At 37.0% G+C, this 57671-nt stretch carries 52 protein-coding genes, 1 tRNA gene and 1 riboswitch (1 of these 54 running past the window's edge); of the genes, 24 read left to right on the top strand and 29 right to left on the bottom strand.

Annotated elements, in window-relative coordinates:
- On the bottom strand, positions 1-1775 hold the 5' portion of the coding sequence (gene ligD / locus G564_RS0100285) for a DNA ligase D (RefSeq protein ID WP_029035892.1). It extends 649 nt beyond the left edge of the window; the window shows 1775 of its 2424 coding nt (coding positions 1-1775); it begins with the start codon at positions 1773-1775; its stop codon lies off the left edge, out of view.
- Positions 1776-2555, bottom strand: coding sequence for a non-homologous end joining protein Ku (gene ku, locus G564_RS0100280; RefSeq protein WP_029035891.1), 780 nt, complete (start codon positions 2553-2555; stop codon positions 1776-1778).
- A 221-nt stretch (positions 2556-2776) separates the two neighbouring features.
- On the opposite strand from ku, the gene G564_RS0100275 reads away from it, so the two are divergent.
- Genes G564_RS0100275 through G564_RS0100265 form a run of 3 tightly spaced genes read left to right on the top strand, consistent with a single transcriptional unit; the run spans position 2777 to position 4674 of the window.
- A complete protein-coding gene (locus tag G564_RS0100275; protein WP_029035890.1) occupies positions 2777-3634 on the top strand; it encodes an SDR family NAD(P)-dependent oxidoreductase in 858 nt (285 codons plus the stop codon).
- A 5-nt stretch (positions 3635-3639) separates the two neighbouring features.
- On the top strand, positions 3640-4299 hold the full coding sequence (locus tag G564_RS0100270) for a flavodoxin family protein (RefSeq protein WP_029035889.1): 660 nt from the start codon (positions 3640-3642) through the stop codon (positions 4297-4299).
- Between the two features lie 18 nt (positions 4300-4317).
- Positions 4318-4674 carry a phage holin family protein gene (locus G564_RS0100265; RefSeq protein WP_029035888.1) on the top strand — a complete coding sequence of 119 codons (357 nt, stop codon included), beginning with the start codon at positions 4318-4320 and terminating at the stop codon, positions 4672-4674.
- A 140-nt stretch (positions 4675-4814) separates the two neighbouring features.
- On the opposite strand, the gene G564_RS0100260 is transcribed toward G564_RS0100265, so the two are convergent.
- Positions 4815-5894, bottom strand: coding sequence for an NADH:flavin oxidoreductase/NADH oxidase (locus G564_RS0100260; RefSeq protein ID WP_029035887.1), 1080 nt, complete (start codon positions 5892-5894; stop codon positions 4815-4817).
- Between the two features lie 200 nt (positions 5895-6094).
- Between G564_RS0100260 and xseA the strand changes: the two genes are divergently transcribed.
- The 5 genes from xseA (at position 6095) to xth (ending at position 11229) form a co-directional block, all read left to right on the top strand.
- A complete protein-coding gene (gene xseA, locus G564_RS18165; protein WP_051205200.1) occupies positions 6095-7345 on the top strand; it encodes an exodeoxyribonuclease VII large subunit in 1251 nt (416 codons plus the stop codon).
- Positions 7345-7545, top strand: a complete 201-nt coding sequence (xseB, locus tag G564_RS0100250) for an exodeoxyribonuclease VII small subunit (protein ID WP_029035886.1) — start codon at positions 7345-7347, stop codon at positions 7543-7545. Before xseA ends, xseB begins: the two co-directional genes overlap by 1 nt.
- A gap of 158 nt (positions 7546-7703) precedes the next feature.
- On the top strand, positions 7704-8822 hold the full coding sequence (locus G564_RS0100245; protein ID WP_084625553.1) for a sensor histidine kinase: 1119 nt from the start codon (positions 7704-7706) through the stop codon (positions 8820-8822).
- A gap of 470 nt (positions 8823-9292) precedes the next feature.
- Positions 9293-10456: a PQQ-dependent sugar dehydrogenase gene (locus G564_RS0100240; RefSeq protein ID WP_084625552.1), complete on the top strand. Its 1164-nt coding sequence runs from the start codon at positions 9293-9295 to the stop codon at positions 10454-10456.
- Positions 10453-11229, top strand: a complete 777-nt coding sequence (gene xth, locus G564_RS0100235) for an exodeoxyribonuclease III (RefSeq protein WP_029035883.1) — start codon at positions 10453-10455, stop codon at positions 11227-11229. Before G564_RS0100240 ends, xth begins: the two co-directional genes overlap by 4 nt.
- Here xth and G564_RS18160 read toward each other — a convergent pair.
- From G564_RS18160 to G564_RS0100210, 4 genes are all read right to left on the bottom strand, one after another.
- Entirely contained in the window at positions 11196-12104 is a 909-nt protein-coding gene (locus G564_RS18160; protein ID WP_051205196.1) for a hypothetical protein, read from the bottom strand. The two genes, xth and G564_RS18160, sit on opposite strands and share 34 nt — an antisense overlap.
- A 158-nt stretch (positions 12105-12262) precedes the next feature.
- Positions 12263-13219 (bottom strand): methylenetetrahydrofolate reductase [NAD(P)H], encoded by a 957-nt coding sequence (metF, locus tag G564_RS0100220; protein WP_029035882.1) that lies wholly within the window; start codon positions 13217-13219, stop codon positions 12263-12265.
- A gap of 34 nt (positions 13220-13253) precedes the next feature.
- On the bottom strand, positions 13254-16469 hold the full coding sequence (locus G564_RS19675; protein ID WP_029035881.1) for a vitamin B12 dependent-methionine synthase activation domain-containing protein: 3216 nt from the start codon (positions 16467-16469) through the stop codon (positions 13254-13256).
- 4 nt (positions 16470-16473) lie between these two features.
- Entirely contained in the window at positions 16474-17490 is a 1017-nt protein-coding gene (locus G564_RS0100210; protein WP_051205194.1) for a homocysteine S-methyltransferase family protein, read from the bottom strand.
- 49 nt (positions 17491-17539) lie between these two features.
- Positions 17540-17643, bottom strand: a riboswitch (SAM riboswitch).
- 313 nt (positions 17644-17956) lie between these two features.
- On the opposite strand from G564_RS0100210, the gene G564_RS0100205 reads away from it, so the two are divergent.
- The 3 genes from G564_RS0100205 to G564_RS0100195 all read left to right on the top strand — a co-directional run bounded on the left by G564_RS0100205 (position 17957) and on the right by G564_RS0100195 (position 20546).
- Positions 17957-18041, top strand: a tRNA-Ser gene (locus G564_RS0100205).
- Between the two features lie 240 nt (positions 18042-18281).
- Positions 18282-19502: a site-specific integrase gene (locus G564_RS0100200; RefSeq protein ID WP_029035879.1), complete on the top strand. Its 1221-nt coding sequence runs from the start codon at positions 18282-18284 to the stop codon at positions 19500-19502.
- A gap of 45 nt (positions 19503-19547) precedes the next feature.
- Positions 19548-20546 (top strand): hypothetical protein, encoded by a 999-nt coding sequence (locus G564_RS0100195; RefSeq protein WP_029035878.1) that lies wholly within the window; start codon positions 19548-19550, stop codon positions 20544-20546.
- A 205-nt stretch (positions 20547-20751) separates the two neighbouring features.
- Here the strand turns inward: G564_RS0100195 and G564_RS19670 are convergent, their stop codons facing one another.
- Together G564_RS19670 and G564_RS0100185 are read right to left on the bottom strand one after the other, a co-directional pair.
- Positions 20752-21942 (bottom strand): leucine-rich repeat domain-containing protein, encoded by a 1191-nt coding sequence (locus tag G564_RS19670; RefSeq protein WP_029035877.1) that lies wholly within the window; start codon positions 21940-21942, stop codon positions 20752-20754.
- A gap of 34 nt (positions 21943-21976) precedes the next feature.
- Entirely contained in the window at positions 21977-23041 is a 1065-nt protein-coding gene (locus G564_RS0100185) for a hypothetical protein (protein WP_029035876.1), read from the bottom strand.
- Between the two features lie 344 nt (positions 23042-23385).
- Here G564_RS0100185 and G564_RS0100180 point away from each other — a divergent pair, with 344 nt between their 5' ends.
- Positions 23386-24582, top strand: a complete 1197-nt coding sequence (locus tag G564_RS0100180; protein WP_029035875.1) for a leucine-rich repeat domain-containing protein — start codon at positions 23386-23388, stop codon at positions 24580-24582.
- Between the two features lie 222 nt (positions 24583-24804).
- On the opposite strand, the gene G564_RS0100175 is transcribed toward G564_RS0100180, so the two are convergent.
- From G564_RS0100175 to G564_RS0100150, 6 genes are all read right to left on the bottom strand, one after another.
- Positions 24805-25029 carry a hypothetical protein gene (locus tag G564_RS0100175; RefSeq protein ID WP_029035874.1) on the bottom strand — a complete coding sequence of 75 codons (225 nt, stop codon included), beginning with the start codon at positions 25027-25029 and terminating at the stop codon, positions 24805-24807.
- Between the two features lie 105 nt (positions 25030-25134).
- Positions 25135-25614 (bottom strand): hypothetical protein, encoded by a 480-nt coding sequence (locus G564_RS0100170; protein ID WP_029035873.1) that lies wholly within the window; start codon positions 25612-25614, stop codon positions 25135-25137.
- Positions 25615-26174: 560 nt separating this feature from the next.
- Positions 26175-26549 carry a hypothetical protein gene (locus G564_RS0100165; RefSeq protein WP_029035872.1) on the bottom strand — a complete coding sequence of 125 codons (375 nt, stop codon included), beginning with the start codon at positions 26547-26549 and terminating at the stop codon, positions 26175-26177.
- A gap of 93 nt (positions 26550-26642) precedes the next feature.
- Complete coding sequence (locus tag G564_RS0100160; RefSeq protein WP_029035871.1) at positions 26643-28103, bottom strand: hypothetical protein; 1461 nt, start codon at positions 28101-28103, stop codon at positions 26643-26645.
- A gap of 10 nt (positions 28104-28113) precedes the next feature.
- Positions 28114-29250 (bottom strand): 3'-5' exonuclease, encoded by a 1137-nt coding sequence (locus tag G564_RS0100155; protein ID WP_029035870.1) that lies wholly within the window; start codon positions 29248-29250, stop codon positions 28114-28116.
- 5 nt (positions 29251-29255) lie between these two features.
- On the bottom strand, positions 29256-31703 hold the full coding sequence (locus G564_RS0100150) for an Hsp70 family protein (RefSeq protein ID WP_029035869.1): 2448 nt from the start codon (positions 31701-31703) through the stop codon (positions 29256-29258).
- Positions 31704-32626: 923 nt separating this feature from the next.
- Between G564_RS0100150 and G564_RS18145 the strand changes: the two genes are divergently transcribed.
- The gene (locus tag G564_RS18145; protein ID WP_084625551.1) at positions 32627-34708 is read left to right on the top strand and encodes an AAA family ATPase; all 2082 of its coding nucleotides are present in this window, start codon (positions 32627-32629) and stop codon (positions 34706-34708) included.
- Positions 34709-34744: 36 nt separating this feature from the next.
- Here the strand turns inward: G564_RS18145 and G564_RS0100140 are convergent, their stop codons facing one another.
- Positions 34745-35386: a recombinase family protein gene (locus G564_RS0100140; RefSeq protein WP_037373227.1), complete on the bottom strand. Its 642-nt coding sequence runs from the start codon at positions 35384-35386 to the stop codon at positions 34745-34747.
- Positions 35387-35708: 322 nt separating this feature from the next.
- On the opposite strand from G564_RS0100140, the gene G564_RS0100135 reads away from it, so the two are divergent.
- The 4 genes from G564_RS0100135 to G564_RS0100120 all read left to right on the top strand — a co-directional run bounded on the left by G564_RS0100135 (position 35709) and on the right by G564_RS0100120 (position 39545).
- A complete protein-coding gene (locus tag G564_RS0100135) occupies positions 35709-36980 on the top strand; it encodes a hypothetical protein (RefSeq protein WP_037373225.1) in 1272 nt (423 codons plus the stop codon).
- Positions 36981-37103: 123 nt separating this feature from the next.
- Entirely contained in the window at positions 37104-37928 is an 825-nt protein-coding gene (locus tag G564_RS0100130; protein ID WP_029035866.1) for a hypothetical protein, read from the top strand.
- Positions 37929-37976: 48 nt separating this feature from the next.
- Positions 37977-38291, top strand: coding sequence for a hypothetical protein (locus G564_RS0100125; RefSeq protein ID WP_029035865.1), 315 nt, complete (start codon positions 37977-37979; stop codon positions 38289-38291).
- A gap of 69 nt (positions 38292-38360) precedes the next feature.
- On the top strand, positions 38361-39545 hold the full coding sequence (locus G564_RS0100120; RefSeq protein ID WP_084625550.1) for a type I restriction enzyme HsdR N-terminal domain-containing protein: 1185 nt from the start codon (positions 38361-38363) through the stop codon (positions 39543-39545).
- Between the two features lie 446 nt (positions 39546-39991).
- Here the strand turns inward: G564_RS0100120 and G564_RS0100110 are convergent, their stop codons facing one another.
- On the bottom strand, positions 39992-41110 hold the full coding sequence (locus G564_RS0100110; RefSeq protein ID WP_029035863.1) for a DUF3883 domain-containing protein: 1119 nt from the start codon (positions 41108-41110) through the stop codon (positions 39992-39994).
- 93 nt (positions 41111-41203) lie between these two features.
- A complete protein-coding gene (locus tag G564_RS0100105; protein ID WP_029035862.1) occupies positions 41204-41899 on the bottom strand; it encodes a hypothetical protein in 696 nt (231 codons plus the stop codon).
- Between the two features lie 119 nt (positions 41900-42018).
- Here G564_RS0100105 and G564_RS0100100 point away from each other — a divergent pair, with 119 nt between their 5' ends.
- Genes G564_RS0100100 through G564_RS0100090 form a run of 3 tightly spaced genes read left to right on the top strand, consistent with a single transcriptional unit; the run spans position 42019 to position 44756 of the window.
- A complete protein-coding gene (locus G564_RS0100100) occupies positions 42019-42447 on the top strand; it encodes a very short patch repair endonuclease (RefSeq protein WP_029035861.1) in 429 nt (142 codons plus the stop codon).
- A complete protein-coding gene (gene dcm / locus G564_RS0100095) occupies positions 42419-43690 on the top strand; it encodes a DNA (cytosine-5-)-methyltransferase (protein WP_029035860.1) in 1272 nt (423 codons plus the stop codon). The genes G564_RS0100100 and dcm overlap by 29 nt, the downstream gene beginning before the upstream one ends.
- Positions 43683-44756: an HpaII family restriction endonuclease gene (locus G564_RS0100090; protein WP_029035859.1), complete on the top strand. Its 1074-nt coding sequence runs from the start codon at positions 43683-43685 to the stop codon at positions 44754-44756. Before dcm ends, G564_RS0100090 begins: the two co-directional genes overlap by 8 nt.
- A gap of 8 nt (positions 44757-44764) precedes the next feature.
- Here the strand turns inward: G564_RS0100090 and G564_RS19665 are convergent, their stop codons facing one another.
- Positions 44765-45421, bottom strand: coding sequence for an HNH endonuclease (locus G564_RS19665; protein ID WP_051205190.1), 657 nt, complete (start codon positions 45419-45421; stop codon positions 44765-44767).
- Positions 45421-45636: a helix-turn-helix domain-containing protein gene (locus G564_RS0100080; protein WP_029035858.1), complete on the bottom strand. Its 216-nt coding sequence runs from the start codon at positions 45634-45636 to the stop codon at positions 45421-45423. Before G564_RS0100080 ends, G564_RS19665 begins: the two co-directional genes overlap by 1 nt.
- 538 nt (positions 45637-46174) lie before the next feature.
- Here G564_RS0100080 and G564_RS0100070 point away from each other — a divergent pair.
- Complete coding sequence (locus tag G564_RS0100070; protein ID WP_029035857.1) at positions 46175-46483, top strand: helix-turn-helix domain-containing protein; 309 nt, start codon at positions 46175-46177, stop codon at positions 46481-46483.
- On the opposite strand, the gene G564_RS19660 is transcribed toward G564_RS0100070, so the two are convergent.
- Both G564_RS19660 and mnmE read right to left on the bottom strand, forming a co-directional pair.
- Positions 46480-46812, bottom strand: a complete 333-nt coding sequence (locus tag G564_RS19660) for a helix-turn-helix domain-containing protein (protein ID WP_051205188.1) — start codon at positions 46810-46812, stop codon at positions 46480-46482. The genes G564_RS0100070 and G564_RS19660 overlap by 4 nt on opposite strands.
- 156 nt (positions 46813-46968) lie before the next feature.
- Positions 46969-48402 (bottom strand): tRNA uridine-5-carboxymethylaminomethyl(34) synthesis GTPase MnmE, encoded by a 1434-nt coding sequence (gene mnmE, locus G564_RS0100060; RefSeq protein ID WP_029035856.1) that lies wholly within the window; start codon positions 48400-48402, stop codon positions 46969-46971.
- Positions 48403-48462: 60 nt separating this feature from the next.
- On the opposite strand from mnmE, the gene G564_RS0100055 reads away from it, so the two are divergent.
- Complete coding sequence (locus tag G564_RS0100055) at positions 48463-48828, top strand: DNA/RNA helicase domain-containing protein (protein WP_029035855.1); 366 nt, start codon at positions 48463-48465, stop codon at positions 48826-48828.
- 215 nt (positions 48829-49043) lie between these two features.
- Here the strand turns inward: G564_RS0100055 and G564_RS0100050 are convergent, their stop codons facing one another.
- The 6 genes from G564_RS0100050 to G564_RS18130 form a co-directional block, all read right to left on the bottom strand.
- A complete protein-coding gene (locus G564_RS0100050) occupies positions 49044-49274 on the bottom strand; it encodes a hypothetical protein (RefSeq protein ID WP_029035854.1) in 231 nt (76 codons plus the stop codon).
- Between the two features lie 18 nt (positions 49275-49292).
- On the bottom strand, positions 49293-49676 hold the full coding sequence (locus G564_RS0100045; protein WP_029035853.1) for a hypothetical protein: 384 nt from the start codon (positions 49674-49676) through the stop codon (positions 49293-49295).
- 181 nt (positions 49677-49857) lie between these two features.
- Positions 49858-50343, bottom strand: a complete 486-nt coding sequence (locus G564_RS0100040) for a hypothetical protein (protein WP_029035852.1) — start codon at positions 50341-50343, stop codon at positions 49858-49860.
- Positions 50344-50509: 166 nt separating this feature from the next.
- Positions 50510-50827: a hypothetical protein gene (locus G564_RS0100035; protein WP_029035851.1), complete on the bottom strand. Its 318-nt coding sequence runs from the start codon at positions 50825-50827 to the stop codon at positions 50510-50512.
- 54 nt (positions 50828-50881) lie between these two features.
- Entirely contained in the window at positions 50882-52108 is a 1227-nt protein-coding gene (locus tag G564_RS0100030) for a hypothetical protein (RefSeq protein ID WP_029035850.1), read from the bottom strand.
- Positions 52095-52352 (bottom strand): helix-turn-helix domain-containing protein, encoded by a 258-nt coding sequence (locus G564_RS18130; protein WP_051205186.1) that lies wholly within the window; start codon positions 52350-52352, stop codon positions 52095-52097. Before G564_RS18130 ends, G564_RS0100030 begins: the two co-directional genes overlap by 14 nt.
- 226 nt (positions 52353-52578) lie before the next feature.
- Between G564_RS18130 and G564_RS0100020 the strand changes: the two genes are divergently transcribed.
- Both G564_RS0100020 and G564_RS0100015 read left to right on the top strand, forming a co-directional pair.
- Positions 52579-53112 carry a tyrosine-type recombinase/integrase gene (locus tag G564_RS0100020; protein ID WP_037373223.1) on the top strand — a complete coding sequence of 178 codons (534 nt, stop codon included), beginning with the start codon at positions 52579-52581 and terminating at the stop codon, positions 53110-53112.
- A gap of 42 nt (positions 53113-53154) precedes the next feature.
- Positions 53155-53838, top strand: coding sequence for a hypothetical protein (locus G564_RS0100015; RefSeq protein WP_029035848.1), 684 nt, complete (start codon positions 53155-53157; stop codon positions 53836-53838).
- Positions 53839-53843: 5 nt separating this feature from the next.
- On the opposite strand, the gene G564_RS18125 is transcribed toward G564_RS0100015, so the two are convergent.
- The gene (locus G564_RS18125; RefSeq protein WP_051205184.1) at positions 53844-57200 is read right to left on the bottom strand and encodes a restriction endonuclease; all 3357 of its coding nucleotides are present in this window, start codon (positions 57198-57200) and stop codon (positions 53844-53846) included.
- Between the last annotated feature and the right edge of the window lie 471 nt (positions 57201-57671).

Here is a 57671-nt window from a genome sequence, read left to right as displayed (position 1 = left end):
GAAAAGATCTTCACTGTCTCCAGCCAATGTGGAAAAATGCCGGCAGTATCCTTCTGGTAAAATCCTTCTTCTAAAATTCCGTTTGGGTGGCGATGCAGGTTTTGAGGCCGGTCTTTTAAAAAAGGTAGAATAGTATCAGCTATCTGTAAATAATATTCAATAAGATCATATTTCCTAAGGCCCGACTCCGGCCAGTAGATTTTATCAAGATTGCTTATTGGCACCTGGATCCCTCCTATCTCCAGGAAATCACCCTCCTTCTTCGTAGCAGGTTTGTGCTTTGGCACTTTAACGGTTTTCTCTTTCGTGATCTCCTGCGGAAGCTTATCTGTTCTTAAGCCCTTAAAGGAAGGATGGCGCATATGACCACTCCGGGTCCATTCAGAAAATTGTACTTCACAAATAAGTTCAGGTGTTAGCCATGTTGGTGTTCTTCCTTTTAAATTCAGCTTTTTTTTGAAAGGCCGGTTTTCTGTTATTAAAGGCTTGAATTTTTTCAGAAGATCTTTTCTGTCCTGATCGCTAAATCCTGTTCCGCAATTACCAATATATACCAGCTCTTCATTGCGGTGCATTCCCAGGATCAGCGAACCGAAGGCTCCTCCTGTGTCTGAATCCGTATAACCGCATATAAGCGCTTCCTGACTTTCAAAAGCTTTTATCTTCAGCCATTTATCACTTCGGGTTCCCGGGGAATATTTGGAATCGGCTTTTTTGGCAATAACACCTTCCATTCCCATCTCCACAGCCTGCTCAAAAAAGGCTTTTCCCATGCTCTCCACATGATCACAGTAATATACCTGCGGAATATCTTCTATTACCGAAGGAAGAAGGCTCTTTCTTTCTGTAAGCGGAAGATGCATGATGTTGTGGCCATTCAGGTAAAGCAGATCAAATACGTAATATCTTAATTCGCCTGAAGGTGCGTTCTGGTAATTCTGAAGTTTCTGAAACACCGGATTTCCATTTTCATCGAGGGCAACTATTTCCCCATCGAGAATCACGTCATGAGGTATGTTCTTTAATTGCTCATAGATCTCTTTAAATTTTGATTTGAAAGAAATTCCATTCCTGGAATAGAGATCCACTTTTCCCTTCTGGATATTGGCAAGAGCGCGATATCCATCCCATTTCAATTCATATATCCAGTTTGCTTTATTGAAGATCTCCGGTGCTTTGGTAGCCAGCATAGGTTTGATCAATTCTGTAACCTCCAGCTGCTTTACTTTTTCTGAAGCGGCATGATCGCTAAGGGTTTCAGCATCATAGTCGAGCTCTGTAGAGAAGTCATCATTTTTTTTGATGAGCAGCCACTGGTTGTCTTTTTCTCCCCCCCTGCGGGTATGGACCAAAGCAAAGGTCCCTCTTATCTTACTTCCCAAAAATGATATTTTAAGGTCTCCCTTTTTCAGCATTTTTAAAAGGTCTTTTTCATCTCCTCCTCCCGCGGGTTCATAGGTGCCTTCGTCCCAGATGCTCATCTCCCCTGCCCCGTAATTCCCTTTTGGAATGGTACCATGAAAAGTGAGATATTTAATGGGATGATCCTCAGTCATGATCGCCAACCGTTTATCTGCAGGATTCATGGAAGGTCCTTTGGGCACAGCCCAGCTTTTTAAAACTCCTTCCATCTCCAGCCGCAGATCGTAATGTAAACGGGTGGCACGATGCCGCTGTATCACAAACCGAAGCCTACTTTTGTTATTTTCATAAGCAGCATCGGGTTCGGGGGTTTTCTGAAAATTCCTTTTTTTAATGTAGTCGTCAAGTCCCATTTAAGAAGCTTTGCTTTTCTTCTTCTTTTTATCCAGGCTGGCTTTCAATTGGGCCATAAGGTCTGTCGCGGGAGTGGCTTTACTTTCGAATTTTTCCGCTTTCGTCTTTTTACCACCGGTTTTAGCTTTGATGATCTCTAGAAGTTGATCGTTGTAGACATCCTTGTATTTTTCAAAATCAAATTCTTCTGTGTACTGTTCTATAAGAGATTTGGCCATATCGATCTCCTTTTTTGACACCTTGGTATCGGGAAGTTTTAATTCTGAAGGATCACGAATTTCATCAGCAAATCTTATTACATGCAGCACCAATGCATCTTTATAAACTCCTACCAGGCTAAGGTTCTCCTTTGCCCGCATTACAAAAGTGGCTACTCCAAGTTTACCGGTATCTTTTAATGCAGCTTTCAGCAGATTATAGGATTTCTCCCCATCCTTTTGAGGTTCCAGGAAATATGGCTTTTTAAATAATACATCGGCTACATCTTTTTCCTCTATAAATTCTTCAATATCAATGGTGCGCGATTTTTTCATGTTGGCCTTATCAAAATCCTCCTTTTCCAGCACTATATAAGAATCATCCTGCCGGTAACCTTTGACAATATCCTTCCAATCCACTTCTTCGCCCGTTACTTCGTTGACTCTTTTGTACCGTATTCTCGCATGGTCATTCTTATCGAGCATGTCCAGATCGAGCTTTCTTTCTTCACTACCGGAGTACATTTTTATAGGGATGGTCACTAAACCAAAACTTATTGAGCCGTTCCAAATTGACCTCATAATTTGCTGAATTTTAATGGTTCTATACAAGATAATTGATTTTTAGCGTCCCGTCTTAAGGATTAGCATTGTGTTAACGGAAGCTGACATTCCTTTTTATTTTCCGTTAAGGTTTAAGGAAAAAACAGCTAAAGCTTTCTTAATCCTTTTGTTACAGCTTCAAAAAGGATTTAATTTAGGAAAAGGCGTTGTTCGCCACAAACCAATTAAAGAGGGAGAACATGAAAAGACTGGAAAAAAAAGTAGCGATTGTGACCGGAGGTGCCACAGGAATTGGGGAAGCGATCTCTAAATTATTTGCCGCAGAAGGAGCCGAAGTGCTGGTAGTGGGAATGCCGCAGGATCCGGTAAAAGATGTAATTGGTGATATTAAAAAATCCAAAGGAAAAGCCATAGGATATTCGGCCGATATTTCTTCGGAAGAAAATGCCAGAGAAGCTATAGAAACAGCAGTTAAGCATTTTGGAAAGCTCAACATTCTAATTAATAATGCGGGAGTATATCCGGAGGTAAACACCATCGATGAATATTCACCGGAAGCTTTTGACAATCTTATAAAGAACAATCTTAGAACTGCATTTTTAATGACAAAATATGCCATTCCTCATCTTAAGAAAACCCGTGGCTGCATAGTCTCTGCAGGTTCGGAGGCAGGCAAGATCGGTATTCCAAATGTTAGTCCCTATGGCGGCACTAAAGGATTTATCCATGCCTTTATGAAAGGAGTGGCCGCAGAGCAGGCAAAAAATGGCATAAGAGCTAATTGCGTGGCTCCCGGACCTATTGATACCGCCTGGACCCATAAGGAGACCAGTGATATCAATAAGAAAATTGAAAAACAGATGATGAGTGCCACTCCCCTGGGTCGTCGCGGTACGCCCGAAGAGATCGCCAATGTGTACCTCTTCCTTGCATCAGATGAAGCATCTTATGTAACCGGAGCTGTCTTTTCTGCCGATGGGGGAATTACCATAGGTAAAGGCCCTGTAGGTGACGAAGTACCTTCTAAACTTAAAAAAGAACCTAAAGGAAATCTAAAACTAAAGCATCAAATGGATGGTGCCACAAACATGAGATAAATATTATGGCTTTAAAAGCACTCTTTTTAAACTGTACACTTAAAAGATCACCCGAAACTTCAAATACTTCGGCCTTTATTGATCTGGCCAGTAAAATGTTTGCCGAACTAAATGTGGAAACGAAAGAAGTAAGGGTTGTAGATCAAAATGTAAAATTCGGAAATACTTCAGATGAAGGCGATGGAGATGGCTGGCCCTATATTCTTAAAAAAGTAAAGGAAAGCGACATCATGATCATCGCCACTCCCATTTGGAGAGGAGACAGAAGTGCTGTCGCCAAATTAGTAGCAGAACGTTTTGACGGCATCTGGGAAGAAGCCGATGAAGAAACCGGCAGGTATCCCACATTTAATAAAGTTGCCGGCATAATGGTTGACGGAAATGAAGACGGTGCTAAAAAGGCCATTTCCAGCATCTGTTTCGACCTGTCCGAACATGGGTTTAGCATTCCCGTAAATGCGTTCAGCTATTATGTTGGTAAGGCAGGACCCGGGCCTGCGTATATTGAAGCCAAGGGGAACCGGCATTTTTTTACCAACCGTAACTTATATCACATGGTTCACAACCTGGTGCACCTTGCAAAGGTGCTAAAGGAAAATCCTTACCAGACCAATGTGAAGGAACTTAAACAAAAGGCAGAAAAAATAAGCGATACAGAAAACTAACCCTGAAAACCAACCATTATGCTAAATTGGCTAATACATATTTTTATTGATGCCGGAGTACTTTTAATTGCGGCAAAAATGTTACCCAAAGTGGAACTTAAAGGCTGGAAAACAGCCATTATTGTTGCTTTCATCATTGGGATCCTCAGCTTCTTTTTAAGCTGGATACTTACGGCTGTTCTTAATATTGCCACTTTAGGGATTTTTTATTTCCTCGGCCTTGGTTTTATCACCAGAATAATAGCCTATGCGATCATTATTGAACTGGCAGATAAACTCAGTAAAGATTTTAAAACTCACGGGTTTATGCCCTCTCTTTGGCTGGCGGTAATAATAGCCATCGTGGGCGCCATTGTCGACTGGATCATTTTATAATCCGGCAAGCCCTGCTAAAAAATTTCAGTTTTAAAACTGGCTATTAGAGGATGTCCTTTAGGGCAGCATGATTAAAATCAAAAACCCGGAGGCTTACTCCGGGTTTTTATTTCCATGTGGTCATCTTCAGACTTTTGATTTTATCTGGTTCTTGCCCGAAGGTACTGGTTAGGCCACTCAATATCGGCTTCCAAAGCGGCAGCTGCTTCGAGCGGAAAATATGGATTTCTAAGCAATTCCCTTCCCATAAAAACCATATCTGCCTGCTCCTGTTGCAGTACTTCTTCTGCTTCCCAGGGCGTTGTGATCATTCCTACAGCAGCCGACATTATTCCGGCTTCTTTCTTTATTTTTTCAGAGAAGGGCACCTGGTATTTCTTTGCTACGGGAATGCGCACATCGGGCACCAGTCCGCCCGAAGAGCAATCGATGAGATCCACGCCCTCTTCTTTTAGCAGTTTTGCCAGTTTCACCGACTCCTCTTCATTCCAGCCGCCTTCGGCCCAGTCTTTGGCAGAAATCCGAACAAATAACGGGAGTTCTTCAGGCCATTCGTCTTTAACGGCACGGGTTACTTCAAGCAACAATCTTGTTCTGTTTTCAAAAGATCCTCCATATTCATCATTCCGATGATTGCTTAGAGGGGAAAGGAATTCGTGCAGCAGGTATCCATGGGCGGCATGGATCTCCACCACTTTAAAACCCGCCAAAAATGCCCTTTTTGAGGCCTCTCTAAAATTGAATATTACTTTTCTAATCCCGGCAGCATCCAGCGCTGCAGGAGCAGGGTTGTTCTCGAAAAATGGAATCGCCGAAGGGGCAACCGGCTGCCAGCCTCCCTCCTCCTCTTTTATTAATCTTCCGCCTTTCCAGGGGCTGGTGGTGGAAGCTTTTCTGCCGGCATGTGCCAGCTGAATTCCGGGAACACTCCCCTGCCCTTCCAAAAATGCAGTTATTTCTTTCAGCTTTTCTATGTGCTCATCTTTCCAGATCCCAAGATCATCGGGGGTGATACGGGCTTCGGGCGAAACTGCTGTAGCTTCAGAAATAACAAGTCCGGCACCACCCACAGCACGGGTGCCTAGATGTACGAGGTGCCAGTTATTGGCAAAACCGTCTTTACTGCTGTACATACACATGGGGGAAACTCCAATGCGGTTTTTAAATTCAACGGATTTTATTTTAAATGGCTTAAAAAGCACAGGGGATTTTGTAGTCATTTATTATTTTGTTTTCCTCTCAAAAATAGTGAAAACTGCGAGTGTTTTTGCAGCCTGCCCAATAGGAAAACTATATTCACAGATCAGCCGAAACAATTTCCTTTTAAGCTAAAAAATTTAATAAGCTTCAAAAATGCCATTTTTGAAGCTTTTATTTTTCCGTGAATTTTTTTGCAATATCTTAGCCGTAAGACTGCTATATGCCCGTAAAACAAGTTTTTCCTTTATCCAAACTTACAGAAGCCATTGAAAATGTGATCAACAGGCACTGCAGCAAAGTGGTTTGGGTAAAAGCAGAAATAGTTAAACTAAATCATTATCCCGGCACCGGACATTGTTATCCCGATCTCGTGGAGAAAAAAGACGGCAGGATCATAGCCGAACTGCGGGGAAATATCTGGAAGAGCAATTTCGATCTTATCAATGAAAAGTTTAGAAATGTATTGAATGAAGATCTACGGGACGATATGACCGTGGTGGTACAGGCAACGGTGACTTTTCACTCTGTTTATGGTCTTGCTTTGAACATCCTGGATATAGATCCTGAATACACCCTTGGGGAACTTGCTAAACAGCGGGCCGAGGCTATTAAAAAATTAACTGCAGAAGGGCTTTTTGAAGCCAATAAGCAACAGCTTCTTCCCATGTTGCCAAAAACCATTGCTGTTATTTCAGTTAACAGCAGTAAAGGCTATCAGGATTTTATAAACGTGATCGAGAGCAATCCATGGGATTATAAATTTCACACCAGGCTTTTCCCGGCCATACTTCAGGGGGAACGTGCTGTTTCAACGATCACCGCTCAACTTAAAAAGATCGCGAAGCACAGGAAAGTTTTCGATGCCGTTGCTATAATTCGTGGTGGAGGCGGGGAAATTGGTCTCAGTTGTTATGATAATTACCAGCTGGCAAAAGAAATCGCCCAATTCCCGCTGCCCGTTTTAACGGGGATAGGGCATTCCACGAACGAGACCGTTAGTGAACTTGTGAGTTATAAGAGCTTTATAACTCCTACGAAAATAGCGGAGTTTCTCCTTCAGGAATTTCACAATTTTTCAATACCCGTAAATGATAACATGGTAAGGATTAAAAACGCCGCCAATTTGCTTTTTGAGAGGCAGGAAACCCAACTGGCCCGCCTTTCAAGTTCCTTTGGCTATTTAGCCGACAGGATCCTGAACAGGGAAAAAAACCAACTGGCTTCCCACCAGCAAAGTATAAGAGTAGAAACCAGGAATCTAATAAGGCAGGAAGCTTCAGAATTAAATAATCTCTCCACTTCAGTTGAATTACTTTCCCCAAAAAATATTTTGAAAAGAGGCTTCAGCATCACCAGAAAAAATGGGAAAGTTGTTAGCAACGTCACTGTTCTTCAACCCGGAGACCTCGTTGAAAACGAATTCTTTAAAGGAAAAGCTTCCGCAGAAATAAAAAATACCGAAATACAATAATGGGAACAAAAATAACTTATACAGAAGCCTTTGAGGAATTACAGCAGATTGTTAGGGAGCTGGAAAATGCCGAAATAAGCATTGATGAACTGGATACCAGAGTGAAACGCGCTTCTACTCTTCTCAAGATTTGCAAAGAGAAACTTCACAAGACGGAGCAAAATGTCCTGGAAACCTTAAAATCTCTGGATCCGGAATAAATAGACCGGCCTTATTATTTAATTCCATATGATAAATATTCTTCGTATTTTGCCGATTGCTATAGAAACAAATTAATTCAGCTTTTATCGAAGTTAAACCTACTCACGATTTATCTGGCGACATCGCTGCCATAAATCAAATTTCTATTGTTCCACAATTGCTGGAAGTTATTTGTCGCACAACAAAGTTACGTTTTGCTGCCATTGCAAGAGTAACTGAGGAGCGATGGGTAGCCTGTGCTACTATGGACAATGTTCCTTTGGGATTAAAACCGGGGGACGAACTGGAAATAAAGAATACGTTCTGTAACCAGGTCCACAATACAGGGGAGGCCGTGATCTTTAATGATGTTAAAGAAGAGGGTCCTTATAATGACCATCCCATCGCTAATATCTATGGAATCCAATGTTATATCTCGGTTCCCATTTATAAAAAAAATGGTGATTTTTTCGGAACTCTTTGTGCTCTTGACTCTGTTCCGGGGAAGATCGATAACCCCGAGATCAAAGGAATGTTCAAGCTCTTTACAGAGCTCATAGCTTTTCATCTTGAGACTGTGGAAGAAATCAAAAGAGCTGAAGATAACCTCAGGGAAGAAAAGGAAATAGCGCAACTTCGGGACCGGTTTATCGCCATCCTTGGGCATGATCTTAAAAATCCCATTGCTACCATGCGCATGAGTGCAGATATTCTTCTTAAAATGTCAAAAGAGGAACTTACACTTAATCACGCTTCGATGATCAAATCCGGTTCCTATAGGATGCAGGCGCTTATTGATAATATTCTTGATTTTGCAAGAGGGCAAATGGGAGAAGGAATAAGTCTGGAAAAAAGGGTTCACAACGGCAGTCTTATAGCAATGATAAAGCAGGTGATCAAAGAAACCAAAACTCAGGCGCCGGACAGGGAAATAAATTTCTCCTGCCAACTGGAACATGACGTAAGCTGCGATATTAATCGTGTGGGACAATTGCTATCCAACCTCCTTAGCAATGCCAATCAACACGGTCATCCGCAGGCACCTATAGCCGTTAATGCAAAAACAACCGGAGAGCATTTCATTTTACAGGTTTCAAATACCGGAGAAAAAATCCCGCAGGAGGCTCTTAAAAATCTTTTTAAACCCTTCTACAGGGAAAGCGAAGACGCTAACAAAAAAGGACTGGGTCTGGGACTTTTTATAGCGGCAGAAATAGCTAAAGCTCATTACGGAGATCTTAATGTAAGCTCGACAGAAAAGGAAACGACTTTTATTCTAGAGATACCTCATAATTAAAAGGGACTGAGTAAGACTGACCATTGTGTGGTGAAAGTATTGGTTGCCCCTTACCAGTTATGCTTTAAAGAAACTCACTTAATTATTTTTTCAGGTTGAAATTTTTGTTGTCAGGGAAAAGAATCAATTTTTCCGGGCCATGCTCCAGGGAGGGAGCCTTTTATAGCAAAGATCTCTTTATTAGACCTGAAAAGGATTTATTTGAGCGAGACTGTCCATGAAGAGACCCCGAAAAATCTTAAAGCTTGATCCCTCCTTTTTAATTTAGGTCAAATGCATTTAAAGCACGGAAGGCAAGGCTAACGGTATTTTCGAATTATTTAACCTGGAAAAAGGGGGTAAAGTTTCTATTTTCCAAAAGCTCTCATAAATCTTTCTAAAGCCTGCACTTCCCATGTTAAGTGTTTATTAAGCAACTTGCAGGCAGCTCTAAGTCTTTTTATATTAGATACATACAAAAAAATCTGACTATGAAAAGAAATACACAGGCACAGCTAATTTCCCTTCCATTACCGGGACATCAAAAAACAATTGTCATATTATTTATTTCACTTCTTCTTAGTCTGGCTGCACTGGCGCAAAAACCTACAGTGAGAACAGATGCGGGAGATATTAAGGTTCATAAGATCGCGGAAAATCTTGATCATCCCTGGGGAATGGCTTTTCTCCCGGATGGACGGCTCCTGGTGACAGAAAGAGCCGGGACTTTAAGAATACTGGAAAAAGACAGTACAGTGAGTCAGCCACTATCAGGAACTCCCAAAGTCTTCGCGCAGGGGCAGGGAGGAATGCTGGATGTAGCTCTTCATCCGGATTTCGAACAGAACAACTACGTTTATCTATCTTTTGCTGAACCCGGAGCGAACAACACCGCTTCAACCGCCCTGGGAAGAGGAAAGCTCCAGGGAAATTCCCTTCAGGATTTTGAAGTCATCTTTAGGATGGAACCAAAAATGGAAGGTCCAAACCACTTTGGAGGCCGGATTGTTTTCACTTCAGACAATGAGATCTTTCTCACCCTTGCTGAAAGATTTAAGTTTGACCCGGCGCAGGATCTTTCTAACCACCTGGGAACAGTTGTTCGTTTAAAAGAGGACGGTACAGCTTCTGCAAAAAATCCTTCTTTTGACGAGGCAGGCGCTCTAAAAGAAATTTGGTCCTATGGCCATAGAAATATTGAAAGCGTAGCCATAAATCCTGAAACCGGTGATCTCTGGGTAGCCGAGATGGGCCCCATGGGGGGAGATGAATTTCAACCCGCAGAGGCCGGTAAGAATTACGGTTGGCCCGTGGTGAGCTGGGGAGATAATTACGACGGAAGCGAAATTCCCAATCCTACAACCCGTCCCGAATTTACCGATGCAGTTATTCACTGGACACCAACTATCTCTCCTTCCGGAATGATCTTTTATGATGGGAACATGTTTCCAGAATGGAAGAATACTATGATGATTGGAGGTCTTACCTCCACCGGAATTGTTCGCGTGGAAGTTGATGGACAAAATGCAAAAGAAGTAGAGCGAATTCCGCTGTCTGTAAGAGTAAGAGATGTGGAACAGGGACCCGATGGTGCAATTTGGGTGCTTACAGATGAAGACAATGGAAAGATCCTTCAGCTTAAGCCGGTGAAATGAAAATATCCACTTACAATGTGAACGGGATCAATGCCCGGCTACCAATTCTGCTTCAGTGGCTAAAAGAAACTAAACCTGATGTGGTATGTCTTCAGGAGCTAAAGTCACCAGATGAGAAAATTCCGAAGTCAGAAATATTAAATGCAGGCTACCAGGCCATCTGGCATGGTCAAAAACGCTGGAATGGTGTGGCTATCCTTGCCAGGGAAGATCTGGAAATTCAGGAAATGAGCCGCGGCCTGGAAGGAGATCCCGAAGATGAACAGAGCCGGTATATTGAAGCGGTAATAAATGACGTGATCATTGGTTGCCTGTATCTGCCTAATGGAAATCCCGCTCCCGGGCCAAAATTCGATTATAAGCTGAGATGGTTCCAACGCCTGACGAAAAGGGCAAAACAATTGCTTGATCAGGATGTCCCGGTGGTGCTTACAGGAGACTACAATGTCATGCCTACCGAAAAAGATGTTTATAAACCCGAAAGATGGGTGGATGACGCTTTGTTTCGACCCGAAACGCGTGCGGCCTTTCACGATCTGGTAGCACAGGGCTGGACAGATGCCATCCGGAAATTATATCCCGATGAAACGATCTATACTTTTTACGATTACTTCCGGAATGCTTTTCAAAGGAACGCCGGGCTGCGTATAGACCATTTTCTGCTGAGTCCGCAGTTAAGAGACCGGCTAAAGGATGGCGGAGTAGACAAACAGGTGCGTGGCTGGGAAAAGACCAGCGATCATGTGCCTGTCTGGATCGAACTGGCGGAATAGATTTGTGTAGATACTCCGGGTGCTATTTTTCTGAAAAGCCAAATTGTAGAGATAATCACCAGGACCAGAAAAGTGGGTATGATAAATACAACCGGTATGACATTCACTCCCGTCATTGCCATGGCAATAATTTTTGCCACTAAGGCCGTCATTAAAAAACAGAGAAACACCAATGTCACTGCTGCCATGAGATATCCGATATTTCTGTTTTTGTAAAGCAAAAGTCCGGAGACAAAACCAATCGGAAGAAAAATAGAAAGATCCAGCCCCTGTACCGTGAGGCTGGTATAATGCTCGACTGATGCCGGAATGATCGTACCGTCCACTAAAGGAGTAACAATGATCTCCAGCCAGAGTAAAGCTATAGCGGCAGAAAGGAACATGAGAAAGCCTCCTATTAATTTTCGCTTTAGGCCCGGAAGAAATTTTTCCCTTAATCTACTGAGATCGACTTCAAAAAGAGTGATCATAAAAGCAAAGAATGATAAAGAGGTGATGAGCACATAAACCAGGAACATTGCGTTGAACATGCCCATGTTGATGTAGAATAAAAAAGTGAGAAAGAAAAAGTGCAAAACTCCCGCGTGGAATAAAATCGTTCTTAATTTCCCATTTTTGAGAAGGTAGGTAGAAATTAAAAGAGCAGGAATTGCGATAAAAAGCGTCACATAATCATGAGCAATTCCCTGCACAGCGACATCAGCCGACATGTGTTGGTATAATCCCCGGCCATAGATCTCTACCTGCTGACCACGGATAGATTCATAGAAATACGATTCCCCGCCGGTACTATAAAATATCCCTGCTGCCGCTGCAATACCGGCAAAGACTGCAGTCAAAACCGATAAAATTGAAATGATCCTGAAGTTTTTCATTTTAATTTGAATTTTTCAAGAGACAGGTAAATTTCAGAATTTAAAGGAATAAAAACCCTGACAAATATCAAGACAGAGAAGAAAATCCTTTGAAAAGGAAAACAGAAGAGGTCCCAAAAATGCCATTTTTGAGCCCTCTCTTCCGTTCATTTTAATGCCTAAAAAACCTGCGAAGCAATTGCCTTAATATTGGAACTTTTACCCATGGAATAATAATGTAGTACAGGAATGCCTGCAGCTACAAGCTCTTTGCTTTGCTCTACACACCATTCAATTCCCACCTGGTGTACATCTTCATTATTTTTGCACTTCTCCACTTCCCGCGTAAGATCATTTGGCAGATCCACATGAAAACGGTGCGGGATCATAGTAAGGTGCTTTTTTGTGGCGATAGGTTTTAATCCCGGAATGATAGGAACAGTGATCCCACTTTGTCTGCAATATTTTTCAAATTCGAAAAATTTTTTATTGTCAAAGAACATCTGGGTCACGACATATTCGGCTCCCGATTCAATTTTTGCTTTTAATCTCTCTATATCCTTTTCAAGACTTGGAGCTTCCATGTGTTTCTCGGGATATCCCGCCACGCCTGTACAAAAGTCGGTAGGATGTCCATTCTCAAGGGCTTCGTCGAGGAATCTTCCGCGGTTCATATCAGAAATTTGCTGTACCAGTTCATTGGCATAATTGTGCCCCTGAGGATCTGGAGTAAAATAAATCTCGCTCTTCACGGCATCTCCGCGTAAGGCCATTACATTCTTGATACCTAGGAAATCAAGGTCAATAAGGAAGTTCTCTGTGTCTTCTTTTGAGAATCCGCCACAGAGGATATGAGGAACAGCATCTACTTTGTATTTACTCTGAATGGCTGCACAGATCCCAACCGTTCCCGGACGTTTTCTCACCACTCTTTTTTCCAGCAGCCCCTTTGCACGCTCAATATAGACATATTCTTCGCGATGATAGGTGACATCTATAAAGGGAGGTTTGAACTCCATAAGCGGATCAATGCCATCAAAAATGGACTGAATATTTTGTCCTTTTAGAGGAGGTAGAATTTCAAATGAGAAAAGAGTTTTGTTTTTTGAAGCAGCTAAGTGTTCGGTTATTTTCATTTTTATTTATTCTGTTGTTCAGAAAATTCATTTTTTATTCATCTGCAATTGAAGGATTTAGCCATTTTTGAGCTTCCTTTAAAGAGATATTCTTTCTTTCGGCAAAATCCTTCACCTGGTCTTTGGTGATCTTTCCTACGCCGAAGTAGCGGGCTTCAGGATGCGCAAAATAATATCCGCTTACACTGGCTGCAGGCCACATTGCGAGACTTTCGGTGAGCTTCACTCCTATCCTCTCCTCTACTTTTAGGAGATCCCAAATTGTGAGTTTCTCGAGATGATCGGGGCAGGCGGGATATCCCGGAGCGGGCCGAATACCTTTATAGTTTTCTTTGATCAATTCATCATTACTCAAATCCTCATCGGGAGCATACCCCCAATCTGAAGTTCTGATCTTCTTGTGCAGATATTCCGCAAAAGCTTCAGCAAGCCGGTCGGATAGTGCTTTTATTAAAATCGAGTTATACTGATCATGGTCCTCTTCAAATTTTTTCGCCAGTTCATCGGTTCCAAAGCCGGCGGTTACACAGAAGCATCCAATATAATCCTGAATTCCTGTTTTATTTGGTGCGATAAAATCGGCCAGTGCAAAATTTGGTTTTCCCTCATACTTGCTCAGCTGCTGCCGAAGGGTCCTGAAAATGACATTTTTGGCACCTAATTCTTCAGCAGTAACTTCAATATCGTCATCATTTACAGTATTCGCAGGAAATAACCCATATACGGCTTTGGCTGTAAGCAGCTTCTCATCCAGGATCTTTTTCAGCAGCTCTTTAGCGTCATGGAAGAGCGAGGTGGCCTGCTCTCCCACTACCTCATCTGTAAGAATAGCGGGATACTTTCCATGCAATTCCCAGCTTCTGAAAAATGGCGTCCAGTCAATAAAAGGAATCAGCTTTTCCAGCTCCAGCTCTTCGATCACCTGTACTCCGGGTTTATTAGGTTTTATAATTTCAGTCTTTTCCCAATTGATCTGATACTTGTTCTCTCTTGCTTCAGAAATGCTCAGATATTCCTTGACCTTGCCTCTCTTCTTAAAGTTCTTCCTGAAGGTTTCGTATTCAGATTTAAGCTGAGCTTTATAGTCACCCCGGGTTTTTTCTTTGAGCAGGTCTCCAACCACGGTGACGGCACGGGAAGCGTCGTTTATATGTACCACCGCATTGCTGTACTGCGTATCGATCTTTACTGCAGTATGGGCTTTTGAAGTAGTAGCCCCACCAATCAATAGAGGGACAGTAAAACCCTGCCGCTCCATTTCCTGGGCGAGGAAGGCCATTTCATCAAGGGAAGGTGTGATAAGTCCGCTAAGGCCTATGGCATCAACATTTTCAGCTTTTGCGGTTTGAATGATCTTCTCGGGCGGAACCATGACCCCCAGGTCAATGATCTCGTAATTGTTACAGGCCAGCACCACGCTCACAATATTTTTTCCGATGTCGTGGACGTCACCTTTGACGGTGGCGAGGAGGATTTTTCCAGCGCCTCCGTGACCCTCTGCCCCCCGGCCCGTGGAGGAAGCTTTTGCCCCCCCGGCCCCCGAAGGGGGAGGTAAAGCTTCCTCCCCGGTTCTGGATTTAAGTATTGTTAAAATTTTATTTAGGACCTCGTCCAGATTCTTTTCAACCTCGTCATTGCGAAATCTTGTTACCTTAAAACCTTGAGCATTCAGCCATTGGCTTCGCTCTTCGTCGCTCTTTTTGTTTTCGGGTCGTTGGTGGATTAGTCCGTCGAGCTCAATGATCAACCTGTGTCTAAGGCAAAGGAAATCTGCAATGTATGGCCCGATGATGTGCTGCCTTCTGAATTTAAATCCCTCCAGCTTCTTATCGCTTAATGCCTCCCAAAGGACCTGTTCCGTCTGAGTTGCTTTTTCATACCTCATCTCCCTGGCAAATTTCTTCATAGCCCAATACATCTCAGGATCTGCAGTTCTCCAATACTCTTCTCCTTTGAGGACCCCAGCCCCCCGGCCCCCAGAGGGGGAGAGGGTCCTCTTCTCCTCCTCTATATAAGGTAGCAGGTGGGCCACAGCTCTTTTCATTACCCTGGCCGATTTCACTACCTGGGGCAGGAACATTTTTCCGCTGCCAAAAAGGTCACCCACAACGTTCATTCCGGTCATAAGTGGACCTTCAATTACATCTAAAGTTCGGGAAGAATTTTCCCTTGCGGCTTCCACGTCTTCCACGATATATTCGTCAATCCCCTTTACCAGCGCATGTGTAATTCGGTCCTGTAGTGGCTTTTCCCTCCAGGAAAGATCTGTTTTACTTTCTTTTGCTGTACCTACCACCGTTTCAGCAAAAGTCAGTAGTCGCTCGGTCGCGTCGTCCCTGCGGTCCAGGATCACGTCTTCCACATGCTCCAGCAGATCCTTCTGAATATTATCGTAAACGTCCAGCAACGCCGGATTCACAATACCCATATTCATTCCGGCTTTTATAGCGTAATACAGAAACACAGAATGCATGGCTTCCCGAACAGGATCATTTCCGCGGAAAGAAAAGGAAACGTTGCTGACTCCGCCGCTAAGGCTTACGTATGGCAGATTTTCCTTTACCCAGCGTGTAGCTTCAATGTAATCTATTGCATTTCGGCGATGTTCTTCCATGCCGGTACCTACGGGAAAAATATTCAGGTCGAGAATAATATCTTCGGGCGGAAAATTGGCTTTTTGAGTAAGAAGATCGTAGGAACGTTTTGCGATCTCTATCCGCCGTTTATAATCATCGGCCTGCCCTGTTTCATCAAAGGCCATGACAACCACGGCTGCCCCATAGCGCCTGATCTTTTTTGCATGGTCTAGAAATTCCTCTTCCCCCTCTTTTAAACTTATGGAGTTTACCACACACTTACCCTGCACCACCTGAAGTCCTGCTTCTATGATCTCCCATTTGGAGCTGTCGATCATAATAGGAATCCGGGCAATATCGGGTTCGGCTACGATGAGATTCAGAAACTTCACCATCGCTTCTTTCCCGTCAATGAGTCCGTCGTCCATATTGACATCCAGGATCTGGGCACCCCCTTCCACCTGATCACGGGCTACGGAAAGTGCCTCATCATATTTCTCCTCATTGATCAACCGCAGGAACTTCTTTGAACCCGCTACATTTGTGCGCTCTCCTACATTAATGAAATTGGACTCGGGAGTAACAACCAATGGTTCCAGTCCTGATAATTTTAAAAACCTCTCCTGCTTACCTTTCAAAAATGTGCTTTTCGATGTACTTTTTTCTTCGATCATTTTTCTATTCTGTTTCAGGTTGGCTGAATTCCTTTAATGGACGTGGCTTGTAATCTTTTGCTATGTCAGCAATTGCCTTGATATGTTTGGGAGTTGTTCCGCAGCAACCGCCGAGAATATTGACCAATCCGCGGGAAAGATATTCTCTTATCTGTTCTGCCATCTCCTTCGGACTCTGGTCATACTCTCCAAAGGCATTCGGAAGTCCGGCATTGGGATATGCCGAGACTCCAAAATCTGATTTTCGGGCCAGCACTTCCAGGTGTGGCGTGAGTTGTTTGGCACCTAGTGCACAGTTGAAGCCAACGCTGAGCAGCGGAATGTGAGAAATGGAGATCAGGAAAGCTTCGGCTGTTTGTCCGCTGAGAGTTCTTCCGGAAGCATCGGTAATAGTGCCACTGATCATCACAGGAATATCAATGGAAAGCTCTTCCTTCAGCTCTTCAATGGCAAAAAGAGCGGCTTTGGCGTTAAGTGTATCGAACACCGTCTCCACCAACAGCACATCCACTCCGCCATCGATCAGCGCTCTTGCCTGTTCCTTATATGCAGCAGACAGTTCAGAAAAAGATATCGCTCTGAATCCCGGGTCATTGACATCGGGGGACATGCTGGCGGTTTTGTTCGTGGGACCAATGGCGCCGGCAACGAAGCGAGGTTTATCAGGGTTATCATGAGTCACCTTTAGCGCCACTTCTTTGGCGATCCTTGCAGATTCATAATTGAGCTCATAAACGAGCTCCTGCATTAGATAATCGGCCATGGCAATGCTGGTACCGGAAAAAGTATTAGTTTCGACTATATCTGCTCCCGCATCAAAATACTTCCGGTGGATCTCCGCAATGGCTTTCGGCTGAGTTATAGACAGGAGGTCATTGTTTCCTTTTAGAGAAACAGGCCAATCGGCGAAACGCTTTCCGCGGAAATCTTCTTCGGTGAATTTATATTCCTGCAGCATGGTACCCATGGCACCATCGAGGATCAATATTTTTTGTGAGATCAACTCTTCTATTTCTGACATTTGTTTGCGCATTAAGGCTATCAAAAAAGAAGACGGGAAAGAATTCTCTTAGTTATCTATCCCCGAGTACTCGGGGTAGAACGTAGCACCTTCTCCAAAGGAGGGTTGCTAAGGCTTCACAGGGTCTAATCCCTCAACCTTTCTTGATAACTCGTTTATTAAAAAATGAACTGAAGCAAAGATATCTAATATATCATTAGAAATCCAAATGGTAGTTAGTAAAAAGAGAATAGACCGCTTCGCCTGCCTGGTCAGCAGGCAGGCTTCTAGAATTAAGAATCTAGACTTTTATTAACTACAAAACTAAAGCTCTGCCAGTGAATGGATTATTAGAAGACGGAAAACTTCTTCTTCCAAAAAGTAAAATTTCTTGTTCAATATTTAAAAAAGCTTTTTATATTTGCAACCGCTAAGGAGAAATGGCAGTCCGATATTTATCGGGAGGTCAAATGCTTCTAAAACGACCGGAGAAATGGCAGAGTGGTCGATTGCGGCAGTCTTGAAAACTGTTGAGGGTAACACCTCCGGGGGTTCGAATCCCTCTTTCTCCGCTGAAATGTGTTTCAAAAGAAACATTCAGATTCAAAACCCTTTAAACTTCAATGTTTAGAGGGTTTTTTCTTTATATCCCTATTTCAAAATAACCATTATGAATCAAAGTTGAGTTACCCTATGGGTTACCCTAATCTTTTCTTGAGGGAAAGGGTAACTCTCTGAAAGGGAATCCTTGGGAATCCTTAGCTATACCTCTGTTTTACTGATAGTTTTGCTCTAAATTAAATTTTAAAACTATGGTCAGAACAATTTTTTATATAAAAACAGACAAAGAGAACAATGATGGCGAACATCCTATCTACTGCAAAATAAGATTTAAAAGCACAACCACTACAATGAGTAGTGGAAAATGGATAACAAGGAAAAGATGGCAAGCTACCAATCATTTACGGAACCCATTGAAGGTTAAAAAGGAAATGGCTGTCAAAGCAGGATTAGAGAGAATTGATGAGGATGTAAATTCTGCATACCTAAAGTTATGCAACAAACTTGAATTTATCACTGCATTAGATATAAAAAACAAGGTGACGGGAAAGGTTAAGGATATAAATGAAGTACTTTGTAATGAGGTGATTGATTTACACAACAGAGAGTTTGAAAGGAAGGTGCAACGGAGGGAGAGAACTGAGGCAAGCCTGCAAAAATATAAACGAGTAAAGACCCTCTTTGAAAACTACATAGCTAAGCGTTTCAACAAAACACAATACTTCGTGAAGAAGATTGACAATCAATTGATATACGATTTTGATGCCTTCTTACGCTATGAATCGGGGTTTAAGGGCAAAATAGGAATCTCCAATAATGCCGTGGTAAAGTATTTTCAGAATCTCAATACAATTTTTAATTATGCCCAAAAACGAGGTATGATTGAAGAAAACCCCTTCAGGTTTTATGAGGGTAAAATTGTAGTCAAAGATGCTGAATTCCTTACTTCAGACGAATTAAAAGCTATAGAAAATAAGACCTTTAGTACGGAGAGGTTGAACCGTGTTAAGGACATATTTCTGTTTAGTTGCTACACATCATATGCACCCGTTGATGTGGAAAATCTTACCACGGATAATTTAATCAAGGATAGCGAAGGAACTCTGTGGCTAAAAACCAATAGACAGAAAACAACTATAAAATCCAACGTCCCTGTTCTGCCTCCAGTTAAAAAAATTATTAAGAGGTATGAAGGAGTTGCGGGAAAACGTTTAATCCCCACAATAAGTAATCAAAAAATAAACGAGTACCTAAAGGAAATAGCATACTTATGCGGTATAAAGAAAAATTTAACTCATTATGTTGCCCGTCATACCTTTGCTACTACAGTAACATTAGGTAACGGCTTAAGTATTGAAAATGTAAGTGCCATGATGGGTCATACTTCTATCAATACCACCCGACACTATGCTAAGGTATTGGACCGTAATGTCAAAAAGGATATGGAAAAGTTAAGCAACAAATTGAAGTAGTCTTCAATAAGTTATTATTTTAGATAATTTAAATGAAAAAAGGCAATGGAAAAGCTCATAATTTTGAATAATCAGGTAAATGCATTACTAGGTGTTGATATTCACTGTAATCTAGCCATAAATAATTTTAAGATTAATGGCTATTGGGTAACAGAAGTGAATCACTTCCACTTTGCCCAGTTTAAGAAAAAATTTAAAAAACTTATTGATAACAACATTAATCGAGATTCAGAAAGGGAAGTAATCTTTCTCAAGAATCTACAAGACGATTTAAATAAAAATCTTTCTTTTTTAAAGGAAATCAATTATGAAAAAATAAAGGATTTTTGCTCTAGTGTAGATTTAAATTTTCCAGAGAAGCCACCCGTATATAATCCTAGGGATTTAGCTGAGGTAACTCCTTGGGATAATGAAGGAAGAGCCGAATTTATATTCCAATTTCTTTTAACATATTTAAAAGAAGATGTTGGACATGAGGAATTAGGGGAAAAAGAGTGGGATGAAATCGATAAATTACTTGAAGAAAAAGGATTAGTTGTAGATGAACTTTATGGAAAAGCTCATTTAATGATAATTGTATCTTATCAGCTCAATTTGATTCAAGAAGTCATTGATTACATTCAATCCTATTTCAATACTCTCGAAAAAATGGGTATTAATTACTGGGACAAAGAAGAGGATAACGATTTCTCGAAATATCCACAACAGCTTCATTTCAATATGCTAAAGAAAGAGGTAGCAATGTTTTTCCATACCTTTCATCAATTAGGTTTAATACATGGAGACATCAATAAAAGAAAAATTTCCGAGACTGAAATGAATAAATTTCTTAGCTCTGGACCCTTTTATTATATTAATGTTAGAAAAGAATTGAAACCTTTGACAAAATTGAGTAAGGAATTTGGTGGATTGTACAGAGGAGAGGCAGCCAATAAAATTTCTGATGAAGAACTTAATTTTGTACAACACTTAATTAAAAGACTTCAAGAAAGAAAAGAGTTACTGGAGAACGAAAAAAAGGAATATTTAAAACGAAGAAAATAGGTTAATGAAAAAAAGTAAGTCCTACTTCGATTTATAGCCTACAATTCCAGTTCCCGCTACTATGTTTAGAGCCATTTAGCTGTAATCAACTAAATGGCTTTTTTCTTTCCCGAATTTTTCCCGAAAAAGTTTTATTTACTTTAAAAATAGGTTCTTATTACAACCGATACGAGATAGAAAGAAGGCGTTTTCAATAATAAAAGAATTAGGTCGTATGTTGATTTCTGAAGTTGTGCCTGTTAATTTTACTGAACAATTTAGTTGTCTTTAAGTAATTATCGATTTCTTCTTTCGGTAGTTCATTGTTACCTGCCTCAAAATATTCAAGATTAGGCAAAGGTATGAGTGAAGTCAGTTTGTTATAGGGGCATATTAAAGTCTTTAGTTCTTTCAATTCGTGTAGTGGCCACAGGTTTTTTAGTTCATTACTTGAACAGTTTAGAAATTTCAACTCTGTAAGTGATTCTAATCCATGCAAGGATTCTAACTTATTGTTACTAATATCAAGTTTCTTTAGGTTCTTTAAATTTTTTAAAAAAGAAATGGAAGAAAGCTCATTAGAGCTGATATTTAGTTCCTCAAGGTTTACCAAGCTACTTAGAGAGTTAGCATTTCTAACTTTAAAGCTATCTACTTTGAGCACTTTTAGGTTAGTAAGAGCTTTAAGAGGAGTCAAATCTAAAGGAATATAATTTTTAATGAATAGGTAAGAATCGGGTTCCATAAAAGCATCTCGAATGTTCAGTTTTTCCAGTTCAAAGATTTCATTTAATGAATTTTCAGTTGGTATTCCACTGTAAAATCCCTCTCCTATTATTTTTTTGAATAAAGTTTTCCAAGATAAATCTAAATTAGACCACCATTTGTTTCTCAATTCAATTTCACTAATTAATACCTTGTCTTCATCTATAGTAGGATAAACCTTCCATCCTTTATCTTTAATATCTTTTCCCAAATAATCGCCAGTGTAATCATCATATACTTCAAAGTATAACTTCTGCCTTTTCACCTCAGAACAATTTTTGGACACTATGTCAGTAAAATGTCCAAAAACTTCCTCACCATCGGCTTTAGGTAACCCAGAGGTCGGATATCTACTACTATTAATCCTTTCTTGTTCGTCTACGACAAAGCCACACCAGGTCTTAAATTCTATTTCATTATAAGCTGCTCTATATACTAATAATAGCCGCATATCATTTGTTATAATTGCGGGTTGTACTTCTATTGACTGTTCATCAATATTATTTCGAAGTAAATCAACATTTCTTTCTGCTATAACTTCCTTAGCTTCCTCAAAAGAGTTAACTCTCTTCATCTCGACATCGGGATAAATCCCTTCACCAGTCCAATGGGATTTTTCAATGTAACTGATGTAGTAAAAAAGGGTTTTCATGAAAAAAAATTTAAAATGAAAATTCAGCTGATATTTATTTTTTTTGGATTATCAACCACTCCAGAGGTCGAACAAGTTTAAATTTCTTGCAGACTTTAATAAAAGTAGATTCTGCTTCACTTGAATAGTATTTTATAAGAAGTTCAGATTTTTTTTGTGTAGACAAACGACAATAACCAATCGCCCACATCATTGTAATTTTTTGGAATAGGCCAAGATTTTCATTAAAAGCTATATCTAATTTTTTAAAATCTGGTAGTTCCTGATATAAGTTCTCGCAAAATCTCTTAGGAATCTGATAAAACCTTTTTCTCAAATTTAGCTCTGGATACTTTACTGTGTGGTCTACGTTTTCTGGAAAAATATCTCCACTCGATTCTTGGAAGAGATTATAAATTTTTAATTCCTGGTCGAACTCATTAATTATCTGTTTGTCAAGATTATTTTGATATGTGTAATCCTCTAAAATAACCTCCTTTTCAACCTCATAATTCGGATTGTCATCAAGAATAAAACTTATCAATTCAGCTCTTCGGGAACGTAAATTATCGTTATCGAAATTTTCTATGGCCCATGTGGAAATGACAGAAGACCTTATAGGGTATCGTAAAAGTCTATTCAAAATTAATTCCGACTTGTTATAATTCTTGCAGAGCCAACGTTCTTCCTTTAATCCAAAGGGAATGTTGACTAAAAGAAGATTTAGTAATTTGAATGATTCCTCCTGCTGATTTTGAGTTAAAAATTCAGGATGTTCCCAAGTTAATCTGTAAAGATTAAAGAGTTTTCTGCGAAGGGGAAAATTTAGTTTTGCAATAGTATGATTAAAGAATTTATCTTGTCCATTATCACTGTCTTTGATGCCATACCTTTTTAAACCAGTTATTAAGGAAAAGCGACTGATGCGATGTTTGCTTTTCCACTTTCTTAAAATGAGAGTTAAGAGCGAATCAAAAACTTCCGAATTGAATTGGTAGTAAGGGAGTGAGTCACGATGTTCCAAGAAATCTTCATAATTAGCAATTAGGTCGGCTTTAGGAAAAGGTTTTTTTATGCTGTTTACTTCCTTTTGGAGGAACCTTCTCCGTTTATTGCTCATACTTGGTGTGGTTTTTATTTAAGGTTTTAAATGGACAAGTTTATTACAGATTTGGAGCTGCCGCTACTTAATCCAATGTTGAGTCCAAGTTAAGGTGCTGGAACTTTCTTGGTATTGTCATTCGTCTAAATCTATAACAGCAAGATTTCAAAAACATTAATCATTCAATTAACCAGAAGTGGTACAATCCCAAAATTAAGTTAAATTGCAATATATAAAACTTTAATCTTAGAGTTTGTTTGGAATATAAAGTTCTAAAAAATTAGTTGTAGATACTCTTCGATAATTGTTGCTCACGCATGAGGTTAACACATTTAATTAATAATAATTCGGTGAAAAATTGTATGTTTTTTTATGTAAGCTATATAGAGAAATCAAAATGGAGTGGCACTGAAAAGTATCCAGATATTGAACTAGCAAATTTAAATGACTATGACAGTGCTGTCTCCTACATTGAAGAGCAATATGACCAACTCCTCTTATACAGGAATCATGATAGATTCCCAGATTATATTGAGCCCTCTATTATCACGAATGATTTAAGACTAATTGTCAAATTTAGAACCGCATTTAGCCAAACCGAATTTGAACTTTGGTGTGGATTAGAAGTAAAAAGGGAGAATAATCGTGAATATTTCAATAAAGGAATATCAGGAATAAAGGGTAGAAATGGAAAATTAATATATGAACATTTTCAGGCAATAATTCAGGGGGAAATTAGTAAAGCAGAAACTTACAAGGTTATTCATCCTGTTTATGATGAACAGTTAGGATATGTTGGTGAGGATGTTAATGACAAAGGTTGGCAGGTGACACCACAAAAAGTGGAACATCAAAAACCAGCTCATCTTAGCCCTGTCAATAATGAAAGTGATAGAATTATTTGGTGGACTTCTCTATCTCCTCTTTGGCGAAATATCTTTAAAAAGACATGTAACAAAGGTTTTTATCTCAATATTCCCACTAAAGAGGTTCTGAGTAAAATTTTCGATATGGAAGAATTTGACATCAGAAAAGGGTTTATAAGTGAATTAGGTGGTAGTTCTCACTGGCGTCACAAAGGTTTGGACATAACACCTTTGAGTTACCTAAAAAAGTTAAAAGTAGTCGACTTGCGAGACATGGAAGTTGTGAATGTAGAACAGATTGGAAATTTAATTAATCTCACTGAACTTAATTTGGAAGGAAACAATCTTAAATCCATAGAATTTTCAGGTTCTTTAACTGATTTGGCAGTACTCAATATTTCTAATAATTCAATCCAGAGTCTCCACGGTATTGAACGATGCTCAAAATTAAGAAAATTAAATTTTGCAAATAATAATGTTAGCAGTCTCTGGCCCTTATATAAATTACCGAATTTAAAAGAATTAAATTGTTCAAGGAATAAACTTAAAAATTTAATTCCACTGCCCTCTATTCAGAAGATAAGTGCTGGTAATAATCTACTTCAAAGAGAAGAGGTAGCTGAATTTATAGCTGCCAATAAATTTTCCCTTTCCTTAAATGATTTTCTCGACCCTTGGGATACCAAGAATTAGAACGAAAAACAAGTTTTGAGAAAACGCTATTGCAGCCTAATCCCGCTGTAGGGAAAGATTGTATAAAGACAACACCGACATAAATCCTTTAATTTTGAATAAATTTTTCAGGATGACTTGTTCCTCTTCTGCAGTAGCGGGAAAAATAAAGAATACCGAAGTTGAGTGATTTCTTTAACCTGTAGTAAGCGGCTCTTAAGACTTTTACTCAAATGGAAGAATTTAGAGCCTGCTTACTATGGTCTGATACTGTTCAGAAGTTAAGTAAGAATAGTCACTCCATCTCCCATAAGCTTCAAGTACATCATGAATGGGTGTTATTTGAGGGCCATAGACAAAAAGCTCTGCCTCATCCTCGTTTATAGCTTCAGCAATCGAATTAAGGTCGTCTAAATCCCATAAAAGGTTTGCTCCTGCACTACCCAAAAGAAAATACTTCTTTTCCATTCTTATCTTTAGATATAAATATTACTCTATACCTTTTTTTCTCGACAAATTAAGTTTGAATCGAATAGCTGGACCAGTCGGTAATGACATGGAGCAAAATTTTTTTTATTTTGACTGAGGACTTGTCTTCGACTTGGCAGTCTCAGCTTTTACAAAATTGACAAGTTTCATCTTTTCCTCTTCGCTCATAGAATCATATTCACAGGTAGGTTTCCTATTCTTGGCTGCCTGCTCTTTAAGATACTTTAGTCTTGCGGAATCAGGCACAATTGGCGCATTTTTGTCTATCCAACCCGTTGGTTCGTCCCCTGGAAAAACCTTGATGTTGAATCCAAACAATCCCTTGATTATTTGAATTGGTATAAGGAATATCAGAAATATCAAAACTAACGGCAACGACAAGAACATACCCACGTTGTTCAGTTCACCCACGAAGTTTCCCTTTGGTAACCTGGTTTGAGCTGAATTAACAGCATTCACCCATTTACTCGCTTCCAAACGGAAGCGTAAATTTGTAATGCTGGAATTATCGTTGGGCCTCCAATTAAAGAAAAGGTTAGTATTTTTATCATTATACATTGGCATGACTCACAGTTTTTACTTTGTTTACTCATACAAATAACTATAATTCAATATTATACACCAGTTTAATAGCTTAATTCTTTCTTAACAGCCAATAGTAATTATCAACAGTCTTCACAACTTAGATGGACTGTTGTTCCTTTTGTCCTGCACAGGGACCTTATAGCCGCTTTATTGTTCTTTTCTGTACCTAAAAGGTAGGTATGTGACGGTGTAACGCTGGGGAGGTTGATTGAAGTAATTTTGCAGAATAGCCTGGTGAAACTTCAATGATAACGGGAGGTGGAATGATTTGAGGCGGTTGGGAAAGGGTTAGAAAATGCAGCTTGCCAATCAAGTGGTGATTAAAAGCTACAACCTCAAAAAACTGGATATGATAAGAGTTACCCTACAACAGAGGCCCATCCTACTTCGTCATCGAAGTCAATAATAAAGGAGGCATTTCTATAGGTATAAACAGCTTTTTCAGCGTCTAAACAATTAACCCAAGAAGCTAACTGAAAAGCTTGAATCAATCCGCCAAAGGACCATCCCAGGAGGAAAGTAAATTTCTCCTGAGAAATTTAAAATGGTAAACTATGGATATAAATTTTATCCTTCATTTCTTTAACCTCAAAAGACAGTCGTGAATATCTGTGTGATTGGTCGTAAAAATTAAGGAAATAAGTTCTTTGATTAGAATTATTCAGTTCGTTTTCAATTTTATGTGTTAATTGTCCCTGAGAATTCTCTTCAGCACATTTCAACATAGACTTAAAAAAACAGTAAAACCTTATTTTATTCGGCATTCCCGTCAAAACATTTTTGGATAAGAGAAATGGAATAAATGGTTTTGGCTCATATAAAAAACAAGCTTTTATAAATTCCATTTTTATATTTTCAATGGATTTTACTGTATTTGGAATCTTACAAAAATTACTACTAGTATCTTCAGGCATGTGAATTAAACTTGGTATTAATTTTATTTAATTTTTCTATATCCGCCATATATTTTTTTGGTAATCCCTTTAAGTCTTAAACGAGCTCCTTCTTCAGGTTATATTGTCGCCAAACAATTCATTATCTTTTTTACTTATAATGAACTTCTTGCCTTTTGCTTCTATTTTTACTCTATCATTAAACCTTTGTCTTATAGTTTGAACAACATCACTCTTTTTGAGAGAATTCTCTTCATGGAATAATGGTGTAAATAATTTTTTTAATTCATTCAACCTATCTGTTTTAAGTTCAAAAATGTTTTTTTCTTCATCAAGCATATCTAGGAGCCTTTCAAGTATCTGTTTTTGCACTCCAGAATATTCATTTTTAAAAGGTAACTCCTTATTATCTACTTTCTCGATGACTTCAGTTTTCTCTTTTTCTTCAATCAATTTTAAATTTTCAGTCTTTTTTATTTCAATAGATGTTGGGTCGGGCTTATTAATTGAAGAAGATAAAGGTTCAAGTGTTGGATTTAGCTCAACTTGAGGTTTCTCAATATTATTTACTTTTTTAGATGGTTGAACTTTTTTCTTAAATATCTTTAAATCAACCAATTCGTATAAATCATCATAGAATTTTTTATATCCATAAAATGAGCCTGTTAAATATATTGCCAAGTTTAACTCGTTAACGAATTGTACATCTTTCCTTATTTCTCCAATTAATATCCCCGTAGCTGAATCTTTTATTGTATCACGCTCAGATAAATCACTTTTAAATTTTAAAAATATTGCAGAAGAAATATATTGCTTCAACCCATCAGATGTTAACTGCTCGGTGAATTTTATTACTTCATTGGACTCAGAAACAATTTGGGCAATTTGAATGAATGGTTTTTCCGATAACGTCTCTTTGTTGCTCTCTAGAAATTTATGAAAGCTACTGCCTTTAAACGAATGCTTACCTTTTGAATGAGCAAAAACTTCACCAGTATCATAAAAGAAACCCAAGTCTGAAGTAGGAAAAAATTCATAACGTTCGTACACTAACAAATGAACAAAAAAATCATCTTTGAACTCATTTGATTTAACACCTTTAATTCTTTTATTGTATGAAGATTCAATTATTTCATTTGGAATCAATGGTGCATATTCACTTTTAACTTGACATAAATTCCAAAAAGCCTTAGCACCTTTATATCTTTCTTGAATATCGATTTGCTCTTCTACACTGTGCACAATGTTTTCAAATCGAGCATCTTTAAATTCCAATTTAGTATCAAACTTCAATTGAAATGAATTTTTTGCTGCCTTAGTTAAAGGAATGATTTCTGTTACATATTCTATTTCCAACCAAACGTTGTCAACTAAAATATTCTCAAAACTTATTATCAAATATTCTTCATCTCCCACAAAATGAGGTAAATATAAAAATTCTTCGTAAATTTTTGAGTTGATTTCTTCTGTACTTCGATTTAATATATCTATTATCTTACTAGAAATCAAAGGTATTTTACCAAAGCGATAAAGCGAAGTAAATTCTTGTTTGGTTAAAATATATAAACTGTCCATTTCTAATTATTTAAAAATCAAAATCAACATCCGTGTTTTCATATTGATTTGATGATTTAAGGTTAATTCTCTGACAAGTTGATTCGAATTTTGAAACTAAATGGTGCAGATAACCTGAATAGGTAATAAAAAGATTCATTTTACTTCTAGTAATTGCAACCATAAATAATGTTTCTTCTCCCCTTTTGGAAATACTAGTATCATCAGAAAGAAATGGAAGAAAAACGTTGTCAAAATCCATCCCTTTAGCACTGTGGTATGTCATTAAAATTGTATTTCTATTTCGTTCAGCATTTTGAAATGAACCGTACGTATTGCCTACATATTCTATTTTTAAACCTTGTTTGCGGAAATGAGTGTTCAAGGAATTGTAATCTGGTTTTCCATAATTGTTTTCTTGTAAAGCCCAAGTAGATTTCCCGTTCTGTGTTAATAGACGATTTGCAAAATCAATTATGTAATCATGTTTTGGAAGTAATACGGCTGCCGAATAACCTTCTGAAGTTGCTTTTGAAGATTGCTCCCAAACATATTCCACTTCTTCATTTTCATCATATCCTTTACCCAACCTTACACTAACATCCTTTTTGGTCATATCTCTGTGGGAACCAAAAATATCCATATTCGGCAGTAGATTGGAAACAGCGTTCATTATTGACCGTGTAAGACGATAAATTCTGGTAAGAACGAAAGGTCTTGCATTAATAATATTACCGATTTCAGTAGTTGTAACCGTATCTTCGTAAATAGATTGATTCGAATCTCCCGCAACATAAACATGCTGGCTTCTTCGCTTCATTTGGGCGAGAACATCGGCTGGTAAATCTTGAACTTCATCACAAAAAATATAATCATAGTTCTCATGTCTTTTTTTGAATTGATGATATGTCATGACTGGTATTAAAGGCATTCCAAGTTCTGCCATTCCTGTTTTGAACATATCAATTAATGAGTGGGTATAAACAACGACACAAACTTTTGCTTCTGGATTACTATTCATTTTTTTTCTTAAGGCATGAATTAACATAACAGATTTGCCACTACCTGCAAAACCTTTAATCCAAATATTACCCCGTGTATTAATTTCATTGTCGACAAAATCTTTTTGGTCATCATCGAGTTTGTCATATTTTATCATCCAAGCCATATCTATTAGTTTTTTTGAAGTCCTTCTTCTTGTTTAAACTGGGTTAAATTATTTGAGTTATACATTTTCTCTAAATCTTCTTTTGGCTCACATTCATTAATATGTTCAGCATAATCTTTTTTGCCTAGAGCTCTTGCACAAGAAGAGAACCAACTATATTCCCATTTTGCCAATTTGTTGGCCGATTCAAATTTTTCTTGCCACCTATTAAAAGCTTCCCAAAGTAATTTTTCACCTTCTTTAATTTTTCCCTCCTGCTTAAATTCCTCACCTAAATTATATGCCACTGCATTGTCCGAAGGATTAATCTCTCTAGCCTTACTTAGATATTCTTTATATTTGTTTCTATCATTATGTTTGTATTGCATGGCAATATTAAAGGCTGTTGTAGAAGATGGTGATTTTTCCATAGCTCTCATATAAAACATGATAGCTTTATCCTTCTTTCCTGCATTGCTGTAATGCAATCCAATATTATTAAGACTTCCTTTCCCTGGGAACATTTCATCTATTTGCTCTAAAGTTTCGGCAGCTTTGTACTCCATTCCAATTTTCTGATACGCCTTGTATAAAGCTTGTAAAGCTAATAAAGTAGGTTCCCCGCCATTCCGTTCACATTCAAGATTAAAATCTCTTTCCGCTTTATATATAATTCTCTCCTCTGTAGTCATTTCCTTATTAGCAAACGGACTCAAAGGTTCTACCATTAATTTTTTATTCCCAGCAGAGGCTCTAATCAAAAGCATTTTGTCCGCATTAATTTCTATTTCTAGCTTAACGGATGTTGATTTTGGAAAACCATTTGAATCAGGATTGAACAATTTAATATTGTACAGAAGTTTATTTTTACTACCAACACAAATGGGAAGTTCAATTACCTCTTGGCCCTCTTTTTGAGGCGAAAGATTTTCAACTATTTTAATATCGGAGGGTATAACTGTACCTGCTTCAACGATTGAATCAACAATTTCTCTATATCCATCTTTGGTTATAAGCATTATGGGCTCACTAGTGATAGGTTGTATTAGATTTTTTCCGAAACCATTATAGATTAAAGAATGGATTGCTGCGCCAGAAGAAACATGAGCTTGCAAATCATCTGGCAATAAAATATCCGATTCAGGGAAATAACTACTTACAGCTTTCTGAATAAATGGATTTTTCGAACTACCTCCAATGAACAAGACATAATCAATATCCTCTCTATTAAGGTCGGCCTTTTTTAAAGCTGTTTTAATAGGTGTAAACACACTCACAAACTCAAATTCCCGTTCTATCCTTTTGGTTGGAAGGTTACTGTCCTCTTTTGTAAATAAGGAATTTATACCAGCAAATTCTTTATAACTCAATTTAGGTTCATCAATTCTCAGCGTTCCTTTTCTCGTTTCAATCTCGATACTATTTCCTAAGGAAATGAAGTCTTTTGTTAAAGCTAATTCAGATAAGGCTTTGCTTGTAGTTAGCAATGAAATATTTTCACTTAATTTTATTTTCAGTCGCTCTGCTGCTGCTAGTAATTTCGGTATAATTAATTCATTCAGTTCTCTAGTTCTAAAATCTTCAGGATTAAGCCCCGTTCCTTCTAATAATTGAGGTAATAATATGTCTACAGCAATTAGTTTGTCTATGTCGTTTCCTCCAAGTTTTTCAAATCTTGATATTGCAATATTTTTTGAATATATTCCATTATTATCTTTCCCTAATTCTAGTATTGAAATGTCACATGTCCCAGCCCCAAAGTCGAATACTAGTACATTTGGATAATAGTCTTGTGGTATTTTAAGATATTTACCTTCTGAAGACGACTTGGACACATAACTTAAAAATGCGGCATTTGGCTCATCAATAAGCGATTGTTTATTTATCATAAAACCATTACTTTCTAAACTATCAACCAAATCTCTTCGTTGGTTAGCTTCGAAAGATGCTGGAATACTGACTGCATACTGAATATTTGAAGATAAAGTATTGGTGTTTATATATCGTTCAATTTGAACTTTGAGATATTTGAAAAATATTTTAGAAGCGTCAGTTGGATTAAGAATAGTCAGTTTATTGTGATTTTTGCCAAGTTCACTATTTGGATATTTACAACCTACATCTTCTCCGAGCTCCATTTTAAAAGAATGCCATAGATTTTTCCCTTGTCTTAGTTTAAATTTTAATTGAGCTGCACCTTCGCCAACTAGAAGGTTGTTATTGAACCAAGCAATGACTGAAGGAACTTTATAAGATGAAAATATTGCACCATCAGACAATTTTTGATTCAATTCAATAGGTCGTACTATAAGTGGTTCATTGTCCTTACCTAAAACAGCGATACTGACAACAGTTGTAGAAGTACCGAAATCTATTCCGACAAAAGTTGTGTTTTGTATCGTAGCATTTTTTTCTGATAGTTTTCCAGCAGTTAAAACAGGAAGCAAATTTCTAATTGTAAGTATTGTACTCATATTTTTTAATTCTACGGAGAGCAGGGAAATTGGTATTTAGCCAGTTCAATTAAATGCACGATTTGAGGAATAATGAAATTCTAATAAATCATTTTTCAGGATTCTTTATGAATTCCTTTCCACAATAGGCAAAACATTGATGTTTTTTCTCTGGGAGTTAATTAGACCTTCCAACGGAAGGACTGTTTATGATTTGGGACATTTTAGGTTAGTTCAGTTTTTTAATAACAATCTGTAGGGGTTTAAATATAGAAAAAATTGATAATAATTTAACAAAAATTCTTAAAAGAAGTTAAATCAAGATTTTATTATTTAAATGAAAATTTTATCACCGTTCAATTTTCGGTTAAGACTGGGGATTACTTACGTTTAGAGAAGGAAAATATTAGAGCCAAAACCTGTAAAGGATAAAAAATACAATATCGAAATGGTGTTTAGATGTTGGGAAGCGAGATTTTATGAGGTGTGGTGTAGCTCAGTTTCAAACGACCTACAAATCTTGGCAGAAGCTGCTGAGGTATTTGAAAATAGTGATAAGATTATCAAACTCTTATTGATTTTCACTCCGTAAAATTCTCTTCGGAATAACTGTGTAACCATTATTATTTTCTTTTTCTCCAATTAAAGCGTTCTTCTATTGACAATTCAATAAGTCAATTATTTGACACTTAAATTGCTTTAAAATTCAGAAAACAGTTAGATTCGTGAGGAATATCATAACGGAAAGAAGAAAATTTGCATTTATTAGCATGTTGGCGAGAAAAAACCCAGGCAACTACTAATAGGTTAGACTATTAAAACTTCAACCAGAATACAATTTAGTTATATAGAAAATAAACAAAAACTTCCCAGCCAAAAAAGGATGGGCAAAGATATTTCAAAACTTTAAAATTTGTATAACATTTTAGAACAATGAACAAACTATGTCCGTAAAAATCAAAATCAAAGGAAATAAAGAAACTAACGAATTTAAAGACGCTATTGCTTTAAAAGAAATCTTTGAATCAGAATTCCGTGACGGACAAGTTAATGGAGAAATTTTAATAATTTGTAATGCGACTTTATTTGGTCAAGAAACAAAAGATATTGACCTAATTGCAATCGGCAAATTTGAAAGATTTAGCAAAAGATTAAAAGCAAAACATAAAACTTCAGAAGGAATAGCTGACCAAGAAATTCGAACAGTATTTATTAATGATTTCTGCTTTGTATTTGAAACAAAAAGACATAGAGCTACCGATATTAGATTAGATGGTCTAACCTTATCTGTAAAGTACAACGATAAACGTTCGGATGTAACAACTCAAAGTGAAAATCAAAAATATTCACTTACAAATTTTTTCAAAGACCGTATTAATTTTTCACCATACGTCTGTAACTTCATTTGGTTAAGAAATGTGAATTGGGATTCAATTAAAAATCTTTTAGGAGACAATACTAATATACACGATAAACATAATTATTTACCAAATACCTTCAGTGTATCATTCTTAATGCAACTAGCTTGTGTCCAATCAATTCCTTGGACACCAACTGATAAAAACTCAGGTAAATTAAAGGGTTATTCAGCATTTAATTCATTAAGAAGAAATCAAGAGTTCGATATCAACGAGGTTGATAGAATTTTTGATTTATTCAAAAAAGTAAAAGACGGTTCAGGAGAGTTAACAAGAAAAAAAATAGAAAAAATAACAAGTCAAATACTTAATGACCAACAATATGCAAAGGCAATAGGAGACAAACTCATTATAATATCAGGTAGAGCTGGAACTGGGAAAACCATAAAACTATTATCCATTGCGTGTGATTTAGCAACCCAACAAGGTGCGAGAAGTTTAATTTTGACGTACAATCATGCCTTAGTTAGTGATATTAAAAGAACTTTAGCCCTTGCCGAAATCCCTGACGGAATTGACGATTACACTGTAAATATTACAACTTTACATAAGTTCTTTTACGAAATAGTAATCGGTTTTGAAATTGGAGATAGTGTTCAGGAAAGCAAAAACAACAAAAAATTTATTCGGAATTTCATAGGTGATTACAAAAGTCATTTAGAAACTTTAAAAGAGTATTTAGATCTGAATTTAATAGGAGAAAAAGAGATTTCAGAATTGATGAAAACCAGGCATCAGCAAGTAGGTTGGGACTATTTGTTAATTGATGAAGCACAGGATTGGGGAGAATTAGAAAAAGAAATAATTTTCAAAATCTTTGGGAAAGAAAAAATAATTATTGCAGATGGGGTTGACCAGTTAATTCGTTCTCAGAATAAATGTAATTGGACAAGAGCATTGAAACCAAATTTTGATTTTAAAAAAACTCACGAAAAGAAGGGCTTAAGACAAAAAGTTAATCTTGTTAATTTCGTAAATAAATTTGCGGAAAAACTTAATATAAATTGGGAATTAGAATCTAAACAAGAATTGATTGGTGGTAAAGTGATAATTTCAACGAAAGGTTATTTTCTAGAATTACACCAAAGGCAATTTGAACTTGTTAAAATTAACGGTAATTCTGCTTATGAAATGATGTTTTTAGTTCCACCTGCATTAGTTGAGCGTTATCAAAAAATGGATGAATATAACCAACCTTATGAGGACAAAAGGTTTATAGACACAGACAAGTATAAAGAGAGAGGAATAAACTTTTGGGATGGCACTAGCAGAGTGTTACGAACTGAATATGTTGTTGACCTGAATGAACATAGACTTTTGCAATATGAATCCTGCAGAGGTCTTGAGGGATGGACTGTCGTAAATCTTGATTTCGACAAATTCATAGACTATAAAATGCAAACATTTGAGGAAGAAGAAACAAATGAACTGGCACTTGAATCTATTGAGGAAAAGAGAAGACGTTTTGTGTATTTATGGGCATTAATCCCACTCACAAGAGCAATAGACACTTTAGTAATAACATTGTCAAACCCAAATGGTTATATTGGAAAAGTATTGAGAGAGGTTTACGAAGAAAACCCTGATTTCGTTGAATGGATTGACTGAAATAAAAAATCTTGAAAGGAGATAAAGTAGTTGAGCTTAAGCTGCCAAAAGATTCCTCTTTTCCATAACTTTTTTAATCTTTGCTATAGTGGCTGTGCTTTTACCACATATTTCAGCAATGTCTCGATAAGTAAGACCCTTTTTTAGTTTCTGTACAATTAGGGGGTGTCTTTCTAATAATCTAGTGTCCGACTGCAAAGAACCAGGTTTCCGCCCTTTAAATTTTCCATTTGCCTGAGCAATTTTAATACCTTCCTGCGTCCTCTCCTTAATCCTATTTCGCTCCATTTGAGCTATACTGCCCATTACACTTATTACGATATTCGCAATAGGGTTCTCCCTTCCATCTATTAAAGTCTGAAATCCTTCTTTAAGTGATTGAACATTAATTTTATTCTCTGTAAATCTTTGAATGGTTTGTAAAATGTCAATAAGATTTCGGCCCAAGCGGTCTATGCTGTCAATGACAATAGTAACGTCACTCTTAAGAAATTCTTTTGAGGTTACAAGGTCAAAAAGCTTACTAGCTTCGGGACGTTCCATAAAAGGTACGTTGCCTTGTATTTTATCTGCAAAATGATATTCAGGTCGATAGGTTGGTAATTTTTTGAAATTTTCTATCTGTCGTTGAGCTGTCTGTCCAACTGTTGAAATTCGTGAATAGAAGAAGAAGTACATATGTCTAGATTTATCTAAACTACAAATTAATAATTTAGTTTTAGACTCCGAATTAAATTAAAACATATTTAACGTATTTCCTGCTGTGGCTGGATAGTTAATTGATTTGATAAATAAGCACAGTCTAAAATCAAAACAGGTTTCTATTAGTTCTAATTGATTAGCTGCTACCTGTTTCCTTACACCTTCTGTCTACTGAACAATTACTTCAGAGTTAGTTAAAGAAATCAAAAAAATGTAAATTCGTGAATAATACTATGCTAGTGATGTAGCTCATTAGTTTAGACCTATTACCTTAACATTTACAAATTTGGAAAACCAAATGAAAATATTTAATAAAAAGGAAAAGTTTAGAGCAAGACAAGTTTTCATTCCAGGAGGTCAGCCAACTTTGACTTATAATCCTCGAAAAAGATTAAAACTTGAAGAAACTTTAGAAGAAGCCAACGATTTTTTATGCAAGCTTGTTATGATGACAGGCTCTACAAAATCAGGAAAAACTGTTTTAACAAACAAAGTATTTCCAAAGTCGAATACTATATGGTTTGACGGAGGTTCATTTTCAACTGAAAACGATTTTTGGCTAGAAATTGTGCAACAGCTGGACTATTATGTGGACGAATCAGAATCAGTATCTAAGGATAGAACCACACAAGGGGCAGTAAAAGCAGGAGCAGAAAAACAATTGCTTTTATTTAAGGTAAAAGGAGAAGGCTCTGTTTCTCATTCTGCGAAAAAAGAAAAATCTCAGACCCAAAGTCGAAAGGGTAATCCTAAGACAATAGCTTTACAAGGACTGCGAGAAAGTAAAAAGCCGCTTATTATTGATGACTTTCATTACTTGCCAAGAGACCAACAAGCGCAGCTTGTTAGAGCGGTCAAATCACTAATTTTTGAAGGTTTACCCGTAATTTTCATAGCCATTCCTCATAGGCGTTTAGATGCTGTGAAGGTAGAACGAGAAATGACTGGGAGAATTGAAACTATAATGGTCCCACCATGGGAAAGAGATGAGTTATTGGAAATTCCCAGGACAGGATTTCCTCTATTAAACATAAACGTAGCGGATGAAATAATCGAAGACTTGGCGTCACAGGCAATAGGAAGTCCTCATTTGATGCAAGAATTTTGCCGTGAAATCTGCAACATGCATGAAATAAAAGAAACCCTAGAGGAAAAAAAACAAATTAATTATATTGATTCTTTTAAACTTTTTAGAAGTGTTGCTCAGAACACTGGTAAGGTAATCTTCGATAAATTAAGTAAAGGTCCAAGACAAAGAGCCGATAGGATGGAGAGAAAGTTAAGTAATGGTACGACCACTGATATATATGGCCTAGTGCTTCACGCTCTTGCACAATTAAGACCCGATTTAGATACAATTGAATATGAGACTTTGCGAGCTGCAATTAAAGATGTCAGTTCTGGTTCACAACCACAAGCACATGAGGTGACTAGGGTGCTGGACAAGATGTCACAAATTGCAGCTTCTGATGAATCATCAACACCTGTCATAGATTGGGAAAAAGATGAAAGAATTCTTCATATTACAGACCCATTCTTTGCATTCTATTTACGTTATGGAATAGATTAGATTCTTTTTTATTACAAGTATGAATTCATTACAGATATTCGTCAAATTCTTTAGCCATTTTCTCCGCAGAACAAGTAATTAAATTATTATCATTAATTTCCTCTAAACTTATAACCGCCTGTAATGAATTTTAAACTCATCCTTTTTTTTCTTCTAGTTTTCCTATCCTTAACATCAAATGGTCAAGATAGATGGCTGGCAACTGAGCAGGGTAATGCTTTTGATGGCTTATCGAGAATGGCACACAATACGGACCAAAATGGAGAAGTAGCTTTGACTATTTTAAATAAAGCAAACAAGACTAAAATAGAATTTAAAGACTTGGAAGATTTTTTCACTGGTGCTTTAGCACTCGTTGTTAACGTTGATAAAAATCCTACTAAAAAATTCTCGCCCGTTCGTAGATTGTTAATGAGTTTCGACCGAAAGCCTGATATATACTATGTTGATTTTGATGCTGACGAACAATATATTTCAATAAAGAATGCCATAACTTCCGACTTTTCTAAGTACCTGAACAGGTATGAAATAATCGACCTCCTTAAAAAGAATTCCGATGTACACTTTCGGTTAATTTATAAGGATGATACAAAAGAAGATTTCACAATATCGTTGATTAGTAGTTCAATTGCAATTGATAAAACTCTCAAACACAATTCTAATTATGGTATTGAGATAGTTCTAATTGCAAAGGCTTGGGCGGATGCATGGGACGACCTTTATCATTGGAAAATCTCAGATAATGTCAAGGAAGTTTTGGATAAGGAATATGGTCCCTATGCTTATCGCCTAGTGGATTTTATTTTTCTCAGTGACGACAAGCAAGAGTTGGAGATTTATTTGAAGTACGACATTGACGAACTTACCATACCTAGAGAGGTATTTTTAAAAGGTGCTTTAGATGGAGAGGGAAATCTTCTCCCAGACCCCAGCACGGTAAAAAAATGAGAAGAGGTCAAATTTAGCCTCTAATAAACCCCAACAAACATTTTAAAAATGGACAATCAACTAATCATTGGAGATAAATTTGAAGATGTAATACTGGAAACAATAATTGGAAAAGGTTCCTCCAGGCCGAGGGTCAGACCTGTAGAATATTTTGACTCCGAAATAAGAGTAGAATTTCCAGTTAAACTCAGGGAGGAAAATAGAATAGGAACACGATTTAAAGCTGATGTCAAAGTTTCGCAAAAAACTAGAGAAGGCAAGCCATTTGGACCACCATATCTTGTAGCAGACGTTAATACGATTCAGAAGTGCCCCAAGAAAATAGAATACAATAGCTTACTATCTCAACCCACTAGTTCATAGAACTTTCAATCTTGGACTAGGTTTATAGTGATAAGCAATCATAAAATTTACACTGCAAAAAAAATCAGATTGCCATTAGAGTTGAAGGAATACCTAAAGGATGGTAATACATGCATCATGTGCGCTGCACGTAAAAAACTTATAAGGATAACTCCTGAAGAGGTTGTTCGTCAGAATACAATTCAAAAACTTGTATCCGATTTTAATGTTCCCCATCGGATGATTGATGCAGAAGTCCCCCTCTCCTACTATGAAAAGGGTGCTCGTGGACGTGCAGATATTGTCGTATCGGGTGTTGCTAAGGATGATGATAGACCTATCCCACTCGTCCTTGTGGAATGCAAGGAACCCAATGTTCCTTTAACAGATAAAGTGGAATTCCAGATTCTGAGATACCATAGTATTCTACGGGCAAAAATTCTTTATTTAACCAACGGGCGAGATGAAGTTGTATACCATTATCTTTCTGAAGGGAACCGATATCAGCAACTAAATAAATTACCCAAGTATGAAGATTTATTAGATGATGATTATTATGAACCTAAGGAGTTGGAAGTTGTTGATTGGAAAAGACCATCTCATACTAACTTGGACAATAGCATTGTTGATGAGCTTCAAAGGGAAGGTTATATTGGGGAAGATTCAGATTCCCAGTATCATTCCCTATTAATAAATCTCTTAGGTTTAATTTTCGACCCCGATTCTCAAATTGAGAGTCTTGACCTTCCTTTTAGAAGATTAATAGAAGATGGCGGTATGCGATTTACGACCTTTGGCAATGCTTCAGGAGGAGGTTTCCCAGGAGATTACAGGTATTTAATTTTTGAACGTCATGATGGGGAAACACAAATATTAAGTTTTACTATAATGGGTAAGCTCAGTGCAGTAAACCATCCCTTGTATGGTAACAGCAAAGGTCACTCTTTATTCCTTTTCGCAGTTGATGATTATGAGAATAGTCATCTTTCCTTTGAATATGCCATTGATAGATTTGTAAACAAAGAAAACGAAACTTTTACCTTTTGGCACGATGGCACTCTCACTGTGGGCAAACGGGGACGAGTAAAGAATCAGGAAGTTATAGATTACATTAAAAGCCGTAGACCTGAATTAATAAGAGATGGAAAAGTTTACTTGGGTCAGGTGGACAATAGCAGGCAATTCGAATGGAACCAAAAAGGAGTTAAAAATCTAATATCAAATTTAATAACTTATTCTTTCCTTCGAAATGAGTTCAGAAACAGTAAGAAGTAACAAAACGGCTAATCATTGATGTGCAAATCGATATACACCTCATTGGTGTCTGGACATCGGCCTACATATTCCTCTCTAAAAAAGTCTCCAAAAAAAAATTGTATTTTTATCATTATATGCGTTCCAATTCGGGTGTTGAAATTTTGAACGGTTTGCAGCAGTTCCATCACTCATTTTTATCTCAAATTTAGATGAAAGTTAATATAAACAGACCCGTAAGATTCCATACTCCCACAGAGGGTGAGAGAGATTTAATATTCAACGTAATTAACTACAACGAAGTTACGGGTCGAGTAATAATAAAACCGACAAATTTAGAAGGATGGGGGTGAGGGATTACTTCCTACACAGTTAGTGGCACTATCAGATTTAGAAAATGTTTAAAGACCCAAATTTATTGTTCACGCACTATTGTCGAACAACGGACCCGTAAGTGTGACTTGTGTTTAATATTCACAAACATATCCGTCAGCTCTTTTTCTGACATCTTCAAGATTGACTTCTTCAATTGAAGGGGAATTTTCAATATCATAAACCCGATAAAGTTTATATTTTGATTTATCCTTCTCATATACCTCATATTCGTTTGAAGAAATATAAAATTGTTTAGAGTTGAAATCCTCTCTTGGGCGAGTAGTCGTTTTTACCTCGATATAAATTTCTTTACCAGTTTCGTCTATTGAAAGAACATCATAACCATAAGCCGATGATTCTAAGGCAACATGTTTTGGATATATTTGTGTAGGTAATCCAACCATCTTGAGCTTTTCCGATTCTTTTTTCATCACATAAATTTCACCTTTGGTACCAATTTCTGTGAGTCTTTCCGCCTGCTTAGCTCTTTGTTCAGGCGTCATGGGTTTTATCATTGGTATATTAGAGCCCTCTTTTTTTTCTATTCCACCCATTAGAAATATGAGCTGAGAAACAAAAAAGTCAATAGTGGAATTTTCAATAACATTAAAGTCGTTGGGAAAAACCTTTACAACTATTTGCGAAGTCTTGGCGTTCACAGGTATTCTTTGATACCATACTTCGGGTGCAACTATTTTGTCTTTTGAATAATATTTAAAACCCAAATCGTAGAGAAGAAAATATCTCTCTCGGAATTGGTCATTTAAGCTTATTGACATTGTAAGAGAAGTTGCGAGGTTCTTGAGTTGCTTCTCTAGCCTTATCTTTTCCTCTTTACTTTTACTGTGACTTGCTGCTCTACCGAAATAAAATCCCACATCAAGACAATTTTCTTTTGGATTCATCACAAAGCTAATTTGCGCTGCATATTGTTTGTTCCTCCCACCTTTAAAAATACCTGACCACATTCTTTTAAAAGTGGTTCCTCTTATTGCTATGTCATTTCCCGTAACAACACTAGTCTCGAAAGGACCATATGATTCAGAATATTTTGCAGAAAAGTAAGCTGCTAAATTTTTGAGCTTTAACTTTATTTTGTTTAACTCTTTCTTTTCTTCTTCACTGGCGTTAGATAATAATTGATTTCCTGAATATGTTCTTGCACTTAAGCTATTTACGAGCTTTAAGTCTTCATTTGTTATTGGATTCATTAAATATATTGTTATTCACTCTTGACAAAGCCGTTAATACTGTTTTTAAGAATAAGGGTCTCTAATACTATAACTAAAAAATGATGGCCGCCATTATGTTTCAGTTCTAAAGTACTTCTTTATTTCTTCCATAACAACGGGATAGATAAAGACATACCCGTTACTCTCATAAAAGACTTTCCCATGGGCATTTCCTCCATCAGTTTTTAAGGAATTAAAATGACCATCCAGGGTTACCTCACTTAATCCGTGTTCTCTAGCACATTTGTATTTTAATCTGTCCCAGGTCACATTTCCTGTGCGTGAAAGTTCTAGGTATGCCTTTATAAATTTATGATTTGCTTGGTGCTCTCTTTTAGCCCATAACTTAATTCTACCGATTTTTCGAAACTCCCCATTTCCAGTAACATTAACTCCTCTATGGACAAAGCTCCTTTTCTTGGAGGCAAAAGGATTATCTCTGTCATACTCTCTATGACAATCACTACAGAGAAACCTGAAGGTTTTTTCTATAGGAATATGTTCATCAATAATTTTTGATTCTATTTTGGACAATTCTCCCATTATAGTCCCATCATCAATGGTAAATTCTTGAAGAACCTTTTCTATAATTCTTCTTCTGCCTTTGCCATGAACATGAGCGGACTCCAATACCCTTACGTTATTACATGATTCACAAATACCCTCCCTATCTTTTTTCAGGCTACGGGTGATGGCATTAACTCTGTTTCTTATAAAAGGTCCAATAAATCGATGATACTCTTGAATGGTGCATCTAATTTCAGCCATAATTTAATTATTTGTTGGTCAGCAGTCTTTCTAAATTAGCAATAAATTTATATTATGTAGGAGATAATGAACCCTAATTAGGCGGGACAGCAATAATTTCATCTAAGTAAGTTTTATACATGATATCTAATCGGGAGCAGCGTAGTAAAAACATGAGAGCAGTTAAATCTTCTGGTTCAAAAATTGAAAGAAGATTGGCATTGGCGTTATGGGAGCGGGGACATCGATACCGCAAAAATGACAAATCGGTCTACGGCAAACCTGACTTGACCTTCAAAGGATTAAAAATTGCAATTTTTGTGGATAGCGAATTCTGGCACGGCAAGGATTGGGAAAGTACAAAATATAATATCAAGTCAAATATTGAATTCTGGCATAAAAAAATTAAAAGAAATATAGAGAGAGACAAAGAGGTGAACAGATATTTGGAGCAAAACGGTTGGTGTGTTTTGAGATTTTGGGGTAAGGAGATAAACAAAGATTTGTTACATTGCGTCTCCAAAGTTGAGGACAAAATAAATGAAGCTAGAAGAAACAATAACACTTGAAAATCTTAAAGAAAAGGATTTTAGAAACAAAATAAATGGCTCTTATGCTTACGATGAATCAGCTTTGACTCATTATTTGCACAATTTAGGCAATGGAATTGCTGACCATTATCGTCCAGGTGCTTTAAGTGCAATAAGAAGATATATGGAATTCAAAACAGGAGAAGAAATCAATGCCTCTTCTACTGAAAAAATTCTAAGAGGTTTAACCCATCATCAAATAGAAGTGCCTTTTCCCGCACCAGAGAACCCTGCATTTACATTCATTGATTTATTTGCTGGCATTGGAGGTTTTAGAATGGCACTTCAGAACCTAGGTGGCAAATGTGTTTTCACCAGTGAATGGGATAAATACTCCCAACTGACTTATGAAACAAACTTTGGTGAGCGACCTTTCGGGGACATTACCGAAAGGGCTACTAAGGATTATATTCCCGATGGTTTCAATGTTCTTTGCGCAGGTTTTCCTTGTCAAGCTTTTAGCATCGCTGGAAAAAGAGGTGGATTTGAAGATACAAGAGGGACATTATTCTTTGATGTTGCCGAAATAATTGCCGATAAACGTCCTGAGGCAATTTTCTTAGAAAATGTTAAAGGGCTACGCAATCATGATAAAGGTAAAACATTAGCTACCATATTGAATACCTTAAGAGATGATTTGGGATATTTTGTTCCAGAACCAAAAATTTTAAATGCAAAACATTTTGGAGTTCCTCAAAATAGAGAAAGAATTTTTATAGTTGGTTTTGCAAATGAAGCTGATTACGAACGGTTCGCATATCCTGAGGGAGAAAAAAATATTCAACCTGCCATAGAAGATATTCTAGAGGAGCAGGAAGTAAGTGTTAAATATTATCTGTCAAACACTTATCTGGATACATTAAAAAAACACCGAGCACGTCACGAAGGAAAAGGTAACGGTTTTGGATTTGAAGTTATACCCAATGACGGTACCGCAAATGCTGTTGTATGTGGAGGTATGGGACGTGAGCGAAATTTAGTTGAGGACCATCGTATTTCTGATTACAAGCCAGTGACAAAAATTAAGGGTGAGGTTAACAGAGAAGGAATTAGAAAAATGACTCCGAGGGAATGGGCTAGGTTACAAGGATTCCCCGATGCATTTCAGATTCCAGTAAGTGACGTCCAGGCATACAAACAATTTGGAAATTCAGTAGCTGTTCCCGCCATTCAGGCAACGGCATTACAAATTTCAAGAGCTATAGGAGTCAATCATGAATAAAGGAGAATGGAGTGAAGCCTATGTGCTATTAAAGTTGTTAGCAGATGGCAAATTATTTCTGGGAGATGAGAATTATGAAAAAATTCCCGATGTAGTTTATCCAATTTTAAAACTGATAAAAGAGGAGCAGAATAGGATTCTTGAATTTTCATTTCTCAACGATTTGGTGGTTATTGACACCAATGGACAATCCTTCAAGAAACCAGTAGCCGATTTCATAACAAATGCGAAATTGTGTTTCAACAAAATTTCAGCACATCGTAAAGGGTCTCTTATAATACCTGAAATTACAACCTTTTTAAATTCTTTCTATGCCTCACATTCAACAGCTAGGTCGAAGCATAAACAAGATATAACTGTTCAGATTCAAGACCCCAAAACTTTTTTGTCACCTGTTCTCGGCTTCAGCATCAAATCTCAGCTGGGCAGACCATCCACATTGCTGAATGCTAGCGGGGCAACAAATTTTGTCTATAATCTTCAAGGCAGACAATTTTCGGAACGGGAAATTCAGGGAATCAACAATACCCGCTCATTTTCTGAAAAACTTGATATAATTCAGGAACTTGGTGGCAAGCTAAGGTTTGAAACAGTTGACAACGAAATTTTTAAAACAAATCTTCAAACAGTTGATACGCATTTTGATAAGATATTATCAGAGATAGTTTTGACATACTACGGTAATTCGAATCCAGACTATAAAACAATACCATACCTAATTTCCGTCATAAGTAAAAATAACCCCTTAGGTTATAATTTGTCCTTGAATCCCAACATGTACAAGATGATGATAAAGAAGTTTTTAGTCGATTATGCATTAGGCATGAGAGCTGCGGAAGTATGGCAGCGAGAGTATCAGGCAACGGGAGGATATTTAATTGTAAGACAGGACGGAGAAGTCATTTGTTACCACTTCTATTTCGCTAAACAATTTGAAGAATATCTTTTTCAAAACACAAAACTTGATACCCCAAGCAGTTCTAGACATGGTTTCGGAAATATTTATAAAGACCACGATGGTGAAATGAAATTTAAATTAAATCTCCAAATCAGGTTCATTAAATAATTGAATATTTATCTCTTGATGTTTATATAGTAGGACTTTGGGTCACTCTTTGTCGGCCTTAAATATCTAATTATTAATCCATCTTCCCGAAGATACCTTAAAGCTCTTTCCCAGTCTCTAACCCTTGCAATAGTTTGAAGGTGTGCAGTCTCAACTTTAGTATTGGGTTTTTGGGTGAAGAACACCTTTAGTCTTCCTCTAGCACTCGTTTCTTTTTCAATCAACTTCATTAATTCAGGGTCAAATTCATCTTTGTAGAACGCTTTTTTACCAAGGTTGCATTTTTCACATAGCATCCAAAGGTTATTTTCATCATTTGTTCCACCCCAATCAACGGGAACAATATGGTCGACATGTAATTTTACTCCATCCCGTGGTGTTTTCCCGCAATTCTGGCAAGTATGATTGTCCCTGTTCCCTATTTTATAGCGGAGTTTAGCTGAAAGTGATTTCCGTACAGATGGCTGAAGTTTATGGGCTACATCGGTTATCAGGTAAGATTTATTCTCTGGAACGTAAACGAAATCAATGGAACCATCTTCTTTTAAAAACCGAAAGCTTCTTTCCCAGGATTCTTTTCCCGCAGCATCTCTTAGCTGTTCTCTACTATATAAACCAGAGCCATTGGTCTGAAGAAAATAGAATAAGTTTTTTTTCGCACTCATTATAGGTCCTTAAAAAGTTCTTCAAGAGATAGACCGAACTGCTTTGATAGAGAAAAGATGTTTTGTAGTGAAATATTTCTTTCTCCTCTTTCCACCATACCGATGTAAGTTCTATGAAATCCAGTGAGTTCAGCCAGTTTCTCCTGTGACCAACCTTTCTTTACCCTTAGTGCCTTCACTCTCTGACCTAGTCTCTCTTGGATAGTAATTTCCATATGCCAAAGAACCGTTAAAATCCATCACAGGTCTACATACAATAAGTATCTTTTAAAGAGAAAATGGAGTTGGGAAAGAATTCCTAACGGAGAAATTGGATTTGATTGATTTCAAAATTGCCACAGTACACTAATGTGTAGGCAACCCACTCTCCTGGGTAGCGGGGGACCTCCTCCTTTCCCCTTGCTTTACCCCTGGGTGGCGGTACCCCCTCTTAGAGTTCCTGGCTGGGCATTTGAAGAAAATCACCTGCAGGTTGGCTAAAAAAAATTTCCAGCTATTCGGGATGGTCAAATTTTCAATGTGACCTGCTAAAAAAAATTGTGTAATTGCCATTCTGGAATGTCCCAATAGCTTACTCACAACTTTCATTGGAACATCATTTAGAAGCAGCACAGTGGTAGCAAATGTCCTCCTGGCAATATGATGAGTTAGGTTTATTTTGTTTCCTAAACTGACCTAGTCTTACACAAACCTTTACGAATTTTATCTAACTTACGTTAGTGAGAGTAATAGAATAAGTAAATTGACTTTATAATGGAGAATCCCTTTGAATTAATTTTAAAAAAATTAGAAAGTATAGAGAAGCAAATAGTTAACCTTCAGGACCAGCAGAGAGAAAAAGCTGGAGATAAACTTATGGACATCGATGAACTTACAAAGTATATTTATTATAAAAAATCCTCTATCTATGGCCTTGTTCAAGATAAGAAAATACCCTATTTTAAAGCTGCTGGTAGGTTACATTTTAGAAAGAATGATATTGACAAATGGTTAAATGAAAGTAGACGTCCTACCACAAGGGAATTGGAAAAAAGAGCTAATAAATATATTCTACCTGATTAAAATCTTCGGTTCTGGTGTAAGTATTCAGCTGCTTTTGACTTTGCTGAAGCTGGAGTAACTGTTACCGCTGGATTTTCACCTTTCTTTAACCACTCTAACAGAGCAGTTCGGGAAAAGAGCAACTTCTTTCCCTGTTTGAAATATGGTATCTCGTTTCGATGGGTTTTCCCGTAGATTGTTGCCGTACTTAGGTCGAGAAGCTTTGCAGCCTGTTTGGCGTTCAGAATATCCTCTTGCTTGTCTTCCTCAGCGTCTTTCTTTATGAGCTGGTAAAGTTCTGCAGCAAGTTTTTTAAGGTCGTCACTGGTGATTAAATTTATATCTGTCATAATACTAATTTTAGATTATTATTTCTTTGAAGTTTAAGAGCAAAAGGAAGTTCAAGGATGCACTGTATAGAGGTGGGTAACCTATAAACGGTCTATGAGCGTTTCTTAGGTTAAAACAATTTGAGTGGCTTGTTTTAGTTTTATTAGGTTGTCTTGTTACTTGCCAATACAAAAATTCGCAAAAATATTACCCAGCAAATCATCATTGGTAATTTCACCTGTGATTTCTCCAAAATAATGCAGTGCCTCTCGAATGTCAATTGCTAACAAGTCCCCTGAAAGGTTATGGTTCAGACCATCCTGCACCTTGTTAATCTCTTCTAAGGCACTGAGTAGGGCGTTATAGTGGCGGGTATTCGTAACAATCGTATTGTTATTCCTCAGTTCACCAGTATTCACAAATTGGAGAAGTTTCTGCTGGAGCTCTTCTACACCTTTACCTGTCTTAGCAGAAAGGACTTTAAGACCTTCTATTTGATTCTGTAAGGCGTCTATTTCTTCTGCTGTAAGTTGGTCTATTTTGTTCGCTAGAACTAGTAAAGGCTTTTGTGGAAATTGATTTTTAATCTTTTCAATCTCTACTTTAAGTTGTCCCACATTTACCCTCTTTCTCTGATTGTTGATTTCTGAAGATTTGAGGTCTCCATGCTGAAGTTGAGAAGCATCGAAAAGGTATAGAACTACCTGTGCCTGGCTAATCTTTTCAAAAGTTCTTTTTATACCGATATTTTCTACTACATCTTCTGTTTTGCGGATACCTGCCGTATCTATAAAACGGAAGCCTACACCATCTATGGATATTTCATCTTCTATGGTATCACGAGTGGTTCCTGCTACCTCTGAAACAATAGCTCTTTCTTCATTCAGTAGTGCATTTAGCAGAGTTGATTTACCAACGTTGGGTTCACCGACAATTGCAACAGGTATTCCATTTTTAAGTACATTACCTACTGCAAAAGAATCTATAAGTCTTTTTAGAACCTGTTGTATCTTAGCTATCAGGTTTTTAAAATCTTCCCGATTAGCAAATTCAACATCTTCTTCGGCAAAATCTAATTCAAGCTCGATTAGAGAAGCAAAGTTTAACAACTCCTGCCGTAACTCTTGGATTTCTTTGGAAAAGCCTCCACGCATTTGTTGCATAGCCATCTGGTGAGAAGCTTGGTTTTCAGACGATATTAAATCTGCAATAGCTTCTGCTTGACTTAAGTCCATTTTACCATTTAAGAATGCCCTCAAAGTAAATTCACCTGCTTCTGCAGAACGACATCCCTTCCTGACGAATAGTTGAATAATCTCCTGCTGAATATACGGACTTCCGTGACAAGAAATTTCAATAGTATTCTCTCCCGTGTAGGACTTTGGACCATGAAAAACTGAAACCAGCACCTCATCAATAATGCGCTCACCATCCACAATATTTCCCAAGTGAAGAGTATGCGAGTGTTGTTCCCGCAAATCTTTATTATTCTTACTTATAAAAACAGGTGTTGCTAAATCAATAGCTTTTGGACCTGATATTCTTATTACAGCAATAGCTCCCGCTCCCGAAGGAGTGGCTAGAGCTATAATGTTGTCATTCAGTTTCATGTTGCAAAGATATTAATTGCATAAGGAATATCGACTTGTGTACAGAGCTATTTAGTCAGGATGAATTGGAATTTGGGTGATTACGGAGGTAAATGGATTATTGACCCCAACTCTGTAACCGAGATTGGTTGTATCCATACCGCCCAAGGACTTGAAGTGGATTACATCGGAGTCATCATTGGAGATGATTTAATTGTTCGTGATGGAGAAGTGCTGGTTGACCCTTCTAAACGAGCTAAGGATGATAGGTCCATCTTCGGTTGGAAGAAAATGAAGAAGGAAAACCCATACGAGGCGAAACCACTTCTAAAAGCTATTATCAAGAACACTTACAGAACCTTGATGACTAGAGGCATGAAAGGCTGCTATGTTTACTGTACCAACAAAGAAACTGCTGAATACCTTAAACAGGTCAGTAGAAGTTAACCATGCGAGAGACACTAATGTGTTAAGCAATTCTCCCCCCTGGGTAGCGGGGAGGCCCTGCTATACCCCTGGGTGACGGTAACCCCTCTTGGAGCTCCTGGCTGGGCATTTCAAGCAAATCACATGCAGGTTGGCTCGAAAAATTTCCAGCCATTCGGGATGTTCAAATTTTCACTTTAGCCTGCTTAAAAAAAATTTTACAATTTTGTTGGGCATTAAATTTTCATGTACTTGTCAAGAATCTCCCCCTGTCGAAATGAGGTTAAGTTGATAATCTTATTAGAAACGACACAGTAGGTCAATTCTACATAAAATGAGGAAAGACCGAACAAGAGATACCTGTGGTTTCCCGTCATTACCAGTTCAATAAAATCGCCCTCTGTATGCACCAACGAATGTTGCTGTTTTTCAGGGAGGCGTTTGTATTCATATAGAGTAATCTTCATGAGCTAATGTCTGTAAAATCAATCTAACCAGAGCCTGAGGTGTTCAACCTTCCATGTTGTATCCGACCTGCGGTAGATATCTAAAATCTCAATTTTTTTCTGGTTGGGTATTATTACAGTCACTAGGTTTTCTTTGTTTCGGCTACTACACAAAAACCGAACATCCTCTAAACCATCCTTCTTCTCAAGTATATCGTAGACCTCGAATAACTTTCCATCGTCCATTGTGGTCGTAAGGGTAATATTTTCAGAGTTGATTTCAAGAGTGCGTTCTATATCCTCAAATGTGGTGGGTATTGATTCAGGGTTGTGCTGAGTCAATGGAGAAGTGAATGTTGTCTGGCCAATAACTAGTGCAGGGGACAGCATTAAAATCCATATAATAATCCGAATAAATTCCATATCAAAAGATAAAGATTTTATTTTTTAGGAAAACTGTTTTAAACAAAAAACGAGTTAGGAACGGAATAATCCTTTGATGTCCTAACCCGTTCTGTGTTAATTTCAAAAGGAGAGGGAGAATCCGAAGTAGGTATCTAAAAGTTGCCTTTTTATTATTTCCAATTTCCTTATAAAAATTTATCTATTCTAATTGACTCAAATAATGAACAAGATGCGAGGAACATGTTCTAAGATAAGATTGGGATACAGAAATCAGGCTTTTATCTTCTTTATAGTTCCACCAATATGTCTTCCTTTTCTCTGTTACCAAAATATCAGGAACCTGATTAGCAATTTTGATTTTTGTTCCCAAGTATTTTTTCAAATAAACTTTGTTGTACTTTAAACTGGCGTCTAAGAGATAGTTAGTTCCATCTAATGATGCTTCACACCAGGTGTGGTACATCCCGATATTTCTACTAGAGGGTTTACTCTTACCGTATATAATTTCTTTGCCATGTTTGTCTCGCAAAGTAAGGCTTCCTGTAACATCTCTTGCCGATATGCCGATGGTTCTTAGATATTCAGCAATACATGGTCCTGCTAAGTAACAGGTGCCATAAGGGTTTAAATTAGTGGCTTCTAGTTTTGACTGATATTTCTGTAGTATTAAAAACAATTCTTCCATTTTTGTCTTTTTTGATTGTTTGTAGTAATAGGGTAGATTTCAAAGGGGTAGTTGAGTTAAGCGACCACCTATGACTGACCCAGAAGGTTGTTCTGCAAAACAATGTACTTAAGGTAAGTTTTGCCTCTCTACTGAGAACAACCTTTAGAAAGGCATTTGAAGGAGTCTACTTATTCTCGGCTAAAACCACCACTTCCTTAAAATTCATCCATTCATTATATTCAACCCAGTACAGTGAATAATACACAAAAACAGCATCGTTAGGTCTAAAATCTCCTGTGGTATCAAATTTTGGCTCACCCACAAAGATGTACTCTTCTTTTTCAAATGGTCCAGGCATAAAGTGAATAGAATTTCTGTCAATAGTATTTCCTATGTCTACTTTTATTCTCGTATGACCTTCTCTGTCCCCGTGCGTAATTGCCAGTTGAACGATTAATGGTCTTAGTTCATTTAATATGCGGGTTAATATTTCTGGTGTCATAATTCAATTATTTAAAATTTTATTTTAATTTTTATGTCAAAGGATAATTGGTGGTTACGGAGGTTCTTTATTGTTTTTAAATGTTGTATTCAGAATCTGGATTCTATCTTTAAATTCTGAGTAATATTTCTGTACAGTGTTATAACTTTTACCTGATTGTTCAGCCAATTTTTTTTGATTTATTACTCCACATTCTTCAAAGTTCCATCTGTCAATTGCCTCTTTTATTTCTCTCTTGGATTTTTCAACTCTTTCTTTATTGATTTTGGACATCATGAGCTGTCGTTTTTCCTTCGATGTTAGCTCCTCACTTTCATCAAAAAAGAATCTTCTGGGGTAATTGGCCTTGGGCTCTAATTCTTCAGGTGGTATCTCACTAATATTTTTTATAATTCGGTTGAGTTCTACCTCTGGAAGGGGAGGGCTACAGAATCTATTCTGTCCCTCTAGAAAATTTTTTAATTCATAATAACCTATGTGTGGATTTAGAGCACGAAATTGAAAACCTTTAGCGTTGAGAAAGGAGTATCTTTTTCCTTCAGGGGTGCGGAAAGAATGGTAAATTTTGGACAGCAGAATTTTGGACCCGTTGTCGAACATTTTTGCATCCTGGAAATCCAGTTGCGACACAAATTCTTGAACGTTATCCCATCTTGTGGGACCAGAATGCCCCAAGACATTCTTAACTCTACTTGTTTTTTGATTTTCCTTACTGTAATGGGGTATTTTAGAAGGTTCTTCTATAGCTTTCCAAATCTTTGAACTTGGATTTTTATATATTTCTTCATCAAAAGAAAGCACATTAATTTGAGTGGCTTTATTTGCATTTGTATCAACATTTAACTTTAATTCTTCTCCTAGTAAAGTGTAGTTGTAAGAAAAATTTTCTTTAGTTATTCCTTCTACTTTAACAAGAAGCCCTCTTCCTAAATCAGATAAGGATGACCATGTAGCATGTATTAATGGATGTTGAAAATCCAATTCTTTTTCATAGTCGATATCTAAAAAGATATAACCTGTGCTTTCAAGAATGTTTGCATTTTTTCTTGTTTCTTTAAAAGTGAAATTGTGAGCGTAAGCTGGTATTTTACTCTTTTTAATTTCATCATATTTCCTTTTGTTCCCATTACGCAATGCTTTTCTAGCCTTTAGGATATAATGAAGAAATTCATTTCCATTCTGAATTATGTTCAGAAATTCTTCAGTAGTGGAATTTCCTTGAATTTTGCTGCTTTGACGGATGGATTTAAAAACATTAATCATATCCTTAATGACTTGCATTTTTCTTCAGCATTTTGTCCACTTCAATAATTGGATACAAATAAATTTCTCCCAGAATAGTGTATGGAAGTATACCCTCTTCTCTATATTTTATGATGGTATTTGAGCTAACACCAAAAAGTATCTTTAGGTCCTTGTTGCGGTAATACTTTTTTCCAGAGTGATTATCTCTGGTTTCTAACTTCTCTAATATTTTTAGTAATAGATTTTGAAGTTGTTCTGTGGTAAATTCTGTCGTCATCATGAGTTTTTAACATTGTAGTTGCAAATGTCTCACGAGGAAAAAGGAAAAGCTAAGGATTCCCAAGGATTCCCTATACCGTTTTAGGATTTCAAGTAAAAGGGATGATAAAGTTCACTTTTATAATAAATGAACATTTCGGGTGGTAATCGGGGTTAAGTAGCATGCGACCTTGTGTAATGTTCAAAAATGTTTTATATCTGCTATTATTGAACTTAATTTTACTGTTATGACTGGTAGTACTTATTTGGATTTTGATGCAGCCCAAGGGAAAGGAATGAAATTTATTAGGTCAGATGAGAATCCAAATTTTGGCTTACTTATTATATGTGGAATTAACCTGGGTTTGCGTATATCGGATTTACTACAATTGACCAATGGGGATTTATTGCAACCACAAATAAATATTAGAGAAAAGAAAACAGGAAAACCCCGCACGCCGACCGTTAATGAGAATATTAAACGGGCAATGCATTATTTTACTAATGAAAATCCCAATTTCAAAGCAATTAGAAGTCAGAAGAGTTTTCCATACAGTACCAAACACCTTAATAGATTAATGAAGCAATATTTTTCGGGTAAGGATATTAGCAGCCATTCCCTACGAAAAACTTTCGGTCGTAGGGTTTGGGACATCCACGTGCAAAGTGAAAACGCCCTGATGTATCTCAGTGAATGGTTTAATCACACCTCCATGGGTTTGACAAGGAAATATTTAGGTATTAGAGCAGAAGAGCTTCACGATATCTATATAAATCTTTGATTTCCTTTCTTTTAAAATCACTTTTTATTAAACATTAATATTATGATTAATTATGATGAAACGCTGGTTCGACAATATGAGACTTTTATTCGAGATGTAATAAATGATGCTAAAAATACTGAAAGTTTTAAAAAAGGTGCGAAGTTATCGTTTCGAGATAAGGCAAAAAAAAGATTTAAGTTTTCAGAAGAAAAAAATTGGGAATTTCTGACCACTAGTTTAGATACAATTGGAGATTCCCAATTTGCAATAGTGGATTTTTTAAATTTTGGGTTGGTCAACGGTAAAAGCTTTAATACAGGAGAACGGTATCTTAGGCTCTATGGTGTTTTAAGTGCTAATTATATTCAACAACAGTCAATTAAGGAATTGGCAAACATTTTTAAGATTGATAAATATCAAGAAATGGATATCTATTTCCGTAATTCACGTGCAACTAGATTAAGACACTATTTATCGGCTCACCCAGTAAATTACTCCGATAATAAAACTAAATATAGTTTTAAAGTTGACAGGGGTTCTTTGGAGGAACAGGGTTTAATTGTTATAAGAAATACAGAACTGGGCACTGAGGAGTTTAATCTTTTTGAAATTATAAGGGCTGAGCAATTAATCGCAGAGAATTACATAAAATTAATTGGTATGAAAATCGTAAAAACCTTATTTAAAACTTCAGAAACTGTTGAATCCAAACTATTAAAACAACTCAACTCTTTACATAATTAACTAATCTATTTATGCAAGAAATCTTTCCAACCTTTCCATCCGTTCTCTGCGTAAATTTTATCAGGTGCACCTGGAATATTATCTGGCCTGGAACCAGATTTGCAATACTCTCTCCATTCTCTATTATTTTTTAAATTTAGTGCACCAATAATTTTCTTGGCATCTTGAAAAGGTATAAAATCTTTTCTGTTATCTGGTTTATCAGTTCCTAACCAATCTCTTAATCCCTTCCAACCATCATTTTTGTAAACTCTTGCTGGTTTACTGGGTATATCATCAGGTCTTTCCTCACTTTTACAGTAAGCCTGCCATTCTTTTTGGTCTTTCAATTTGAGCTTCTGCACATATTTTTGAGCTTCTTCAAAGGTGCGGTATAACCTATTATGATTGGAAAGATTATTTGTTCCTAAGAAATCTCCCCAGTCTATCCAACCTTCATTTTTATAAACTATGTTTGGGTTACTAGGTAATTTCTCTGGTCTTTGCCCAGAGGTTCGGAATTTCTCCCAGTCTAAAACGTTTCCGAAATTTAGAGATTGAACAAAGTTTCTAGCCTCTTTAAATTCCCAGTACTCTCTAAATTTTGTTGCCACAACTCCTGTTCCTAGCCAATCGCCAATTCCCCTCCATCCTTCATCTTTATAAACTTGCTCTGGAGTACCAGGAATATCCTCAGGTTTTTTTCTCGAACTTCTGTAATTGTACCAATCCTTTTGTCCTTTTAAACCCAAGGATTGAACAAAAGCCCTTGCTTCTTGAAATGGTTTATAAACTTTCAAATGGGTAGCAATATTACCAGTGCCTAACCAATCACCATATCCTTTCCATCCCATATTTTCATAAACCTTTTCAGGTGAACTTGGTATGTTGTTTGGTTTTTTTCCAGTTTTACAATAATTACTCCATTGTTTTTGGCCTTTAATATTTAAGTCGTGAACATACTCCCTTGCCTTTTCATAAGGTAGATATTCTCCTGTGAAGCCAATTTTAGTTCCTAGCCAGTCACCATACCCTATCCAACCTTTTTCTTTATAAACATGATTGGCATTTCGAGGAATATCAAAAGGTTTTTCGCCTGACTGGCAGTAGTTATGCCACTCTTCAACTTTAGTCAATTTCAACTGATGAACAAACTCTCTGGCCTCCTCAAAAGTCCTATATTCGATTTCTCTAGTTGCAACATTGCCTGTTCCCAGCCAATCCCCCAAATTTATCCAACCTTTATCTTGATATACTACATCTGGTGTTTTTGGAATGTCGAATGGTTTTTTTCCAGACAAACAGTATTCTTTCCATTCATTTTGGTTTATTATTCCAAGACTTCGAACGTAATTCCTAGCCTCCTCAAAGGGCATCCAATTAAGGCGAGATAACCTTTCCCATATTCTAACATCAAGTTCTTTAAGAATATCATCTTCATTTAAATTTTCCAAAAAAACTTCAAAATTGAATTGCTCTGAAAATTCTTTGTTTTTATACGATTCCGAACCTTTATTTTTTTCCCTAAAATATTCAACGATACGTTCGTCATTTCCTGCTAAGCCTCTTACTATGGTAAGAATATCGTTGAAGTTTTCATTATCAATTTCGTTAGTGACATCATCATAAACAACGGGAAGTATTACATATCCCCACTCTTTACCTTCTTTTAAGCGGAGGGCCCTACCTAAAGCCTGTACAATATCCACCTTACTTTTTTTAGGGTCCGCAAATATGATACAATCAATATTTGGAACATCAATGCCTTCAGTAAGACAACGAGCATTAGTGATTAACGCCTTGTTAGAGGAAGAAAATTCCTGAACGATATCATTTCTAATAGAAGTAGACTGTTTTCCCGATACTGTATAAGTATCAATAGGTACAAAAGAATAATGAGAAGTCAGGTATTTTTGAAGTTCCTTATTTCTTTTAGCTTTTTCTATTGAGGAATGAAAAGATACGGCATTTTTTATAGGAAATTTGGTCATAGCCTTTCTCAAAGCTATCATGGATGCTAGGCTACGAGCTTCTGTTTCACTTTTCCATTTATCATTTAATTGAACGAGATGGTTCTCTTTAATGAAGTTAGCTATTTCAGATTTCCTCACATCAATTGTAATGACTTTGTAATCCGTAAGCAGTCCTTCTTCTATGGCTTTTTTAAAGCTCATATAAGAGAAGGTTTCTCCATAGACCTCTTCATCATCCATTGAAACAATATCATCCCTATAGCCCTTGTAAAAACGCTCTGTAGCGGTCATGAATATTCTCTTCTTAATATTGATATTTTCTTGAAAAAGTAAATGACCAAATAATTTTTTTCCTGAACCAACTGTTTTATGTGCTTCATCAAAAATACCCACATCAAAAGTAAAATTCACCTTCTTAGTAATTTCAGCTATAATTCTTCCACTTTGATAGGTAGTAAAAATTATAATTTCTTCACCCTGATTTTTAATTAACCATTCTTCAATATAATCGGGATTAGTATAGCAGGGAACACCTAGGTTTTCTGTGTAATAAATTACATCATCATTTTTACCAATTCCATCATCAGAACAGATGCACAACCATTTCACATCCCGTCCTTCTGCGACAATTTCTTTTAAATAAACTTCTAATGTCTGTTTGACCAGGGATAAACTTGGAACTGCAATAATTGTGGAGGTAGAATTTAATCTCTGGGTTATCCAATATCCAGTCAAGCTCTTTCCTGCCCCACAAGGAAAAATAAGTTTTCCCCTGTTGCTAAATTTGAAATAGTTTTCAGCTTCGTTAATGGCTATTTCTTGATGGTCAAATGGTTGAAATGGTTTTAAAACAGGTCTTTTACCTTCTTGAAATTTCCTTGCTTGCTGGAAAAACTCTTCATCTAATTTTTTCCAAGTGTCAAACATTATCAGATTAATAGGCTTCGTTTTAAGCATATCAAAATTTCGTGATGTCAAGTCAGCACTTGAACAAATATATCCTTGAGTTATTTTTTTATTGCTTTCGAGAAGGGATATGAACGTAGATGTTTCTCTGAATGTAACAGAAGTTGTTCTATCTGAATGGTATTTACATTGAATGGCATGGTACTCATCTCCAAATTTTGCAATTAAATCAATTCCTAAATCATGAGATGGAAGTCTAAGAATTTCTAATTCCTTTTGGGGAACTTCAGACCACATCCATACCTGGTCATAGAAGTTGTATAAAGGGTTTAATTTAAAATATAACTTTACTAGGTTTTCAAATGCATCTCCCTTTTCTTTATTGGATAAACATATTAAACTGTTTTCAAACTGTTTCCACGAATTTACTTCTCCTACGAAGGTTTCTTTTTCATTGTTGTTTGGAGTTTTTATTTCAAAAGAAAAGGACAATTGTTCATTCATTAGTTCAAATTGTTGAAATAGAAGGGTTTTATTGAAATAAAATTTTGTAGGGGAGTGAACTCTAAAATATTAAAAAAGAAACAAGCTACAAAGGATTTTTAATTACATAAGGGTTGCAGAGAATAATTGCAGGGAACCACATCACGCTAAGGATTTTAGGTTCCTCCCTGACATATTTGGTAAACCTCACCATTTCGTGGATTAATCCAATAACTGCTTTAAAAAACCTTTGAGGGTTCGGGAGTCTCTCTTATATTTGGGGGAGTTACTTTGAAATTATCAGTATTACGAGGTTGGTTACCCTATGTGTTACCCATTGAAATGGGCTATTTGGGAAGCCTTATAAACATTGATGTAAGCTTCGAGGGTTCTGGAGCCTCTTTCTCCGCACACTTTAAGTGCTTCCCTGAAAGGGGAAGCATTTTTATTTTAAGGAAGGTTCAAACGAAGTTTGTAAACCTGGAATAAAAT

Source organism: Salinimicrobium xinjiangense DSM 19287, from assembly GCF_000423585.1.
Taxonomy (GTDB): domain Bacteria; phylum Bacteroidota; class Bacteroidia; order Flavobacteriales; family Flavobacteriaceae; genus Salinimicrobium; species Salinimicrobium xinjiangense.
This window is presented reverse-complemented; position numbering and strand designations above follow the sequence as displayed.

Coding starts and splice junctions, on each gene's coding strand:
- ku (WP_029035891.1), bottom strand. CDS start 2,555: ATGAGGTCAATTTGGAACGGCTCAATAAGTTTTGGTTTAGTGACCATC.
- G564_RS0100275 (WP_029035890.1), top strand. CDS start 2,777: ATGAAAAGACTGGAAAAAAAAGTAGCGATTGTGACCGGAGGTGCCACA.
- G564_RS0100270 (WP_029035889.1), top strand. CDS start 3,640: ATGGCTTTAAAAGCACTCTTTTTAAACTGTACACTTAAAAGATCACCC.
- G564_RS0100265 (WP_029035888.1), top strand. CDS start 4,318: ATGCTAAATTGGCTAATACATATTTTTATTGATGCCGGAGTACTTTTA.
- G564_RS0100260 (WP_029035887.1), bottom strand. CDS start 5,894: ATGACTACAAAATCCCCTGTGCTTTTTAAGCCATTTAAAATAAAATCC.
- xseA (WP_051205200.1), top strand. CDS start 6,095: ATGCCCGTAAAACAAGTTTTTCCTTTATCCAAACTTACAGAAGCCATT.
- xseB (WP_029035886.1), top strand. CDS start 7,345: ATGGGAACAAAAATAACTTATACAGAAGCCTTTGAGGAATTACAGCAG.
- G564_RS0100240 (WP_084625552.1), top strand. CDS start 9,293: ATGAAAAGAAATACACAGGCACAGCTAATTTCCCTTCCATTACCGGGA.
- xth (WP_029035883.1), top strand. CDS start 10,453: ATGAAAATATCCACTTACAATGTGAACGGGATCAATGCCCGGCTACCA.
- G564_RS18160 (WP_051205196.1), bottom strand. CDS start 12,104: ATGAAAAACTTCAGGATCATTTCAATTTTATCGGTTTTGACTGCAGTC.
- metF (WP_029035882.1), bottom strand. CDS start 13,219: ATGAAAATAACCGAACACTTAGCTGCTTCAAAAAACAAAACTCTTTTC.
- G564_RS19675 (WP_029035881.1), bottom strand. CDS start 16,469: ATGATCGAAGAAAAAAGTACATCGAAAAGCACATTTTTGAAAGGTAAG.
- G564_RS0100210 (WP_051205194.1), bottom strand. CDS start 17,490: ATGTCAGAAATAGAAGAGTTGATCTCACAAAAAATATTGATCCTCGAT.
- G564_RS0100200 (WP_029035879.1), top strand. CDS start 18,282: ATGGTCAGAACAATTTTTTATATAAAAACAGACAAAGAGAACAATGAT.
- G564_RS0100195 (WP_029035878.1), top strand. CDS start 19,548: ATGGAAAAGCTCATAATTTTGAATAATCAGGTAAATGCATTACTAGGT.
- G564_RS19670 (WP_029035877.1), bottom strand. CDS start 21,942: ATGAAAACCCTTTTTTACTACATCAGTTACATTGAAAAATCCCATTGG.
- G564_RS0100185 (WP_029035876.1), bottom strand. CDS start 23,041: ATGAGCAATAAACGGAGAAGGTTCCTCCAAAAGGAAGTAAACAGCATA.
- G564_RS0100180 (WP_029035875.1), top strand. CDS start 23,386: ATGTTTTTTTATGTAAGCTATATAGAGAAATCAAAATGGAGTGGCACT.
- G564_RS0100175 (WP_029035874.1), bottom strand. CDS start 25,029: ATGGAAAAGAAGTATTTTCTTTTGGGTAGTGCAGGAGCAAACCTTTTA.
- G564_RS0100170 (WP_029035873.1), bottom strand. CDS start 25,614: ATGCCAATGTATAATGATAAAAATACTAACCTTTTCTTTAATTGGAGG.
- G564_RS0100165 (WP_029035872.1), bottom strand. CDS start 26,549: ATGCCTGAAGATACTAGTAGTAATTTTTGTAAGATTCCAAATACAGTA.
- G564_RS0100160 (WP_029035871.1), bottom strand. CDS start 28,103: ATGGACAGTTTATATATTTTAACCAAACAAGAATTTACTTCGCTTTAT.
- G564_RS0100155 (WP_029035870.1), bottom strand. CDS start 29,250: ATGGCTTGGATGATAAAATATGACAAACTCGATGATGACCAAAAAGAT.
- G564_RS0100150 (WP_029035869.1), bottom strand. CDS start 31,703: ATGAGTACAATACTTACAATTAGAAATTTGCTTCCTGTTTTAACTGCT.
- G564_RS18145 (WP_084625551.1), top strand. CDS start 32,627: ATGTCCGTAAAAATCAAAATCAAAGGAAATAAAGAAACTAACGAATTT.
- G564_RS0100140 (WP_037373227.1), bottom strand. CDS start 35,386: ATGTACTTCTTCTTCTATTCACGAATTTCAACAGTTGGACAGACAGCT.
- G564_RS0100135 (WP_037373225.1), top strand. CDS start 35,709: ATGAAAATATTTAATAAAAAGGAAAAGTTTAGAGCAAGACAAGTTTTC.
- G564_RS0100130 (WP_029035866.1), top strand. CDS start 37,104: ATGAATTTTAAACTCATCCTTTTTTTTCTTCTAGTTTTCCTATCCTTA.
- G564_RS0100125 (WP_029035865.1), top strand. CDS start 37,977: ATGGACAATCAACTAATCATTGGAGATAAATTTGAAGATGTAATACTG.
- G564_RS0100110 (WP_029035863.1), bottom strand. CDS start 41,110: ATGAATCCAATAACAAATGAAGACTTAAAGCTCGTAAATAGCTTAAGT.
- G564_RS0100105 (WP_029035862.1), bottom strand. CDS start 41,899: ATGGCTGAAATTAGATGCACCATTCAAGAGTATCATCGATTTATTGGA.
- G564_RS0100100 (WP_029035861.1), top strand. CDS start 42,019: ATGATATCTAATCGGGAGCAGCGTAGTAAAAACATGAGAGCAGTTAAA.
- dcm (WP_029035860.1), top strand. CDS start 42,419: ATGAAGCTAGAAGAAACAATAACACTTGAAAATCTTAAAGAAAAGGAT.
- G564_RS0100090 (WP_029035859.1), top strand. CDS start 43,683: ATGAATAAAGGAGAATGGAGTGAAGCCTATGTGCTATTAAAGTTGTTA.
- G564_RS19665 (WP_051205190.1), bottom strand. CDS start 45,421: ATGAGTGCGAAAAAAAACTTATTCTATTTTCTTCAGACCAATGGCTCT.
- G564_RS0100080 (WP_029035858.1), bottom strand. CDS start 45,636: ATGGAAATTACTATCCAAGAGAGACTAGGTCAGAGAGTGAAGGCACTA.
- G564_RS0100070 (WP_029035857.1), top strand. CDS start 46,175: ATGGAGAATCCCTTTGAATTAATTTTAAAAAAATTAGAAAGTATAGAG.
- G564_RS19660 (WP_051205188.1), bottom strand. CDS start 46,812: ATGACAGATATAAATTTAATCACCAGTGACGACCTTAAAAAACTTGCT.
- mnmE (WP_029035856.1), bottom strand. CDS start 48,402: ATGAAACTGAATGACAACATTATAGCTCTAGCCACTCCTTCGGGAGCG.
- G564_RS0100055 (WP_029035855.1), top strand. CDS start 48,463: ATGAATTGGAATTTGGGTGATTACGGAGGTAAATGGATTATTGACCCC.
- G564_RS0100050 (WP_029035854.1), bottom strand. CDS start 49,274: ATGAAGATTACTCTATATGAATACAAACGCCTCCCTGAAAAACAGCAA.
- G564_RS0100045 (WP_029035853.1), bottom strand. CDS start 49,676: ATGGAATTTATTCGGATTATTATATGGATTTTAATGCTGTCCCCTGCA.
- G564_RS0100040 (WP_029035852.1), bottom strand. CDS start 50,343: ATGGAAGAATTGTTTTTAATACTACAGAAATATCAGTCAAAACTAGAA.
- G564_RS0100035 (WP_029035851.1), bottom strand. CDS start 50,827: ATGACACCAGAAATATTAACCCGCATATTAAATGAACTAAGACCATTA.
- G564_RS0100030 (WP_029035850.1), bottom strand. CDS start 52,108: ATGCAAGTCATTAAGGATATGATTAATGTTTTTAAATCCATCCGTCAA.
- G564_RS18130 (WP_051205186.1), bottom strand. CDS start 52,352: ATGATGACGACAGAATTTACCACAGAACAACTTCAAAATCTATTACTA.
- G564_RS0100020 (WP_037373223.1), top strand. CDS start 52,579: ATGACTGGTAGTACTTATTTGGATTTTGATGCAGCCCAAGGGAAAGGA.
- G564_RS0100015 (WP_029035848.1), top strand. CDS start 53,155: ATGATTAATTATGATGAAACGCTGGTTCGACAATATGAGACTTTTATT.
- G564_RS18125 (WP_051205184.1), bottom strand. CDS start 57,200: ATGAATGAACAATTGTCCTTTTCTTTTGAAATAAAAACTCCAAACAAC.